Below are 57,081 nucleotides of genomic sequence, written 5' to 3' on the forward strand. Positions count from 1 at the left end.
TTTTGTTCTTGCTGTTCTTGCGTTTCCGACTCTATCAGACTCTTTCGTGTCCGATTTCCTCGGTGCCTTTCCGGTTCCCGCACCAGCCTTTCGGCTTTTGCGTTTCCCTTCGCGGCGGTTGCAAACACTACCAGGTCTTTTTCGACTCCCTGACCACTCGTCTGCGAGCACGCAGAACAGGACCCAAGGATTAGGATCTGACTTGATAGATGCCGCCGAGGCTTGGACGCTTGACCGCGTCGCTTGCCTCAGGCAGGAGTCCGACTGTACATCGGGCCTTGGGCGGGCGCAAATCGTTTGTGCAGTGCCCCAAGTCAGTCAACCGGGACCTCTCGCGCGGAACCGGGACTTTGTATGACTTACTCTTCTGAACAGTGCGTCGTCCAGGACAGGCAGTGACGGCGGCTACGAATCTCCACCCCCTGGGAGGCACCCATGACCAGCGTGACGTCACCGCTTGCAGGACGCGCCATCGGGCTCACCGCAGTACCGGATCCCGTCTTCTCCGGTGCCATGGTCGGGCCCGGTACGGCCATCGACCCCGTGCGTGAGCCCTCGGAGGCCGTCGCCCCCGTCGACGGCATCGTCGTCTCGCTTCACCCCCATGCCTTTGTCGTCGTGGACGACCAGGGTCATGGAGTCTTGACGCACCTGGGCATCGACACCGTTCAGCTCAATGGCGAGGGCTTCGAGCTGCTCGTCAACAAGGGTGACACCGTGCAGCGCGGGCAGGCCATCGTGCGCTGGAACCCGGTTGCCGTCGAGGAGGCCGGCAAGTCTCCGGTGTGCCCGATCGTGGCACTGGAGGCCACTGCCGAGTCTCTCAGTGGTCTAGTCCAGGATGGTGACGTCAAGGCCGGGGACGCTCTCTTCAGCTGGAAGTGACGTCGTCACCGTCCCTGACGGCAGGTAGGACATCCACCGCGGCGGCTGGGCCCGTCGCTCGATCGGAGACGGGTTACATGGAGACAACGCTGCGAGGCGTCGGCGTGAGCCACGGTGTGGCGATCGGCGAAGTTCGGCACATGGGGACGGCTGTACTCGAGCCGCCGGCCAAGCAGATTCCCGCGGAGGAGGCCGGGCGCGAACAGGGGCGCGCCCGCCAGGCCGTGGAAGCCGTGGCGGCCGACCTGATTGCGCGCGGCAATCTGGCCGGCGGTGAGGCGCAGCACGTGCTCGAGGCGCAGGCCATGATCGCCCAGGACCCCGAGCTCATGTCCGACGTCGACCGGCGCATCACCGTCGGCAGCACGGCGGAGCGCGGTATCTACGACGCGTTCTCCCACTACCGGGAACTGCTGGCCGGTGCCGGTGAGTACATGGCCGGTCGTGTAGCCGACCTCGACGACGTGCGGAACCGTATCGTCGCGCGGCTGCTCGGCGTTCCGATGCCGGGTGTGCCGGACAGCGACGAGCCCTACGTCCTGATCGCGCGTGACCTCGCGCCCGCGGACACTGCGCTGCTCGACCCCGCGCTGGTGCTCGGCTTCGTCACCGAGGAGGGCGGGCCGACCAGTCACAGCGCGATTCTCGCGCGGGCGCTCGGGGTGCCCGCCGTGGTGGCCCTGCCGGGTGCGGGTGAGTTGGCCGAGGGCACTGTGATCGCCGTCGACGGCAGCACCGGTGAGATCTTCGTGGACCCGAGTGCGGAGAAGCGGGGTCAGCTCGAGGCCGCCGCCGCGGAGCGGAAGGCCGCGCTGGCCGCGTCGACCGGTCCGGGTGCCACGTCCGACGGTCACAAGGTGCCGCTGCTCGCCAATGTCGGCGGGCCCGCCGATGTTCCGGCGGCGGTCGAGGCCGGTGCCGAGGGCGTGGGTCTGTTCCGTACAGAGTTCCTGTTCCTCGACGACAGCACCAAGGCGCCGTCGGAGGAGAAGCAGGTCGAGGCGTACCGCAAGGTGCTCGAGGCGTTCCCCGAGGGCCGGGTCGTCGTGCGGGTGCTTGATGCGGGCGCGGACAAACCGCTCGACTTCCTGACTCCGGCCGACGAGCCCAACCCGGCGCTCGGTGTGCGAGGGCTTCGCTCGCTGCTTGAGCACCCCGATGTGCTGCGTACGCAGCTGACCGCGCTGGCCAAGGCGTCCGAGGGGCTTCCGGTCTACCTGGAGGTCATGGCTCCGATGGTCGCGGACCGCGCGGACGCCAAGGCGTTCGCGGACGCGTGCCGCGAGGCGGGGCTGCAGGCCAAGTTCGGTGCCATGGTGGAGATTCCGTCGGCCGCCCTGCGGGCGCGCTCCGTCCTTCAGGAGGTCGAGTTCCTGTCGCTGGGCACCAACGACCTGGCGCAGTACGCCTTCGCGGCCGACCGTCAGGTGGGCGCGGTGTCGCGGCTTCAGGACCCGTGGCAGCCCGCGCTGCTCGATCTGGTCGCGCTGTCCGCCGACGCGGCCAAGGCCGAGGGCAAGAGCTGCGGTGTGTGTGGTGAGGCCGCGTCGGATCCGCTTCTCGCGTGTGTCCTGACCGGTCTGGGTGTCACCTCCCTCTCCATGGGTGCGGCGTCCATTCCTTATGTGCGGGCCACGCTCGGCAAGTACACGCTGGCGCAGTGCGAGCGGGCGGCGGCTGCCGCGCGTGCCGCGGACAGCGCCGAGGACGCGCGGAAGGCCGCCCAGGCGGTGCTCTCCGGCGAGTAGGGCACAGCGGCGGGTCGTTCGACCTGCCGTATGACGGTGCGAGGGGCGTTCCATCCGGTCCGGGTGGGGCGCCCCTCGCGCGTTCAGTGCCGGTGTCCCCCTTCGGGCAGGTCGTCTCCGATGGGTGGGGCCGCGCAGTAGTCGACGCCGGATTCCGGGGCGACGAGCTCGCCGGAGACGGCGTCCGTGCAGTAGGCGTCGAAGACCTCGGCGGCGGTGAGGGGCAGCAGGCGTTCGCCGTTCAGGCGCCAGCCCTGGACGCGGTCGGGCCTGCCGTCGGCGGTCGTGCGCATGACCAGGCCCGCCGCGCTGTGGGTGGCGATGCCGACGGCGAGGATCGTGGTCAGTTGGAGGGCTTCGGTCTCGTCGAGTGCCGCGGCGCCGGTGCCGTCCGGGTCGACGTGGAGTGCGGCGAGGAGTGTCTCCCGTGCGGCGGGCACGCTGCAGACCAGGTGCCGGGTGCCGGGGCCCGCCGCTCCGAGGAGCCGGACGAGCAGTTCCGACGCGCGGTCGAAGGCGGCGCGGCCGATGTCCTCGCCGCAGACCGCGCACGCTCCCAGGCGGGCGAGGAGCGTGGTGGCGTACTCCCAGGTGGCCTGGCGGACCGCCTCGTCGACGAGGTCGGGGATGAGGTCGGCGAGGGGACGGCCGTCGTAGGGGACGGTGGGTCCGACGGCGGCCAGTTCGGCGGTGAATCGGGTGCGGCTTGCCGGCGTGTCCGGTTCCAGGCCGGTGTCGGCGCAGTACTCCTCGTACTCCTCCGGGTCGAAGAGCGCGATCGTGGTGTGCCCGCCGGCGGAGGCCAGGGAGCGGAGCAGGCCTTCGGCCTGGCGGAGGTAGGTCGTGTGGTCGTCGAAGGTGAAGGTGCGGTAGCGGCGCATCGCCGCGAAGTCCTCCTCGTCGGCCAACAGGCCGATGGTTCCGGCGACTTCGCGGCGCAGTGCGCGGCGCATCGTGCTGGGCTGCGTGCGGTTCATGGTTCCCCCTGCGATCCGTCGATCAATGCTCACTCACAGTAACGTGCAGCACTGACAGTGACGGTCGGGCGGGAATTGATCATGCGCGTGTGCGGGCCAGCTCCTCGTAGAAGCGGAGCAGGTCCAGGTTGTCCACCGAGCCCGGGTTGACCGCCTTCTCCAGCGGGGCGCCCTGCAGCAGGCGCTTGACCGGGACCTCGATCCGCTTGCCGGTGAGGGTGTGCGGGATGGCGGGGACCTCGATGATCTCGTCGGGCACGTGGCGCGGGGAGAGCTGTGCGCGGATCGACTGCTTGACGCGGTCGCGCAGGTCGTCGTCGAGGGTGGCGCCGGGGGCGAGGTGGACGAAGAGGGGCATCCAGTAGCCGCCTTCGGGTTCCTCGACGCCGATGACGAGGGACTCGCGGATCTCCGGGAGGCGTTCGACGACCTCGTAGATGTCGGCCGAACCCATGCGTACGCCCTGGCGGTTGAGCGTGGAGTCGGAGCGGCCGTGGATGACGACGGAGCCGCGCGAGGTCAGGGTGATCCAGTCGCCGTGGCGCCAGACTCCGGGATAGGTGTCGAAGTAACTGTCGTGGTAGCGGCTGCCGTCGGGGTCGTTCCAGAAGTGGATCGGCATGGACGGCATGGGGTTGGTGACGACGAGTTCGCCGACTTCGTCGACGAGGGGCTTGCCCTGGGGGTCCCAGGACTGGAGGTCCGTGCCGAGGCCCGGCGCCTGGAGCTCGCCGATGTGGACGGGCAGGGTCGGTACGGCTCCCGCGAAGCAGGAGCAGACGTCCGTGCCGCCGCTGACGGAGGCCATCCACAGGCCGCCCGGAGTGTCCGCGAACTCGTCGTGCAGCCAGCGGAAGCCGTCGGGGGGCAGCGGGGATCCCGTGGTGGCGACGCACTGGACGCGGGAGAGGTCGAAGTCGCGGGCCGGGTGCACGCCGGCCTTGCGGCAGGCCATGACGTACGCCGCGGAAGTGCCGAAGAGGGTGGCTCCGGTGCGTTCGGCGATGCGCCACTGGGCGCCGGTGTCGGGATAGCCGGGGCTGCCGTCGTACAGGACGATCGTGGTGCCCGTGAGCAGGCCGGAGACGAGGAAGTTCCACATCATCCAGCCGGTGGACGTGTACCAGAAGAAGCGGTCGTCCGGGCCGAGGTCGCAGTGCAGGCCGAGCTGCTTGAGGTGCTCGACGAGGATGCCGCCCTGGGACTGGACGATGGCCTTGGGCAGGCCCGTCGTACCGGACGAGTAGAGCACCCACAGCGGGTGGTCGAAGGGGACCTGTTCGAAGACGGGGGCCGTGTCCGCGGCGGTGAGGGCGGACCACTCCAGGGCGCCTTCGGGGGCGTCGGTGCCGAGGAGCGGGATGTGGACGACGGCGCGCAGGGTGGGCAGTTCGCGGCGCAGCTCGGCGACGGTGTCGCGGCGGTCGTGTTCCTTGCCTCCGTAGCGGTAGCCGTCGACGGTGAACAGGACGACCGGTTCGATCTGCTGGAAGCGGTCGAGGACGCTGCGGGCGCCGAAGTCCGGGGCGCAGGAGGTCCAGACGGCGCCGACGGCCGCGGTGGCCAGGAGGGCGACGACGGCCTGCGGGATGTTGGGGACGTAGCCGCTGACGCGGTCCCCCGGGCGTACGCCGAGGGTGCGCAGTTCCGCTGCCAGGGAGCCGACTTGGCGGCGCAGCTCGGCCCAGCTGACGGGGACCGGCTCGTGGGTCTCGTCAACGTGCAGCAGTGCCGGGTCGTCCGCGCGGGTGGGGTCCTCGGCCGCGCGCAGGGCGTGTTCGGCGTAATTGAGCGTGGCTCCGGGGAACCATTCGGCGCCGGGCATCGAGCGGGCGCCGAGCACGCGCGCGTAGGGCGTGGAGAAGCGCACGTCGAACCAGTCGGTGACGGCCTTCCAGAAGGTGTCCAGCTCGTCGACGGACCAGCGGTGCAGCGCCGCGTAACTCCCCTCCGCGGGCGCTCCGTAGTGCTCGGCGGCCCACGCCTGGAAGCGTGTGACCTGCGCGCCGGCGATCCGTTCCTGGTCGGGCTGCCAGAGCGCTGAAGGGTTCGCTGAGGACATGGGGCGGCTCCCGGGCTTTACGCGTCGTATGCGTGTGTGGTGCGCGCGTGCTGGTCGAGCGCGCGACACGGCTGAAAAGGACGATGCCATGTGATCCATTTCGGCACCAGGGTGTGCCTCACACAGTCGGCGAGCCGACTGTGTGCCGTCACCCCAGGTGAACGGCAGTTGAACGATCCACACACACGGCTTCTTCGGTGGCAGGGTGAGCAGCATGAACGGTCGTGACCTGGTGCGTTCGATGAAGGCGGTCGGTTTGGTCGGTACGGCGCAGGGGTTGCGTACGGTGCGGTCCTCCTGGCGGATGAGGCGGGCTGACGCGGCAGGGCGCGTCCCCCGGGGTGCCGAGCGCGCGCGGGTGCCCGGTCCGGTGACGGGTGTCGAGCCCGGGCCGGGCGGCGGTGTCGTCCGGTTCGCCCGTTCCGAGCTGCGGATCAGGGTCACGACGGGTGGGGCGATCTTCTGGGGTTGGGACGGGGCTGAGCCCGATCCTTCGTACGCGCTGGTGAGCGGCAGTCCGGAGGCGGATCCCCGGGCGGTCCTGGAGCCGGACAAGGAGGGCGGCTGGCGGGTGGTGTCGGAGCGGGCGACGGTCGTCGTCTCGCGGCACGGTGCCATCGAGCTGCGTACGCCGGGCGGTCTGATGCTCCGCCGCGATCTGCCGCCGCGCTGGTGGGAGCCGGTGGGCGGGGGCGAGGCGCGCTGGGGTCAGCGGTCGCAGGTGGCGGCGGACGCGCGGTTCTTCGGGCTCGGCGGCCGGGCGCGGGGGCCGCGGCTGCGGGACGGGACGTACCGGCTGTGGAACACCGATCCGGGTGGTTCGTTCGGGCCCGGTGACGGCCCGTTGTCCATCACGATGCCGGTGCAGCTGGTGGTGGCCGACGTGGGCTGTCATCTGGTCTTCCACGACAACTCGTGGGAGGGGACGGTGGCGGTGCGTGAGGGCGAGGAGGGTGCGGGGTCCGGGCACGACCGGGCGGGTTCGTGCGAGGTGCGCATGTCGGGCGGGCCGCTGCGGTGCTGGGTGATGGTGGGTGCCCCCGCGCGCGTGCTGCACACCTGGGCCTCGCTGACGGGGCCGCCCGCGCTGCCGCCCGCGTGGGCGCTGGGGCATCACCATGCCCGCTGGGGGTTCGGCGGTGAGCGGAAGGTGCGGCGGATCGTGGCGGGCTATCGGGAGCGGGGGCTGCCGCTGGACGCCGTACATCTGGACATCGACCACTACGACGCGCATCAGGTGTTCACCGTCGACAAGGAGACCTATCCCCATTTGCCGCAGCTGGCCGACGAGTTGCTGGCGGACGGGGTGCGGCTGGTGTCGATCGTCGATCCGGCGGTGAAGGCCGAGCGGGGCAACGAGGTGTACGACAGCGGCACGACGACGGACGCCTTCGTGCGGGATGCCGCAGGGCGCACGGTGCGGGGCGTGGTGTGGCCCGGTGAGGCGGTGTTCCCGGACTTCACGGACGCGCGGGTGCGGGCGTGGTGGGGCGGGCTCTACAAGGAGCGTCTTGCGCAGGGCTTCGCGGGTTTCTGGCACGACATGAACGAGCCGGTCTCGTTCGCCGCGTTCGGGGAGCCGACCCTGCCCCGTTCGGCGCGGCACGCCCTGGAGGGCCGTGGCGGCGACCATCGTGAGGCGCACAACGTGTACGGCCTCGGGATGGCCAGGGCCGGGTACGAGGGGCTGCGTGAACTGCATCCCCAGGAGCGGCCGTTCGTGTTCTCGCGCTCCGGGTGGGCGGGAATGCAGCGCTACGGAGGGACGTGGTCGGGGGATGTGGCCACGGGCTGGCCCGGATTGCGGGCCTCGCTCGCCCTGGTGCTCGGGCTCGGTCTGTGCGGGGTGCCGTACTCGGGTCCCGATGTGGGCGGCTTCGACGGCAGCCCGTCGCCCGAGCTGTATCTGCGGTGGTTCCAGCTCGGGTCGTGTCTGCCGCTCTTCCGTACGCACGCGGCGCTGCGGGCGGGGCGCAGGGAGCCGTGGGAGTTCGGTCCCGAAGTACTGGAGCACGCGCGCGTGGCGCTCGTCGAGCGGCAACGCCTGTTGCCGTACTTCGTGACGCTGGCGCAGCTGGCGCGGCGTACGGGTGCGCCGTATGTGCGGCCCCTGTGGTGGGGCAGTCCCGAGGACCGGTGGCTGCGTGACTGCGAGGACGCGTTCCTGCTCGGCGACTGTCTGCTGGTGGCGCCGGTGTTCGAGGAGGGAGCGGTGCGCCGTACGGTGCGGTTGCCGCGGGGCCGGTGGTACGACACGGCGACCGGGCAGGCGTACGAGGGCCCTGCGCGGGTGCTCCTGGAGGCGCCGCTTTCGCGGATCCCTGTGCTCGCGCGTGCCGGTGCGGTGCTGCCCGTGCGGGGCGCCGACGGCGGGCTCGAGCTGGACGTGTGGGCGCCGGCCCCGGGGCGTACGGGTGGTGGTCTGGTGATCCGGGACGCGGGTGACGGGTGGCGGGAGCCGGATCTCGAGCGGTTCACCACACGGTGGGCCGACGGGCGGGTGGTCGTCGAGCGGGACGGGGGCGACGGCGAGGCCGCGGGCGAGGTGGGGCTGCCGGTGACGGTGCGGGGTGTGCCGGATCGTCAGGCGTAGGGGCCGTCGGGCTCAGACGTAGCGGCCCTCGAACCAGGCGCGCACCGCCAGTGTGTGCAGGGGAAAGGCGAGGTCGACCGGGCGGTGCAGCAGATGCCAGCCGTCCGTCTCGTCCGTCGGGGCCGGGCGGGGCAGTTCCGGGGCCGGTCGCTCGGGCAGCAGGCCGAACAGGAGCAGGTAGCCGTCGGGTGCGCTGAGGGCGTCGGCGAGGCGGACGTCGTGGCTCGCCGCGTCGATGCCGGTCTCCTCCTTGAGCTCCCTGACGACGGCGTGCCGCCAGTCTTCCCTGTCGTCGACGAAGCCTCCGGGGAGGGCCACTCCCCCGCGCGCGGGCGCGATGGTGCGGGTCACGACGACGAGCCCGGTGCCCTTGGTGTCGTACACCGGCTGGAGGGCCACCGCCACGGGCAGCGGATTGCGGTACGCCACCGTGCCGCACTCCGCGCAGGTGCGGGGCCAGCCGGTCGACGGCTCTCCGTAGGGCGTCCCGCAGCTCGAACAGTGGGAGTTCGGCGCGGGGTTGGCGCGGTGCTGGGATGCGGACACGCCGCGGACTGTAGCCGAATCTCCGGGGCGTCGGTCCCTCGCCCCCTGTGCCGGTCTTCCGCTCGGGGTCCGGATCCTGATAGATGCAGGGTTCATGACAGGACTTGCCCCCGCATCACTTGCTCCCGCATCGGCCGCCTCCGCCACACCTGCCTCCACGGCGCGGAATCTCGCCGTCACCGTCACCGCCCTCCTGGCCGTGGCCGCCACCGCGACGCCCGCGCAGGCGAAGCCCGACCCCAAGGCGCCCGACGCGTTCGTGGCGTTGCGCGACGTCGACCCGACGATCATCCAGGAGATGCGCTACTTCACGCCGCACAACTTCGTGGGCGAGCCCATCGACGGCTACAAGAAGCCGATGTGCATCCTTACGGAGCCTGCCGCGAAGGCGCTGCACAAGGCCCAGCGCAAGCTGCTGCGCAAGGGCTACTCCCTGAAGGTGTACGACTGTTACCGGCCGCAGCGCGCGGTCGACCAGTTCGTGCGCTGGGCCGAGGATCTCGGCGACGAGCGCATGAAGGCGGAGTTCTATCCCCATGTCGACAAGTCGCGGCTCTTCGAGGACGGTTACATCGCCGCGAAGTCCGGGCACAGCCGTGGCTCCACGCTCGATCTGACCGTCGTGAAGCTGCCGGCCCTGCCGACCCGCCCCTACATCCCCGGAGAGCCTCTCACGCCCTGCTACGGGCCCCGGGAGGAGCGATTCCCCGACAACTCCGTGGACATGGGCACGGGCTTCGACTGCTTCGACACGCTCTCGCACACGGACGACCCCCGCATCACCGGCGAGCAGCGGGCCAACCGGGATCTGCTGCGGGGCGCGCTGGCCGAGGTCGGGTTCGTGAACCTGCCCGAGGAGTGGTGGCACTTCACCCACAAGCCCGAGCTCTTCCCGGACACGTACTTCGACTTCCCCGTGTCACGGCGTTCGCTGAACGACAAGTAGGCGGGAAGTCGCGGGTGCGGTACCGCTGACGAATCCGGTTGCCCGTGGCACACTTCTGACGTTCCGTCAGATCCAGTGCCGTGGAGGGACCTTGTCTCGTACGCGTACACCCGTGGTGGCCGACTGGTTCGCCGGGGAAGGAGACAGCTTCCGCCTTCTGGGCACGCGGTGCTCGACATGCACCTGTGTCTTCTTCCCCCGCGAGGACGGCTTCTGCCGCAATCCCGGCTGCGCCGGGGGCGACCTCGACGAGGTGCCGCTCTCCCGGCGGGGCCGCGTCTGGTCGTACACCGACAGCCGGTATCGCCCTCCCGCGCCCTATGTGTCCGATCCGGAACTTCCCTGGCGGCCCTACACGTTGATCGCTGTGGAGCTGGCCGACGAGCGCATGGTGGTGCTCGGCCAGGCGGTTCCCGGCGTCACCGTCGCCGACCTGGAGGTCGGCATGGAGGTGGAGGTCGTCCCCGGCGTGCTCAACGAGGACGCGGAGACGACCTGGACGACGTGGTACTGGCGGCCTGTGGGGGTGGACGCATGAGCGGCGAGGTGGCGGTGCTCGGTGCGGGCATGCACCCGTGGGGCAAATGGGGACGCGGTTTCGTCGAGTACGGCACGGCGGCGGCCCGTGCCGCGCTCGCCGACGCCGGTCTCGACTGGCGCGAGGTGGGCTCGATCGTCGGCGCGGACACCGTGCGCGGCGGCTATCCCGGCTATGTGGCGGGGGCGACGTTCGCGAAGGCGCTGGGCTGGCAGGGGGCGCGGGTCGCGAGTGTGTACGCGGCGTGCGCGTCGGGAGCCCAGGCGGTCAACACGGCGCGGGCGCAGATCCTTTCGGGCCTCGCCGACGTCGTCCTGGTGGTCGGCGCGGACGCCGCCCCGAAGGGCTTCTTCCGGCCCGCGGGCGGTGACCGCCATGACGACCCGGACTGGCTCCGGTTCCGTGTGCTCGGTGCCACGAACCCGGCCTACTTCGGTCTGTACGCCCGTCGCAGGATGGCCGTGCACGGCGACACACTGGAGGACTTCGCCCAGGTCAAGGTGAAGAACGCGGCGGCGGGGGCGCTCAATCCGAACGCGCGCTACCGCAAGGCGGTCACTCCGGAGGAAGTGGCCGCATCGGCGGTGGTCGCCGACCCGCTGCGGCTGCTCGACATCTGCGCGACCTCGGACGGCGCGGCGGCTCTCGTGCTCTCCAGCATGGACTTCGCCCGGCGGCACGGTGCGCAGCGGCCGGTGCGCATCCGCGCGGTGTCCACGGTGACGCCGACGTATCCGAACACGGTCCTCGACCTGCCGGACATCGCGACGGACTCCGCCGCCGCCGTGGCGCCTGCCGACGGCACGTTCCGGGCGTCCATCGCGCAAGCCGCGTACGAAGAAGCGGGCATCGGACCCGGCGACCTCTCCCTTGCGGAGGTGTACGACCTGTCCACCGCGCTCGAGCTGCAGTGGTACGAGGACCTCGGGCTGTGCGGTGAGGGTGAGGCGGCCAAGCTGCTGCGGGAGGGAGCGACCGCTCCCGGCGGCCGGATACCCGTCAATCCCAGCGGCGGTCTCGCGTCCTTCGGAGAGGCCGTGCCCGCTCAGGCCATCGCCCAAGTCTGCGAGCTGACCTGGCAGTTGCGCGGCACCGCGGGGGCCAGGCAGGTGGCGGGAGCGCGCGCGGGGATCACCGCGAACCAAGGTCTCTTCGGGCACGGATCCTCCGTCGTCGCGGTGCGCTGAGCGTCGCTCCGGGCGGTGCGCGAGCCGCTGCCGCCGGGCGGCGGCGGCATCGTACGGAGGAAGGCGGCGCACCGGTTAACCGTTGCCGTCCGCGACCTTGACGCTCCATCACCACCGGTGAACACTTCCGGTGTCAGTCGGCATCGCCGCACTTCGGCTCCGCGCCACTCAGGGCCCCTGTACGCGCGAAGGTCCTGCTCGAAGGGCCTGTTCAGCGGGTCATCCCCCTGGGCGATTCGGCTGCGACGGCACGCTCGTCATGGAGGCCGGGCGGGGCGCGGGACACTCCTGCCCTCGGCTGAAGTCGCTGGGCGTAGCCAGGCAGTAGTCGTGGGAACGCACCCTGCACGGAGTACCGGGGCCCATCGCCCCGGGCGAGGGCCTAGGAGCCGCCATGTACTCGAATGGGGACATCTTCGTCGGTGAGATCATCGGCACCGCGATCCTGATTCTGTTCGGCGCCGGCGTATGTGCCGCCGTCACCCTGAACCATTCGAAGGCGAAAGCCTCCGGATGGATCGTCATCGCCTTCGGATGGGGCTTCGGCGTGATGGCCGGCGCCTACACTGCCGCGCCGCTCTCCGGCGGCCATCTCAACCCCGCCGTCACCATCGGCATCGCCGTCGACACGGAGAAATGGGACAAGGTCTGGATCTACATCCTCGGGCAGATGATCGGCGCCATGCTCGGTGCCGTCCTGGCGTATCTCGTCTATCTGGCGCAGTTCAACGCCAATGTGCCGCGCGGCAGCGGCAAGAGCGACGCGGAGAGCGTGGACGCGCCGACGCCGACGCTCGGCATCTTCTCCACCATCCCCGAGATCCGTAACCCGGTCGCCAACCTCATCACCGAGATCATCGGGACCGTCGGCCTGGTGCTTCCGCTCCTCGCCTTCGGCCTGACCAAGGGCCTCGGCGAGTCCGGCACGCTCGTACTGATCGTCTCCTTCCTGGTCGTCGGCATCGGCCTCTCGCTCGGCGGGCCCACCGGCTACGCCATCAACCCGGCCCGTGACCTGGGGCCGCGCATCGTGCACACCTTCCTGCCGATCCCGAACAAGGGCACATCCGACTGGAGTTACGCCTGGATCCCCGTGGCCGGGCCGCTGATCGGCGGAGCCCTCGCAGGTCTCATCTACAACGCAGCCTTCTGACTCAAGGGGTAGCCATGCCGGACAACTCCGAGAAGTTCGTCGCCGCCATCGACCAGGGCACCACCTCCAGCCGCTGCATCATCTTCAATCACGCGGGCGAGATCGTCGCCGTGGACCAGCGCGAGCACCGCCAGATCTTCCCGAAGCCGGGGTGGGTGGAGCACGACGCCACCGAGATCTGGTCCAAGGTGCAGGCGGTGGTGGCGGGGGCGATCGCCAAGGCCGGGCTCCGGGCCGACCAGCTCAGCGCGCTCGGCATCACCAACCAGCGCGAGACGACGGTCCTGTGGGACCGCGCCACGGGCAAGCCCGTGCACAACGCGATCGTCTGGCAGGACACCCGGACCTCGGCGCTCTGCACCGAACTGGGCGGCTCGGACGGGCAGGACCGGTTCCGTGAGCAGACCGGTCTGCCGCTGGCGAGCTACTTCTCCGGGCCCAAGGCGGCCTGGCTGCTCGACAACGTGCCGGGGCTTCGGGCCCGCGCCGAGCGCGGCGAGATAGCCTTCGGCACCATCGACTCCTGGCTGATCTGGAACCTCACCGGCGGCACGGACGGCGGCGTACACGTCACGGACGTCACCAATGCCGGGCGCACCATGCTGATGAACCTGGCGACGCTCCAGTGGGACCAGTCGATCCTGTCCGCGATGAACGTGCCCGAGGCGATCCTGCCGGAGATCAGGTCCTCGGCCGAGGTGTACGGCACGGCGGTCGGGCAGCTCTCCGGGGTGCCGGTCGCCTCCGCGCTCGGCGACCAGCAGGCGGCGATCTTCGGACAGGCCTGCTACGACACGGGGACGGCCAAGAACACGTACGGGACCGGCAGTTTCCTGTTGCTCAACACCGGTAACCGGCCCGTCCCCTCGAAGAGCGGGCTGCTCACCACCATGGGCTACAAGATCGGCTCCGAGGCGCCCGTGTACTGCCTCGAAGGGGCGATCGCGATCACCGGCGCACTGGTGCAGTGGTTCCGCGACCAGCTCGGCATCATCCGCAGCGCGGACGAGATCGAGCCGCTCGCGGCGAGCGTGGAGGACAACGGCGGGGCGTACATCGTTCCCGCGTTCTCCGGTCTGTTCGCGCCCTATTGGCGCTCGGACGCGCGCGGTGTCGTCACCGGTCTGACCCGGTACGTGACCAAGGCGCACCTCGCCCGGGCCGTCCTGGAGGCGACGAGCTGGCAGACCCGTGAGGTCGTCGACGCCATGTACCAGGACTCCGGGGTGCAGTTGCGGTCCCTGAAGGTGGACGGCGGGATGACGAAGAACAATCTGCTGATGCAGCATCAGGCGGATGTCCTCGGCGTCCCGGTGATCCGGCCGCGGGTGTCGGAGACGACGTGTCTGGGTGCCGCGTACGCGGCCGGCCTCGCGACCGGGGTGTGGAACGACCTCGACGAGTTGAAGGCGCACTGGCAGCGGGACGTCGAGTGGACGCCGGTGATGGACGCCGAGTCACGCGAGCGCGAGTACCACAACTGGCACAAGGCGGTGGAGCGCAGCTTCGGCTGGCACGAGGACGGCACGGCCGGCTGAGCCGACGACGGCCGCGGCCCGTACCCCGGTCGGCGGGGGTACGGGCCGCGGTACTGCGCGGGCGGTCAGGCCGTCGCGCGCCCCTGGTCAGGTCGTCGCGGGCTCCTGGTCAGGTCGTCGCGGGCTCCTGGTCAGGCCGTCGCGCGCCCCTGGTCAGGTCGTCGCGGGCTCCTTGGCCGCGGCGGCCACCGACATCGCGTGCTGGACGACGCCGATGAGGACTTCCTTGACGGACTGCCGCTCGCGGGCGTCGCACAGCACCACGGGGACCTCGGGGTCGAGGTCGAGCGCCTGACGCACGGCCTCGGCGGGGTAACGGGTCGCCCCGTCGAAGCAGTTGACGCCGACGACGAAGGGTATGGAGCGCCGCTCGAAGTAGTCGACGGCGGCGAAGCAGTCCTCAAGGCGGCGGGTGTCGGCGAGGACCACGGCGCCGAGGGCTCCGGTGGCCAGTTCGTCCCAGAGGAACCAGAAGCGGTCCTGGCCGGGGGTACCGAAGACGTAGAGGACCAGGTTCTCGCGGAGCGTGATCCGGCCGAAGTCCATGGCGACCGTGGTGGTGTGCTTGCCGGAGACCTTGCTGGTGTCGTCGACGGGGCGGCCCGCCTCGCTCAGCGACTCCTCGGTGCGCAGCGGTTTGATCTCGCTGACGGCGCCGACGAGGGTCGTCTTGCCGACGCCGAATCCGCCTGCCACCAGGATCTTCAGCGTGACCGGCTCGACGGGGGCCTTGCCGCGTTCAGAACGCTTGAAGATCATCGCTCGCTTCTCCTGCATCAGTGGTGTCGTGCGGGGCCGGTCCGTATCCGCCGCCGCCGGGGGTTTCGATCACGAGTACGTCGCCGGTGGCGAGGTCGGCCGAGTCGCTTCCGTCGAGCTTCGTCACGCCGCCGTCGGCGCGCTCCACCCGGCCGGTGCCGAGCGCGCCGGGGCCGCCGCCCGCCATGCCGTAGGGCGCGACCCTGCGGTGTTGCGAGAGCGTGGACACGGTCATCGGCTCACGGAAGCGGATGCGCCGTACGGCCCCGTCCCCGCCGCGCCACCGCCCTTCGCCGCCGCTGCCGCGCCGCACCGCGAACTCCTCCAGGAGCACGGGCAGCCGCCATTCGAGCACTTCGGGGTCGGTGAGCCGGGAGTTGGTCATATGGGTCTGTACGACGGACGCCCCGTCGAAGCCGTCTCCGGCCCCCGATCCCGAGGCCACCGTCTCGTAGTACTGGTGGCGGTCGTTGCCGAAGGTGACGTTGTTCATCGTGCCGGAGCCTTCGGCCTGCACGCCGAGGGCGCCGTAGAGCGCTCCGGTGATCGCCTGCGAGGTCTCCACGTTCCCGGCGACGACCGCCGCCGGTGGTTCGGGGGCGAGCAGCGAGCCGGGCGGCACGATGATGCGCAGGGGACGCAGACAGCCGTCGTTGAGCGGGATGTCCTCGGCGACGAGGGTGCGGAAGACGTACAGGACAGCGGCGTTGACCACCGCGAAGGGCGCGTTGAAGTTCGTGCCGAGCTGGGGCGACGTACCGGTGAAGTCGATGGTCGCCGAGCGGGCCTCGCGGTCCACGGAGACGCGGACCCGGATGACGGCTCCCGAGTCGGTTGGATAAGCGAACTCGCCCTCTTCCAGGGAGTCGATGACGCGGCGTACCGCTTCTTCGGCGTTGTCCTGGACGTGCCTCATGTACGCCTGCACGACGTCGAGCCCGAAGTTCTCGATCATGCGGGCGACTTCGTCGACGCCCTTCTGGTTGGCGGCGATCTGGGCGCGCAGGTCGGCGAGGTTGGTGGCGGGGTTGCGGGAGGGGTAGGCGGAGTCGGTGAGCAGGCTCAGGGTCTCGGCCTCGCGGAACCTGCCGCCTTCCGCCAGCAGCCAGTTGTCGAAGAGGATGCCCTCCTCCTCGATGGTGCGGCTGTTCGCGGGCATGGAGCCGGGGGCAATGCCGCCGATCTCCGCGTGGTGGCCGCGGGAGGCGACGTAGAAGAGAATCCGCTGCTCCGGAGAGCCGTGCTGCTCCGGAGTGCCCTCCTCCGCCGGTGCGTCGAACACCGGAGTGATGACCGTGACGTCGGGAAGGTGCGTGCCCCCGTGGTACGGGTCGTTGACCGCGTACGTGTCTCCGGGGCGCATGGTGGAGCCGCGGCGCCGGATGACCTCCTTCACGCTCGTCCCCATGGAGCCCAGGTGCACCGGGATGTGCGGGGCATTGGCGACGAGGTTGCCGTCCGGGTCGAAGAGCGCGCAGGAGAAGTCGAGCCGCTCCTTGATGTTGACCGACTGCGCCGTGGACTCCAGGCGTGCGCCCATCTGTTCGGCGATGGACATGAAGAGGTTGTTGAACACTTCGAGGAGGACGGGATCGGCGGCCGTGCCCGCGGTGGAACCCTCGGGCTCCGCCACGCGTTCCATGAGCAGGTGCCCCTCGGCCGTCGTGGCGGCCCGCCAGCCGTCGTCCACGACCGTCGTGGCACTGGCCTCGGTGATGATCGCGGGACCCGTGACGGTCTCGCCGGGCGGCAGCTCTTCACGGCGGTGCAGGAGTACGTCGCGCCAGGCGCCGCCCGTGTGCAGGCGGACCGTCTCCGGGGCGCCCTTGCGTGCCTCTCCGGAGAGAGCGGAGAGGTCCGGATGCTCGGTCAGGCCGGTGGCCTCCACGGAGAGGGCCTCGACGACGACGGGCCGGTCCAGGGTGAAGGAGTAGGTGGCGCGGTGGCGGTCCTCGAAGGCGCGGGTCATCGCGTCCGGTTCGGCGAGGTCCACGGTGAGGGTCGTGTCGGTGCCGTCGTAGCGCAGTTGGGCGCGGCGCATGACGCGGATGCGCTCCTCGGGCACGTCCTCGGCGAGGAGTTCGGCGCGGGCCGCGTTCTCCAGGTCGTCGGCGGTCTTCAGGACGCGCGGCATCGCGGACGCCTCCAGGCGGGCCTCCACGGACTGTTCGCGCATCGCCGTGGTGTCGGCGAGGCCGATGCCGAGCGCGGAGAGCACACCGGCCATCGGGGGTACGAGGACGGTGCGGATGCCGAGCGAGTCGGCGACCATGCAGGCGTGCTGGCCGCCCGCGCCGCCGAACGTCGTCAGGGCGTAGCGGGTGACGTCGTGGCCCTTCTGGACCGAGATGCGTTTGACGGCGCCCGCGATGTTCGCCACCGCGATCTGCAGGAAGCCCTCGGCGACCTGCTCCGGGGTGCGGTCGTCGCCGGTGCGCTGCGTGATGTCGCGGGCGAGCTCGGCGAAGCGTTCGCGGACGAGTGACGCGTCGAGCGGCTGGTCGCCGTCGGGGCCGAACACCTGCGGGAAATGGGCGGGTTGGACGCGGCCGAGTGCCACGTTCGCGTCCGTGACCGTGAGCGGGCCGCCGCCCCGGTAGCTCGCCGGGCCCGGCGAGGCGCCCGCCGAGTCGGGGCCCACGCGGTAGCGGCTGCCGTCGAAGTGCAGCACGGAGCCGCCGCCCGCGGCGACGGTGTGGATGTCCAGCATCGGCGCGCGCAGCCGCACGCCCGCGATCTGCGTGGTGAAGACCCGTTCGTAGCCGCCCGCGTAGTGCGACACGTCCGTTGAGGTGCCGCCCATGTCGAAGCCGATGACCCGGTCGAAGCCGGCCCGCTGCGACATGCGGGCCATGCCGACGATGCCGCCGGCGGGCCCGGACAGGACGGCGTCCTTGCCGCGGAACTGGCCCGCCTCCGTGAGGCCGCCGTTCGACTGCATGAACATCAGTCGTACGCCGTGGAGTTCGTCGGCGACGTGCCGGACGTAACGGTGCAGGACGGGCGAGAGGTACGCGTCCACGACAGCGGTGTCGCCGCGCGGGACCAGCTTCATCAGCGGGCTGACCTCGCTGGAGAGCGAGACCTGCGGGAAGCCGGTGCGGACGGCGAGTTCACCGATCGCCCGCTCGTGTGCCGGGTACAGGTGGCTGTGCAGGCAGACGACGGCCACGGAGCGGATTCCGTCGTCGTACGCCTCCTGGAGCGGTCCCGCGAGGCTCTCCAGGTCGGGCGGTCGCAGCACGTCGCCGTCGGCGGTGACGCGCTCGTCGGCCTCGATGACCCGCTCGTACAGCGCCTCGGGCAGGACGATCTCGCGGGCGAAGATGTGCGGACGGTTCTGGTAGGCGATGCGCTGGGCGTCGCCGAAGCCTCGGGTGACGACGAGGGCGGTGGGCTCGCCCTTGCGCTCCAGGAGGGCGTTGGTGGCGACGGTGGTGCCCATGCGGACCGCGTCGACGGGTGAACCGGAGGCGTCACCGAGGAGTTCACGGATCCCCGCCACGGCCGCGTCGGCGTACCGGGCGGGGTTGTCCGACAGGAGTTTGTGGGTCAGGAGCCGGCCGTCGGGGCGCCGCGCGACGATGTCCGTGAAGGTGCCGCCCCTGTCGACCCAGAACTGCCAGCCAGTCACGTCTCACTCCCCGCTCTCGCGCTGTTCAGAGCGCCCGCAGGCCGTTGATCACGTCGCGCAGAATACTCTCGTCGGGCAGTTCCGCGGGGGGTACGGGACGTGTCACGTGCACCAGTTCCTCGTCGACGAGATCGCCGATGAGGACGCGGATCACGCCGATGGGGAGGTCGAGTTCGGCCGCCAGTTCGGCGACCGACTGCGGGCTGTCACGGCAGAGCCCGACGATGTCCACATGCTCCGGGGACAACGTCTGGTCGGCCTCCGGGTCGTCGGCCCGTGCCTCGGCGATGACGACCGCGATCAGGTCCAGGCGGTGCTGGGCCGGACTCGTGGTGCGGCCGCGTGTCATGGCGTACGGACGCACCACGGGCCCGGCGTCGTCGTCGAACCAGCGGTGCGTGTCCTGCGTGCCCTGACCGTCTTCGCTCATGCCCTCCCGCTACCCTCCCGTGGGCAGGTCGGTGCGCGGCGCCGTACCCAGATGCACACCGACCCTCTTGACCAGCAAGGTCATTTCGTACGCGACCAGGCCGACGTCCGAGTCGGCGTCCGCGAGGACGGCGAGGCAGCTGCCGTCGCCCGCGGCCGTGACGAAGAGGAAGGCGTCGTCGAGTTCGACGACGGTCTGGCGGACCCGGCCCGCCTCGAAGTGGCGTCCGACGCCCTTGGCGAGGCTGTGGAACCCGGAGGCGACCGCGGCGAGATGCTCGCTGTCCTCCCTGGTCAGGTCCTGCGATACGCCGGTGGGCAGGCCGTCGCCGGAGAGCACGAGCGCCTTGCGGATGCTGGCGACCCGCTGCACCAGGTCGTCGAGGAGCCAGTTCAGCTCTCCCGATCCCCCGGGGTTGGCGATGCGTGCGTCGGCCTTCGGTGCGGTCATCGACCGTCCCCCTCAGATGTCGTTCCTGGTGCTGTGCCGTCGGAGGCGTCTTCGCCCGCGGCGTTCTCTTCACGACCGCGCTGCCAGCCGCGCTGGAGCGAAGCCATCCTGCTGCGTACCTCGTCGGCGTCGCGCTCCTCCGGCCTGGTCCCGGCCGTCGTGTCGCGCTCCGTGCGCTGTTGGGGTCCGTCCTTCAGCTGAGGCGCGAGATTGGCCTGGCGGACGCGCCGGGGCAGTCCGCCGGAGGTCTGGGTGGGCGCCTGTCCCGCTTCGGGCGACGCCCCTGGACGTGTTTCGGACGCCGGCGCGGGGCGCGCCTGGCTCTCCGTGTGCCGGCTGCGCCTCGGGAGCTCCGGCTGCGGGTCGTCGGCCGCCGCGGTGACGTCGCGGTGCGGCGGGGACAGGTCGGGCCAGGCGGACTGGGGTTCGGGGCGGCGTGGCTGGTCCACGGGGTCTACGGGGGTGACGGAGGCGCTGTCCCGCGCGGAGCGCAGATCGCTCGCCGCGCCGCCCTGGGGGCGGCCGACGGGAGTGTTCTGCGGGGCGATGCCACCCGCGGGGCGGCCGACCGGGGTCTCCGGAGTGTCGCTTTCCGCGGGCTCCGGGGGCGTGTCGTCCGGTGCCGCGCTCCGGGTCCTGGTCTGCGTCACGGGGCGGCCGTGCGAGGAGACCAGCTTCGGGGTCCTGCGGCGCGGAAGCGGCACGGGGTCGGTGGGGTGACGGTCGTCCACGGAGTCGTCGTCCGGGGCGGTGTCGTCGGGGCGCACCGGTTCGCGCTGGCCCGTCTCGCGTTCGTCGCGGGCCTGCTGGTGCTGTTCGCCGCCGGGGACTCCGGCGACGCGGCGACGCGGGCGGAACAGGCCGCCGCGCTCGCTGTCGTCGTCCTCCAGGGCGCCGGGGAAGCCGTCGAGGTCCGCCATGCCGACGGGTGCCTCCAGCTCGACGGGGCCGTCGAGGATGGACGCGGGCAGGCCCGGCAGCTTCACGGGCACCTGGCCGAGGGCCGCCGTCTTGTCGCCCGCCTTGTCGCGGCCCACGGGCTCCTTGGCCTGCGGCCGGTCGAGCCGGAACCCGATGCCGTTCGTGTCGGGTACGTCGTCCGTGAGCAGCGTCTCGGGGATGAACACCACGGCGGTGGTCCCGCCGTACGGAGAGGGCTGCAGGGAGACGCGCACGCGCTGCCGCTGGGCGAGTCGGCTCACCACGAAGAGGCCGAGCCGGTCGGTGTCGGAGAGTTCGAACTCCGGGGTCTCCGCGAGGCGGAGGTTGGCGTCCAGGAGTGCGTCCGGCGCCATGCCGAGGCCTCGGTCGTGGATCTCCAGGGTGAAGCCGTTGGCGACGTGCTCGCCGAGCACCTGCACCGCGGTGTGCGGGGGTGAGAACACCGTGGCGTTCTCCAGGAGTTCGGCCATCAGGTGGGTGAGGTCGGCGACCGCGGGGCCGGTGACGGCGATGCGCGGCAGGCGGCGCACCTCGATGCGTTCGTAGTCCTCGACCTCGGCGACGGCCGCGCGGACGACGTCCATGAGCTGCACGGGCTTGCGCCACTGCCGGGACGGGGCCGCTCCGGAGAGGATCACCAGGCCCTCGGCGTGCCGCCGCATGCGGGTCGTCAGGTGGTCGAGGCGGAAGAGGTCGGCGAGTTCGTCCGTGTCCTCGGTCCTGCGCTCCATCGTGTCGAGCAGGGTGAGCTGCTTGTGCAGCAGGACCTGGCTGCGGCGGGCGAGGTTGACGAACACCTCGGAGACGCCGCGGCGCAGGTCGGCCTGTTTGACGGTGGCCTCGACGGCGGCGCGCTGCAGGGTGTTGAGCGCCTGCCCGACCTGCCCGATCTCGTCCTTCTCGTACGTCAGACGGGGCGCCTCGGTCTCCACGTCGACCTGTTCGCCCGCGGCGAGGCGGCGCAGCACGCCGGGCAGCCGGACACCGGACGCCTCGTGGGCCTCGAGCCGCAGCCGGCGCAGGTCGCGGATGAGGCCGCGGCCGATGCGCATCGACATGAAGACGGAGAACAGGAGCGCGAGCAGGCCGAAGACGCCCGCCACGGCGACCCGGATGATCACGCCGACCGCCACCGGTTCGACCCGGTCCTGCAGCCGGTCGGCCGCCGCGTCGTCGCGCTCGGCGAGGTCCTTGAGCGCCTTGCCAGCGGCGGCGTCCCAGCGCGCCGAGGTGACCACGCGCGGGGTGCCGGGAGCGGACTCGACGACGGCCTTCTCGGCGTTGCGCAGCTCGGTCGTCTCGGCGCCGTTCCAGTAGCGCTCGTAGTTTCCGCGCTCGTCCTCGGGGAGCTGGCCGAGGCTGACCTCGTAGAGCAGGGTGCGCTGGGCCCGCAGGTCGGCGACCTGGCGGAGTTCCGTCTTGGTGATGCGGCGGGCCACCAGCGCGGAGCCGAGCAACGCGTCCTCGCGGGAGAGCAGTTCACGCGCGCGTGCCACGCCGATGAGGGCGCGGCCCTGGAGGTCCAGCTTCACGTCGTCGAGGCCCTGGAGCGTCATCAGGAAGCCGTAGCAGGGGTCGATCAGCTTCGTGTACATCTTGAGCGCGCTCGCGCGGGTGATGGTGCCCTCTTCGACCGTGCGGCGCAGCGACTCGATGCCGTCGAAGGCGTCGAGGATCGAGGCGAGCCGGTCCGACGACGGTCCGGTGATCTCGTCACGGACGTCGGCGTCGTCGGCGCTGTCCTTCACCTTGGCGACCATGTCGTCGGTGGCGGCCCGGCTGCGGCGCAGCGCGGCGAGCGCGTCGGAGGCGCGGGGGTCGGCCAGATACACGAGGGTCTGGCGGCGCTCCTGCTGAAGGACGCGGGCGGTGTCGTCGATCGGGTAGCCGATCTCGTCGACGATGTTCGAGACGTCGATCAGGTTCTTGGCCGACTGCCCCGTGAGGTAGGTGGCGAAGCCCCAGATCGCGGTCAGGGAAATGAGCGGCACCAGCAGCAATGCCACGATCTTCCGGCGGATGGACTTCCCGCGAAAGCGCATGGCCTCCCCCAGATCGGCCCCCTGCGGCCGCGCTATGGCCAGGGGCACACATGTGCGTCAACAAACGGCGCGAGCCTACTACTGACCCAGGAGCAACTCGAAGGCACGTCCGGACGGATTTCAGCCGTGACGCGAAAGGGACGTCCGCAGTTGTCCCTCCATTACGGGAGATTGCATCCCGCGTGTGGCAGATGCCACTGGGCGCGATCCCGGGCCCCGATCAGCCCAGTTGGCCGGAACTCTTCGCTTTGCCCGTGCCGTTCGGGAATCTTCCCGGCCGTTCATTCGTCCTTGAACATGGGAGTTGGGGACAGCGAGCGCCAAGACCGCATGTCGTAACGATGTGGCGTAAAGCCGAGCAATCCGGGCAGCCACTGAGTCGAAGGCAGCGTGCGGGGCAGCAGGGGGAGTGACGAGTTGATGGGCACGGCAGAGCGCCAACGGGCGTCCGAGCAGCGGTACGACGGGGATCAGGGACGTCAGGAGCGCCTGGAGGGCCGCAGGGAGCTCTGGGTCGAGGAGCCGGCGCGCAGGCGGCGGCTGCCCGATCCGGTGCGCACGGCCGCGGTGCGGTCCGTCATCATCGTGTCGCTCACGCTGATACAGGCGATGATCGCGTTCCTGTGCGCGGTGGCGGGATCCTGGCTGTCCTTCCCGATGGTGCTCAGCAGTGTGGCCAGCACCGTGGTCGCGACGTGGGCGGTCCTCGACGTGTGGGTGACGCGTCAGGTGTGGAACCAGCGGCATGGAGTGGTGTCGGTGCCGAGCAGCACCGCCCGCCGCCTGCGCCGCGAGCGCCGCCGGGCCCGCCGCCAGGCCCGCGCCGCCGAGCGCGGCAAGAAGCGCATAGGGAGCCGGGGCGGGGCCGGTCAGCTGTCCCACTCCTGAGGGTCCCATTCCTGAGGGTCCCATTCCTGAGGGGGCACACCCCTCAGGCGTCACACCCCTGCGGGGTCACACTCCAGCGGGTACGGCAGGGGCGGTCGCCGCCAGCGCGCGCCGCATCCGTGTGAAGGGGCGCGGCCGGTCGACGGCGAGCACCGCCGTGGTCCGGCCCTCACGTTCGTACGCGGCGAGGAAGCTCCCCTCGTCCGGCGAGCCCTCGACGATGCGTACGGCGTCGTCGGCGCGCCGCCGGCCGGCGAACTGGATGCGGGAACCGTACTGGTCGGACCAGAAGTACGGCAGCGGGCGGGCGGTCTCGACGGTGCCGGCGGCCAGCAAGTTCCGTACGGCGACGCGTGGTTGCTCGGCGGCGCTGGTCCAGTGCTCCGCGCGGCTGCCGCCCACGCGGGCCACGTCTCCCACGGCGACGACCTGTGGCAGCACGGTGACGCAGCCGTCGTCGCACAGGACTCCGTCGCCCACGGCGAGGGTGGAGCCCGCGAGCCAGCCGGTGTTGGGGGTGGCGCCGATGCCGACGACGACCACGTCGGCGGGGAGCAGCCGGCCGTCCGTGAGCTCCACGGCGCGGACGGCTGTGTCGCCGCGCAGCGCCGAAACGCCAGTGCCGGTCAGCAGGGCCGCGCCCCCGCGCGCGTGCAGCCCGGCGCACACCGCGGCCAACTCCGGGCCGAGTTGCGGGAGCAGCGGCAGTGGTGCGGCCTCGACGACCGTCACGTCGTGGCCGAGGGCGACGCAGGAGGACGCGGTCTCGGCGCCGATGAACCCGCCGCCGATCACGACGACCTGGCGCGTTCCTCCGGTCAGTCCGGCGCGCAAGGCGCGGGCGTCGTCCAGGGTCCGCAGGGTGTGTACGCCTTCCAGGGCGGGCCCCGGGAGGCGGCGCGCGGCTGCCCCGGTCGCGATGATGACGCCGTCGCCCGCGATGGTCCTGCCGTCGTCGAGGAGCACGGTGCGGCCGCGCGGGTCGAGGCCGCGGGCGCGCGTCCCGAGCAGCCATTCAGCGGCGAGCTCCGTCGCCTCCTCGCCGTCGGACAGGGCGAGTTGGGCCTCTTCGGAGGTGCCGGTCAGGAAGTCCTTGGACAGCGGAGGCCTGTCGTACGGCTGATGCGGCTCGTCGCCGACGATCACGAGCCGGCCGTCGAAGCCCTGGGCGCGCAGCTCGCGCGCGGCGTACAGACCGGCGAGCGAGGCGCCCACCACGGTGATGGTCCTCATGCGGCGGAGCCCTCCTCGGCTGCCAGGTGGACATGGATCGTGCCGTCGTCGACGCTCACCCGGTGGGTGCGCACGGCGCGGCGAGCGGGCAGACAGGTCGGCTGCCCCGTGCGGAGATCGAATGAGGCGGCGTGCAGCGGGCATTCGACCAGACAGCCCTCCAGCCAGCCCTCGGAGAGGGAGGCGTCCTGGTGGCTGCAGGTGTCGTCGATGGCGTAGATCTCGCCCTCGGCGTTGAACACCGCGATGGGCGGTGTGGTGTCGATACGGACGGATTCGCCCGCGGGGAGGTCTTCAAGGCGGCAGACGGGAATCATGGGCCCCCCTCTTGATCTCTCTCGGCCCGGTCCACGAGCCTTTCCGGCTCAGGACCCTTCGGTAACATGATGTTTCACATGGCGCACGAGGGAGCGCTATGCGCAACAGAATCCGGGCGGGACGCCCACCGCGTCAAGGGCTTCCCGGAGATGCGGCTTCAAGAGGCCGCGAGGTGGTGAGAGTTGAGATATGACCCGCACGCGGAAACAGCCTGATCAGAACGAGGAGCCGGGCACGCATCAGGGCGAGGAGACACGCGAGAGGCAGCCGAGGGCGGCCGCCGGGTCCGTCCAGTCCGTGGACCGCGCGGTGAGCGTCCTGGAGATACTCGCCCGGCTCGGCGAGGCCGGGGTCACCGAGATCGCCGACGAGCTGGGGGTGCACAAGTCGACCGCATTCCGGCTCCTCGGCGTCCTGGAGAACCGGGGCCTCGTGGGCCAGGCCAAGGACCGCGGCAAGTACTTCCTGGGAGCCGGCGTACTGCGCCTCGCGGGGGCGGCAGCAGTGCGTCTGGACATCTCGCAGGAGGGCGGCCCGGTCTGCCGCGAACTCGCCGACGAGCTGGGCGAGACGGTCAACATCGCGATCCTCGACGACGACGCGGCGGTCAACATCATGCAGGCGCGCGGGCCCGCGTCCGTGACCGCCCAGAACTGGCTGGGCAGACGCACCCCGCTGCACGCCACGTCCAGCGGCAAGGTCCTGCTCGCGCATCTGCCGACGACGCTGCGCGAGGGCGTGATCGCCCGCACGCTGCCCCGCCTTACCGAGCACACGGTGACCGGGACGGTGGCGCTGCGCGGCGAGCTGGAGACCGTCGTGGAGCAGGGTTACGCCGTCGCCGTGGAGGAGCTCGAGGTCGGCCTCGCCGCCGTCGCCGCCCCGGTGCGCGCGCACGACGGCAAGGTGATCGGGGCGCTGAGCGCGTCGGGGCCGGTCTACCGGCTCACCGACGAGCGGCTCACGGAGCTGGCCAAGCGCACCGTCGCCGCGGCGGTGGAGCTGTCGCGCCGGATGGGCTACGGCTTCTGACGGGCCGCCGCCGGACAAGAGCAGAGATGCGCGACTAGGGCGGAGCCGGGGATTCCCTGGCTCCGCCCTCGCCGTGTGCCGGAGCAGTGTGCCGGAGCAGTGTGCCGGAGCAGTGTGCCGGAGCCGCGCGTCGAGCCATGCGCCGGAGCCGTGTGTCGGCCGCGTTTCACCGCGCCCCGCCGATTTGCCAAGGCTTAACTCCCACCCCTTGACGGCCTCTTGATGGCGTTCCCACTATGTCTCTCATAGCGCAACCCATCGTGTACTGCGCAACAGCAGAGGAGTCTGGCCGTGCCACACGAGGTCCGTGCCGTCGTCGCCGTGAAGAAGGGCGCACCCGTCGAGGTGCAGACGATCGTCGTGCCAGATCCCGGACCGGGAGAGGTCGTCGTCTCCGTGCAGGCCTGCGGGGTCTGCCACACGGACCTGCACTACCGGGAAGGCGCGATCAACGACGAGTTCCCGTTCCTGCTCGGCCATGAGGCGGCCGGCACCGTCGAGTCGACCGGCGAAGGCGTCACCGATCTGCGCCCCGGCGACTACGTGGTCATCGCCTGGCGCGCCCCCTGCGGATCGTGCCGCTCCTGCCTGCGCGGCCGCCCCTGGTACTGCTTCGACTCACGCAACGCCGCCAGGCCGATGACCCTCCTGGACGGCACCCCTCTGAGCCCCGCCCTCGGCATCGGCGCCTTCGCCGAGAAGACGCTGGTCGCCGCCGGGCAGGCGGTGAAGGTGGACCCGGCGGCGCGCCCCGAGGCCGCCGGGCTCATCGGCTGCGGGGTGATGGCCGGATACGGGGCCGCCGTGAACACCGGCGGGGTCGGCCGGGGCGACACCGTGGCCGTCATAGGCTGCGGCGGCGTCGGCAACGCCGCGATCGCCGGGGCGTCGCTCGCCGGGGCCCGCCGGGTCATCGCCGTCGACATCGACGAGGCCAAGCTCGACGGCGCGACCCGTTTCGGCGCCACGCACACCGTCAACTCCCGCGGCACGGACCCGGTCGCGGCGGTGCGCGAGCTGACCGGCGGCTTCGGGGTCGACGTCGCTATCGACGCGGTGGGCCGCCCGGAGACGTACAAACAGGCCTTCTACATGCGCGATCACGCGGGTGTGCTCGTCCAGGTGGGCGTGCCCGACCCGGAGATGGCGGTCGAACTGCCGCTGATCGACCTGTTCTCGCGCGGCGGCGCCCTCAAGTCCTCCTGGTACGGGGACTGTCTGCCGAGCCGCGACTTCCCGATCCTCGTCGACCAGTACCTCACCCGCAGGCTCGACCTCGGCGGATTCGTCTCCGAGACCATCGCGCTCGACCAGGTCGAGGAGGCGTTCGGCAGGATGCGGCGCGGCGAGGTGCTGCGCTCGGTGGTGGTCCTGTGAGCACGCAGGTCACAGGACCCCGCGTCGTCGTCATCGGCGCCGGCATCGTCGGCTGCTCCCTGGCCGACGAGCTGACCGCCCGCGGCTGGACCGACGTCACCGTCCTCGAACAGGGCCCCCTGCCCGCCCCCGGCGGCTCCACCTCGCACGCCCCCGGTCTGGTCTTCCAGACGGGGCCGTCCAAGACGCTGACCGCCTTCGCGACATACACGGTCGAGAAATTCGGCTCACTCGAAGTGGACGGGCTCCCCTGCTTCAACCCGGTCGGCGGCCTCGAACTCGCCACCACCCCCGAGCGCTGGGCCGATCTGCACCGCAAGGCCGGCTTCGCGGCCTCCTGGGGCATCCGCGCCGAACTCGTCGGCCCCGCGCGGTGCAAGGAGCTGTGGCCGCTCATCGACGAGAGCCGGGTCATCGGCGGTCTGCACACCCCCGACGACGGTCTGGCCCGCGCCGTGCTCGCCTGCCGTGCGCAGATCGAGCGGGCACGCGCGCGTGGCGCCCGTTTTCTCGACCGGCACACCGTGACCGGCATCGAGCGCGAGGACGGCCCCACGGGCGGTCGAGTCACGGCGGTCGTCACCGACCGGGGGACCTTTCCCGCCGACCATGTCGTGTCGGCGGCCGGTTTCTGGGGGCCGGTGATCGGGCGGATGGCCGGGATCGACGTACCGCTGCTGCCGCTCGCCCACCAGTACGCGAAGACGGAGCCGCTGCCCGAGCTGGCCGGGGTCAACGACCCGCGCACGGAGGCGTCGAAGCCGATCCTGCGCTTCCAGGACCGCGACCTGTACTTCCGGGAGCACACCGACCGCATCGGCATCGGCTCCTACGCCCATCGGCCGCTGCCCGTCGACGCGTTCACGGTCCCCGCGTACGACGACGCCGAGGAGATGCCGTCCTCGTACCCGTTCACGGAGGAGGATTTCGCGCCGAGTTGGGAGGACTGCCGGTGGCTGCTCCCCGCCCTCGGCGACACTCGCGTCGCGGAGGGCTTCAACGGAGTCTTCTCCTTCACGCCCGACGGGATGCCGGTCCTCGGCGAGTCCCGTGCGCTGCGCGGCTTCTGGCTGGCCGAGGCGGTGTGGGTGACGCACTCCGCCGGTGTCGCGAAGGCCGTCGCGGAGTGGATGGTCGACGGGCGGCCCTCCGTCGACGTACACGACTGCGATCTCACCCGCTTCGAGGACGCCCAGCGCTCCCCCGCGTACGTCGCGGACCGCGGCGCGCAGCAGTTCGTCGAGGTGTACGACGTCATCCACCCGCTGCAGCCCATGGAGCGGCCCCGGCCGCTGCGGGTCAGTCCCTTCTACGCCCGGCAACAGGAGCTGGGCGCCGTCTTCCTGGAAGGCGGCGGCTGGGAACGGCCGCACTGGTTCGAGGCGAACGCCCCGCTCGTCGCCGACGTCGAGGTGCCCGCACGCGATCCCTGGTCGGCCCGCCACTGGTCGCCGATCGCGGCCGCCGAGGCCAGGGCCACCCGCGAGAAGGTCGCCCTCTACGACATGACACCGCTGCGCCGCCTGGAGGTGTCGGGTCCCGGCTCCCTCGACTTCCTGCAGCGCATGACCTCCAACAACCTGGCGAAGAAGCCCGGTTCGGTGACGTACACGCTGCTCCTCGACGAGGCGGGCGGCATCCGTTCCGACCTCACCGTGGCGCGGCTCGCGCCGGACCGTTTCCAGGTCGGCGCCAACAGTCCGGCCGACCTGGACTGGCTGCTGCGGCACGCCCCGGACGGCGTCCACTTGCGGGACATCACCTCCGGGACGTGCTGCGTCGGGGTGTGGGGGCCGCTCGCCCGCGACCTCGTCCAGCCCCTGACCCGTGACGACTTCTCGCACGAGGGGTTCGGCTATTTCAAGGCCAAGGAGACCTTCATCGGGCATGTCCCGGTGACGGCCATGCGTCTGTCGTACGTCGGTGAGCTGGGCTGGGAGCTGTACACGGGCGCCGACACCGGACTGCGGCTGTGGGACACGCTGTGGGAGGCGGGCCGGGAACTCGGCGTGATCGCCGCCGGCCGGTCCGCGTTCAACAGCCTGCGCCTGGAGAAGGGTTACCGCGCCTGGGGCCACGACATGACCACCGAGCACGACCCGTACGAGGCGGGCGTCGGCTTCGCGGTCCGGATGAACAAGGGCGATTTCGTGGGGCGTTCGGCGCTGGAGTCGAAGGTGAGTCCGGAGGCGAAGGCTAGTCTGGCTGCGCAGGCCAGTCCGGCGGCGCAGGCCAGTCCGGCAGCACAGGCCAGTCCGGCAGCACAGGTCCGTCCGGAAATCAAACTCACCCCGCTGCTGCTCGACGACCCGGCCGCCGTCGTCCTCGGCAAGGAGCCGGTGTACATCGACGGGGCCGGGGTGCCCGCCGGTTACGTCACCAGCGCCTCGTACGGCTACACGCTGGGCCGTTGCGTGGCGTACGCCTGGCTGCCGCCCCTGGAGGCCGGCACCGGAACCCACATCGAGTACTTCGGCGAGAAGGTGCCCGCGACGGTCGCCGACGAGCCGCTGTTCGACCCGAAGATGACGCGCATCCGCCGCTGACCGCCGTTCGCCGCGCCCGTTCGAGGAGTACGTCACCGTGACGACGACCCCCATCTCCGACAGCCTCGTCCCGACGCTGCCGGGCCACTTCTACACCGATCCGGAGATCTTCCGGCAGGAGCAGGAGCGCGTCTTCGAGTCCCTCTGGTTCTGCGCGGTGCGCGCCGCCGACCTGGACCGGCCCGGCGCCTTCCGCACCGTCCAGATCGGCCGCGAGAGCGTCCTGGTCACCCGGTCGCGCTCCGGTGAGCTGCGCGCCTTCCTGAACATCTGCCGCCACCGCGGCGCCCGGCTCTGCACCGAGGAGTCGGGGCAGGTGCGCCGCAACCTCCAATGCCCGTACCACGCATGGACGTACGACCTCGACGGGAAGCTGATCGCCGCGCCCAACCTGGTGAAGATGCCGGATGTCGACCGGACCGCGTACGGCCTGGTCAAGGTCGCGCTGCGGGAGTGGCTCGGCTACGCGTGGGTGTGCCTGGCCGACGAACCGCCGTCCTTCGAGGAGACCGTCGTCGGCGCGGCGGTGGAGCGGCTCGGCGACGCGGCGTCCATCGAGCGCTACGGCACCGAGAGGCTCAGCCTCGGCAAGCGCGTCACGTACGACGTACGCGCCAACTGGAAGCTGATCGTCGAGAACTTCATGGAGTGCTATCACTGCGCGACCATCCACCCCGAACTGACCGAGGTCCTGCCGGAGTTCGCCGACGGGTTCGCCGCCCAGTACTACGTGGGGCACGGCGCCGCGTTCGGCGAGGAGGTCAGCGGCTTCACCGTCGACGGCAGCGCGGGCTTCGGCCGGCTGCCCTCGGTCGACGACGAGCAGGACCGCCGCTACTACGCGATCACGATCAAGCCGACCGTCTTCGTCAATCTCGTCCCCGACCATGTGATCCTGCACCGGATGTTCCCGCTGGCCGAGGACCGTACGGTCGTCGAGTGCGACTGGCTGTACGCGCCCGAGGTCGTCGCGTCCGGCGCCGACCTCGGCAAGTCCGTGGAGCTCTTCCACCGGGTGAACGAACAGGACTTCGCGGCCTGCGAACGCACCCAGCCCGCGATGGCGTCACGCGCCTATCGCGGGGGCGGAGTGCTGGTCCCGACGGAGCACCACATCGGGGAGTTCCACGAGTGGCTGGCGAAACGGCTCACTACGGAGTGAGCCGGCTCACTACGGAGTAAGCCGGTTCGCTACGGAGTCGTCGCCGGGCGCTTGTACATCCGTGTCGCGGTGATCTCGCCGTGCACCGTCTCGCCGGCCGGGTCCTGCTGCGGCAGGCCCGGCCGCAGGTGCTCCTCGACGCTGATGTACTTCAGGCCGGCACGCAGGTCCGCGTCGTTCCGCAGGCGGATCACCAGCGGGAACTCGGCGAGCGCGGTCGTGTCGAACAGACCTGTGGTGTAGAGCAGTTGGACGCCGAGCGCGTCCGACACGGCCCGCTGAAGCTCCAGGAGGTACGTGGCGTTGGCGCGGCCGATCGGGTTGTCGAGGAACAGTGTGCCCGCGTGCCGGTGCTTGTCGCGGCCCCGGTCGTTGCTGCGGAGGGCAGCCATCGTGCAGTACAGGGCGATGGCGGCAGTGAGCAGCTGGCCGCCGGAGAACACGTCGCCCATCTGCCCGACGGGCACCCGCTCGGCGCGCAGCACGGCGTCCGGCTTGAGGATCTCCACGGCGATGCCGCGCGGCTCCAGGGCGGCCTGGACTCCGCGCAGCAGCAAGGACATTCCGTCCCGCCGCAGGTCCGAGTTCTTCTTGACCGCCGCGCGCGTGGCCTCGTCGATGACCTCGCCGAGCCGCTCGGTCAGTGTCGCCGGGTCGGGCTCCTCGAAGCGGACCCGCAGGAACTCCTGGCCCGACCACTCCCCCAGGCCCTCGGGCAGCTGCGAGAGGCGCTGCGCGGACCGGAGCGTGGCGAGCGAGGACTCGACGAGGCCGCGCAGCCGGTCGACGATGCTGTCGCGGTTGCGCTCCAGCTGCTCCAGCTCGTCGGTGAGGACGCGCAGCCGGGGCGCGAACGCGTCGGCCCACTTCTTGGCGTGCTCCGGCAGTGCGGAGGCGGGCAGTTCGCGGATCTGCTGGCGGGCCGGGGTGCGCACCTGCTCGTAGCGGGTGGAGTTCGCATGCCGTACGAGGATGTCGCCGGCCTCGCGGACGGCGGCCTCGGCGGCGGAGAGGTCGGCGGCGCAGCCGCGCAGGGAGCGGCGGGCCTCGGCGGCGGACTGGCGGGCCTCTTCGAGGGAGCCGGGGTAGGGCTCGGGCCCCTCCGCGCCTTCACCCTCGGGGTCCTGGTGCTCGCGCAGCAGGTCCCGCAGGAGCGCCGCCGTCTCGTCGAAGCCGCCGGCGGCGTCCTCGGTGGCGCGGTGCCTGTGCAGCAGGGCAGCGTGCGCGTCCTTGGCCTGGCTCAGCGCCTCGGTGTGGTCGGCCAGTTCGCCGGTGGCGGTGCGCAGCAGGGCCTGGGCCTGCTCGGCGTCGGCGGGGACGAGGTCTTCGGGGAGCTCGGTGTGCGCGTCGCCGTCCTCCGGGGCGAGCCGCTCGGCCTCGCCGCGGAGCCGGCCGAGTTGCTCGCTCGCGGTGGAGGCGCGGGTCTCGATGAGCTGGACCTGGGCCTCCGCGCGGGCGGCGGCGGCCTGCCGGGAGGGGCCGTCGGAGCCGTCGGTGCCTTCGAGGAGCAGCGCGGCACGGGTGCGGACCTTGTTGCTGAGCCGGTCCAGCTCGGCCAGGGCGCCGCTTTCGTCGCTCTCGGCGCGGGCCTGCTCGGCGCGCAGGTCGGCGCCGACACCGACCTTCTCGTAGAGCTGGGAGGCGGCGCGGTAGGCCTCGCGCAGGGCGGGCAGCGAGGCCTTCGGGGCGTCCGGGTCCGCCGGTACGTCCTCGGGGGCACCCGCGATCTCGGCGCGCTCGGCACGCAGGGCGCGCGCGGTGCGGCGGGCGTCGTCGGCGGCGCGCTGGGCGGCGCGGCGGTCCTCGTCGGCGGCGCGGGCGCGGTCCAGGCAGGTCTGGGCGCGGGACTCCGACTCGATGGCGTCGTCGGCCAGTTCGCGCAGCTTGGCCTGCCAGCCGGCGCGCTCCCGGAGCCGGAAGGCGAGCCCGGCGAGGGCGTCGGCGGCGCGGCGGGCCCGCTGGGCGGCCTCCTGCCGCTCGTCACGCACGCGTGCCGCTTCGGCGGCCGCCTCGTCGGCCTCGGCGCGGATGGTCCGGGCCTCGGCGAGCTCCGCCTCGGCCTCCTCGGCGAAGGCGCGTGCGTTGCGGGCGGCGGTGGCGAGTTCGTCGAGGCGGCCCGCCGGGCATCCGGTGCGCCAGGAGGCGAGCCGCGCGGCCAGCTCACGGTCCTTGGCGAGGCGGACGGCGAGGGTCCTGATCTCCTCGTCGCGCCGCGCCGCCCGCGCGCGCAGCGTCTGCCGCTCCTCGTCGGCGGCGTGCTCGTCGTGCATGGCGGGGTTCGGCGGTACGAGGAAGACCCCTGCGTCGCCCGCTTCGTCGGCCGGGGTGGGCGCGAGGAGGGCGGCGGCGGTGCCGACGGCGACCGCGGAGCGGGGCAGCAGCGCGGCGCCGTCGAGGGCCTCGCGGGCGCGGGCGTGCGTGTCCGGGTCGGTGATGACGACGCCGTCGACCAGCTCCGGGCGGGCGGCGAGCACGCGCGCGTGGTCGGCGGGATCGACGGCCTGGGCGAGATAGCGCCAGCCCGGGAGCGCTGGGATGCCGTGCTCGCCGAGGAACTCGACGGTGGCGAGGACGTCCGGGCCCGGCGGGAGCAGTCCGCCGTCGCCGAGGGCACCCAGGATGCGGGAGTCGTCGGCGGCGGCCGTGCGCAGCTCGAACAGCTGCCGCTCGGCGGAGCTGACGCCGTCCTCCAGGAGGGTGCGCAGATCGTCGGCGCTGCGGTCCAGCTCGGCTACGGAGAGGGGGCCTTCCGGCTGAGGGGTGGCGTCGCCGGCGGCTTCGTCGGTGTCCGTGCCGCCGCCCTGCCGGGGCTGCGGCACCGCGCCCGGAGTGCCCGTGCCCGGCAGCCCGAGCAGCTCGGCGAGGCGTTCGTCCGCGGCGATCGACTCGGCGGCCTTGCGCTCGGCGTCGTACGCGTGCTCGGCGGCGTCCCCCGCGTCCGAGGCGCGGGCCGCGGTGAGTTCGGCGCGGGACTCGGCCGCGGACGCCTCCTTGGCGTGCTCGGTGGAGCGCAGCGCGGTCTCGCGGGTGGTCTCCCAGGCGGCGACCGCGGTCTTCTCGGCGTCGCTCGCCGCGAGTGCCGCGCGGGCCGGATCGGCGTCCGGCGCGGTGTCGTCGAGCCAGCCCGCGCGGACGGCCTCGGCGGTCTCCTGCTCGACCTCCGTCAGGCGCTGGCGCAGATGCCCGGCCTCGCTGCGGGCGCGCTGGGCCTCCGTGGCGGCGGCGGTGGCGTCGCGGTGGGCGGCCTCGCCGGTCTCCTGGAGGGCGGCTGAGCGCTCCTCCTCCTCGTTGGCGAGGGTCTCGGCGCTCTCGGCCGAGGTGTGCAGCACCCGGACGAGATCGGCGGCGGCCTTGGCGCGGGCGGCGAGCGCGGGCGCGGCGTCCCGCTCGGCCTCCAGGATCGCGGCGGCCACGCGCGCGGAGCGGTCGGCGGCCGCGCGGTGGCGCAGCACGGCCTCGGCGGCCTGCCACGCGGAGTGCAACTGGCGCGCGTCGGCCAGCTCGCGGCGCTGGGCGGCGGCGGCCTTCTCGGCGACGGTCAGCGCCAGCGAGGCGTGCCGGAAGGCGAGTTCGGCGGCGATCAGCGCGGACCTGCCGCGGGCCTGCTCGGCAGTGGTGACGGTGTGCGCGGCGGCGGTGACCCGCTCGGCGAGTTCGGCGGCGCGGCCCCGCTCTTGAACGGACCGCGCGGAGAGGCGGCGGGCCAGCGTCCGGGTGCGCCGCTCGGCGCCCGCGTGCACGTCACGCGCGCGTGCCCGGGTGTCGGCGGCGTCGACGATCCGCCCGAGCAGATCGACGGAGCCCGCGGTGAAGTCCCGCTCGGCGATGAGTTCGGAGCGGCGGCCGAGCTTGTTGCCGAAGCCGTGGACCAGGTCGGCGAGGCCGTCCGTGTCGCGGGTGTCCGTGACGGCGCGAAGGAGTAGGTCGGTGAAGTCGGAGTCCTTCTTGACCGCGAAGAGGCCGGCGGCCTCGCCCTCGTCGGCGTTCATCTCCCGCTGGTAGCGGAAGAGTTCGGGGTCGAGGCCCAGGTCGCCGAGGTGTTCGTTCCAGCGGTCATGGATCTCCTCCCAGTGCACTTCGAGGTGGGGGTACGCCTTGACCGCCTCGGTCATCGCGTCGCGGAAGCCCTTCATGGTGCGGCGCCGCCCCTGGGCGCCCGACGCGCCCTCCACGGGCGGCCGCACGGCGGTGGACTCGGCGACGGGCAGCGAGTCCAGGCTCATGCCGGGTCCGGGCCGGAAGGAGTACCAGGCCTCGGCGAACTTCCGCGGGTCGTTGGAGACCTGCCGGCCGCGCCACTCGCTGACCTTGCCGACGACGACGCACTCGCCGGTCAGCGTGTGCTGCCACTCCAGGGCGACATGCCCGCAGTCGTCGGCGAGGAGGAACTTGCGGAGCACTCCGGAGCTTGCGCCGCCGAGCGTGTTGCGGTGGCCCGGCAGCATCACCGAGAAGATCAGCTTGAGCAGGACGGACTTGCCGCCGCCGTTCTCCAGGAAGAGCACGCCCGCGGGCGCGGGGCGGCGCGGCGGGCCGACCGGCTCCTCCTCGAAGAACTCCGCCTGGGCGGGCGCGGGGTCGGGCACCTCCGCGCCGACGCCACGCAGGTCAAGCACGGTGTCGGCGTAGCGCGCACCGGCGGGGCCGATGGAGTAGAGGCGGACCCGGGACAGCTCGTACATGGCGGCGGACTCTCGTCGTAAGTCGGGGGGAACGGCGGGACGTTGAAGGGGCGAAGGCGGCGGTGCCGTCGGGACGTCAGGAATGGAAGGGCAGGCCCGCGTCGGCGGCCAGTTCCAGGTCGTCGGTGTCGTCGGGGGGCAGCAGGGTCGCCGACCCGTCGGTGACGGGCACGATGCCCAGCTCCAGGAGTTCGGCCATGGCCGCGCCGCCCGCCATGTCGCGGACCTGGAGCTGATAGCGCGCCGTCGTGCGGTACGTCCCGCCCGAGTCGTCGCCGGTGCGCTGCAGGAACCCGGAGTCGGTGAGGAAGGCGACGGCCTTGCCGATGATGCCGGTGGTCGATCCGGCGAGCCTGCGGGCGTCCTTGGTGGCGCCGGTGGAGCTGCGCCTCGCCCAGATCCGCCAGGCGGCCTCGAGGCTCGGGGCGTCGGTCGCCGGGTCGGTGTTCTCGCCCTGCTCCTCGGCGCGCTCCTCCAGGCGGTGGCAGGCCTGGCGTACGAAGGCGTCGACTCCGTTGACCGTGACGCGGCCGATGTAGCCGTCGTCGGCGAGGTCCTCGGGGCGCGGGAACGCCATGGCGGCGACGGCGAGATGGGCGAGGCCGTGCAGGAACCGGTCGGTGGAGTCGGTGGACGCGCGGCGTGCGTAGTCGCCCATACGGACGGCGAACACCGAGTCCTCGGCGGCCGTCACGGCCATCCCCGCGCGCGGGGACACCTCCAGGACGACGAGGCCGAGCCCGGCGGCGACGGCGTCGGCGAGCCGCGCGAAGGGCGGGTCCTCGCGGTACCGGCGCAGCAGTTCGGCGTACTCCTGGTCGCGGGCGGGCTGGAGCTTGGGCTGGAGGCCGAAGGCGACGAGACGCGCGGCGTCGGCGGCGTCGGCCGGGGTGACGGCCGCTGTCGCGGCGGGCGCCACAGGTGCCGTCGGGGGGCCCGGCTCGCCCCACGCGGCGTGCTCTGCGGGGTGGTCGGTCACGGCTTGTGCTCCTTGCGGCGGTCGTACGGAAAAGTCTCGAAGGTGGCGGGGGTGCTCACAGAGGCGTCGGGGCTGCTCACGCGGCCTCCGTCCGGTCGGCGGCCATGCCGACGGCGTCGAGCAGGGCCGTGCCCACGATGAGGTCGGCGCCGCCGAACTCCAGGTCGTCGAGTTCCGTGCCGTCGTCCACCGCGAACAGGAGTTTCTCCTCGCCCTGGCGGTAGGCGGTGCCGACCGGCGGGCTGGCCGCGTGGACGGCGAGGAGGGCGACCAGATAGGGCAGTTCGGCGTCGCGCGCGCGGGCTTCGGCGAGCAGTCCGGAGAGGCGGCGGGGGGCGTCGGAGGGCAGGTCGAGCAGCTCCATGGCGCTCGAGAGCTGCTCCTCGCTGAACCGGCTGTCGTCGGGCGTCGCGATGAGGTCGGGCTCGGGCATCTCCACGCCCAGGTGCTCGCGCTCCTGCGGCGGCGTGAGCAGTATGTCGACCAGGTCGCCGACGCGGACGGAGACGGGCGTGCGCAGCCCTGTGCCGCGGGCGAAGAAGGCGTCCGTCACGCGGCTCGCCCGCTCGACCGGGAGCGGCAGGAGCGGCGCGACGAGCTGGCCGTACAGGTCGAGGCCGGTGCGCGAGGTGGGCGCGGCGAAGGCCTGGCGGTCCTGTTCGGCGCGGAACAGCGGTCCTGCCTCCAGGAGGCGGGACTGGAGCTGGGTGTGGCGGCGGATGCAGTCCTTGACGATGTCGACCAGCTCGGCGGCACGGCGCTTGTGCTCGGGGTCCTCGGTCTCGTCGCGGGCCTTGCGGATGTTGGTCAGGATCGCGTTCTCGTGGCGGTAGCGGTCGGCCACGTGGTCGAGGGCCTCCGCGATCATGTCGGGGACGGCCTGCAGCCAGTCCACCGCGCGCACGTTGCGCCGGGTCGCGTCGAGGGCCTTGCGGAGCGTTTCCGAGTACTGCACCGTCCGGTAACGCGCCTGCTCGGCGGCGAGCTGGGCGTCGGCGAGCCTGCCCCGGCTGATCAGGACCTCCAGCTTCACCTCGGCGGCGATCTGGGCGCTGGTGACGTCCGTGTCGAGGGCGCCCACCAGGACGTTGACCGCCTCGTCGGTCGTGCGGAGGTAGACCCCTCCGCCGTAGCCGGGCACCTCTTCGATGAGCTTGAAGTCGTAGTCCCTGCGGACATAGGTGCCGTCGGGCGCGAAGGTGCCGTACACGGCGCGGAAGCCGCGGTCGACGCTGCCGACGTTGATCAGGTTCTCCAGGACCCAGCGGGCCACCCGCTCGTGCTCGGCGACGGGGCGGCGCGGGGCCTGCGCGGCGACGCGCGGGAGCAGCCTGGCCACTATCTGCTCATGGTCGGCGCCGGTGTCGAAGTCCATGTTGAGCGTGACGAGGTCGATGGCGGAGAGGGCCACCTCCGCCATCGCGTAGACCGTGTACTCGCCCGCGAGGTTGGCCTTGCGGGTGTCCAGGTCGTGCAGCGGGGCCGTGCAGGCGAGCGCGCGGAGCCGCCGCGCCAGGCCCTCGTCGGCGGCCGGGCCCAGAGCGGGCCTCGGCCCCGCGCTGAGCTGGGGCGGAGCGGTGTCCGTTACGGCAGGCGAAGTCACGGTGCACAGACTAGATCCTCGGTCTGACAACGGTCGAAACGGCGCAGATGCGACCGGGTCGGGGGCCCGGCGTCCGGCGGCGGCGACCGGGTTCAGCCCTCGGCCGTCACCAGCTGCCCGTACACCTCGACGAGGCCGCTGCGGGAGTCGTCGAGGTAGTCCGCGAGCAGCCGCTCCGCCTCGGCGGCGTCGCCGGCCCGCAGGGTGTCGAGGATCTGCCGGTTGCGGGCGAGGTAGGGCTCGTGCAGGCGCCGCGGATCGGCCACCACGTGGAAGGCCAGGCGCAGTTCGGCGAAGACGCTGCGCATGATCTCGTCGGTGCGGGCGCTCCCGGCGAGTGCGACCAGTTCGCGGTGGAAGACGATGTTGGCGGTGGAGACGCCCTTCCACTCCCGCGCGCGGGCGGCCTTCGTGCCGTCCTCGACAGCGCCCGCGAGGCCGTCGAGCGCGAAGGGCGGGTCGCCGAGGCCGCGGACGACCGCGCATTCCACGAGGCGCCGGGTCCGGTAGATGTCCTCCACGTCCTCAATCGTGAGAACTCGGACAAATACCCCGCGGTTGAGCTGATGGACGAGCAGCCGCTCGTGCGTGAGGAGACGGAAGGCCTCGCGCAGCGTGTTCCGCGAGACGCCGAGCGCGCCGCCGATGCTGTCCTCCGACAGCCGCACGCCGGGCGGGAAATACCCCTCGGCGATACGGCTCCGCAGGATGTCCGAGACCCGCTCCGCCGTGCTCGTACGCCCCAGGAGCACTCGATCGTCGGCCAGTCCGCTCGCGCCAGCCATTCCCTCAGCCATGCCCGGATTCAATCGCAGATACAAGAACGAAACAACGTGGGTATTGAGGGATCGTTCAACAATCCTCTACCTTGGCGGACGCAGCGCCGTCCCGCCCCCGCACGGGCGGACGCGGCACCGTCCCCGCACGCACTGCCCATTCCGCACCCTCCGTCCCCCTCTGCGAGGTGCCCATGAGCACGCCCCCTCCACCTCAGGCCGTGACGACCGACCCGAGCCCGGCCGCCGCCGAACTCCCCGAAAGCGGCGGCCCCCTCGGCTGGCTGCGCGACCTCGGTCCGCGCGGCCGCCGCGCCTTCGCCGGCGCCTTCGGGGGCTACGCCCTCGACTCCTACGACTACTTCACGCTGCCGCTGAGCATGGTCGCGCTGGCCGCGTACTTCGGCCTGGACAGCGGCCAGACCGGCCTGTTCACCACGGTCACGCTGGTCGTCTCCGCGATCGGCGGCGCCGTCGCGGGAGTCGTCGCCGACCGGATCGGCCGGGTCAAGGCCCTGATGATCACGGTCGTCACGTACGCGGTCTTCACCGTGGCCTGCGGCTTCGCGCCCAACTACGAGACCCTGCTGGTCTTCCGCGCCCTCCAGGGGCTCGGTTTCGGCGGTGAGTGGGCGGTCGGCGCGATCCTGGTCGCCGAGTACGCCACCGCCAAGAACCGCGGCCGCACGCTCGGCGCGATCCAGAGCTCCTGGGCGGTCGGCTGGGCCCTCGCGGCGATCGTCTACACCCTGGTGTTCCAGTTCCTCGACGAGGACATCGCATGGCGCGTGATGTTCTGGACCGGCGCACTGCCCGCGCTGCTCGTCGTCTACGTACGCCGCAATGTCCACGACGCCCCCGAAGCGGCCGAGGAACGGCGCAAGAGCGCCGACAAGGGGTCGTTCACCGCGATCTTCAAGCCGGGCCTGCTGCGCGTCACGCTCTTCGCGGTGCTGCTCTCGACCGGTGTGCAGGGCGGCTACTACACGCTCGCCACCTGGGTGCCCACGTACCTGAAGACCGAGCGCGGCCTGACCGTCGTCGGCACGGGCGGCTACCTCACCTTCCTCATCTCCGGAGCCTTCATCGGCTATCTGGCGGGCGGTTATCTCACCGACGTACTGGGCCGGAAACGGAACATCACGCTCTTCGCGTTCCTGTCCGCGGCGAGCATCCTGGCGTACACGAACATCCCGGACGGCGCCAACGGCCTTCTCCTTGTGCTCGGTTTCCCGCTCGGCTTCTGTATGTCGGCGATCTTCAGCGGATTCGGTTCGTTCCTCAGCGAGCTCTATCCCGCCGCCGTGCGCGGCACGGGGCAGGGCTTCACGTACAACACCGGACGCGCCGTCGGCGCCGTCTTCCCCACCATGGTCGGCTTCCTGGCCGACAGCTGGGGCGTCGGCGGCGCTCTCGTCTTCGGGGCGGTCGGCTACGGAATCGCCGTCCTCGCCCTTCTCGGGCTCCCGGAGACGCGCGGAAGGGAGCTGCTGTGACCGGGGCCGCCGCGATGCTCCAGGACCCCGCACAGGCCCGTGCGCTCTTCCGCTCGGGCGTGAGCGGACCCACCGCGGGCTGGGCGGCCGGCCACACCCAGGCCAACCTGATCGCCGTCCCGGGCGACTGGGCGTACGAGATGCTGCTGTTCTGCCAGCGCAACCCGAAGCCCTGCCCCGTCCTGGACGTGACGGACGCCGGGTCCTGGACGACGCCGCTCGCCCCGGACGCCGATCTGCGCACGGATCTGCCGCGCTACCGGGTGTGGGAGCACGGCGAGTTGGTGGCCGAGCCGACGGACGTGGTCGAGCACTGGCGCGACGACCTGGTGTCGTTCCTCATCGGCTGCAGCTTCACCTTCGAGGGGGCACTGACCGACTCCGGAGTCCCGATGCGCCACGTCGAGCAGGGCCGCAACGTCTCGATGTACGTCACGTCGCGCCCCTGCCGCCCCGCGGGACGGCTGCGCGGCCCCATGGTGGTGTCGATGCGTCCCGTGCCGCCCGAGCACCTCGCCACGGCCATCAGGGAGACCGCGCTGCTGCCCGCGGTGCACGGCTCTCCGGTGCACTGCGGCGAACCGGCGGGGCTCGGCATCGACGACCTGGACCGTCCGGACTTCGGCGACCCGGTGGCCGCCGAGCCCGGTGACATCCCGGTGTTCTGGGCGTGCGGAGTGACCCCGCAGGCGGCGGTGATGGCGTCGCGGCCGCCGTTCGCCGTGACGCACGCGCCGGGCCAGATGTTCATCACCGATGCCCGCGACGAGCAGTACCGGGTGGCCTGAGCGGGTCACCGCAGGGCATGGGAAACGCGAAACAGGAGACCTACGTAGATGACCGACACCTCTGCCGGCCCTCGGGCCGACGCCGTGATCGATCTCAACGCCGACCTCGGCGAAGGCTTCGGCCGCTGGCACCTGACCGACGACGAAGAGCTCCTCTCCGTGGTCACCAGCGCCAACGTGGCCTGTGGCTTCCACGCGGGGGACGCGGCCACCATGCGCCGGGTGTGCGAGCAGGCGGCGGCCCGCGGGGTGCGGATCGGCGCCCAGGTCTCCTACCGCGATCTGGCGGGCTTCGGGCGGCGCGCGATGGACGTGCCGCCCGACGAGCTGGCGGCCGAAGTGGCGTACCAGATCGGCGCCCTGGAGGTCTTCGCACGGGCGGCGGGCAGCCGTGTGTCGTACGTGAAGCCCCATGGCGCGCTCTACAACCGCGTCGTACGCGACGAGGACCAGGCCCGTGCCGTCGTCGACGGCGTGCTGCTCGCGGACGGCGCACTGCCCGTGCTCGGGCTGCCCGGATCGCGCTTCCTGGAGTGCGCGGAGAAGGCCGGACTGCCGGTGGTCGCCGAGGCGTTCGCGGACCGCGCGTACACCCCGGAGGGCACGCTCGTGCCGCGCGGCAGCGACGGCGCCGTCATCACGGAGGCGGGCGCCGTGGTCGAACGCTCCGTCTCCATGGCCCGCTCCGGGACCGTCACCGCGAGCGACGGGCGGCAGATCGACGTCCGGGCGCGCTCGTTGTGCCTGCACGGCGACACCCCCGGAGCGGTGGCCCTGGCCCGCGAGGTCCGGGCCCGGCTCGCGGCGGCGGGCGTCCGCGTGGAGGCCTTCGTATGAGGGTCCTTCCGGTCGGCGGCCGGGCGCTGCTCGTCGAACTGGCTGACGGCGACGAGGCGCAGGCGCTCCACGCCGAGCTGCTGCGCCGCAGGGCCGCGGGCCTTGTCCGGGTGCGCGAGATCGTCCCCGCGGCCCGTACGGTGCTGCTGGACGGCCTGGAGGACCCCGGCCGCGTCGGCGCGGAGCTGGCCGGCCTGGAGATCCCACCGCTCCCGGCGCGCGCCGAGGACGTCCTGGAGATCCCGGTCCGTTACGACGGTCCCGACCTGGCCGAGGTCGCGGCGCACTGGGGTGTGTCGCCCCCGGAGGTCGCGGAGATCCACTCGGCGGCCGAATTCCGCGTCGCCTTCTGCGGGTTCGCGCCCGGCTTCGGCTATCTGACCGGTCTTCCGGGCCGCCACGAAGTGCCGCGCAGGGCCACTCCTCGCACGACGGTCCCCGCGGGCAGCGTCGCCCTGGCCGGTCCGTACACCGGGGTGTACCCGCGCCCATCGCCCGGTGGCTGGCAGCTGATCGGTTCGACCGACGCCGTGCTGTGGGACCACGCGCGCGTGCCCGCCGCGCTGCTCGCTCCCGGCGTGCGGGTGCGTTTCGTGGCGGAGGCGCGATGACCGACCGTGCCTTCGCCGTCGTACGGGCCGGGGCGCTGACCACGGTGCAGGACCAGGGCCGCCCGGGACACGCGCACCTCGGGGTGCCGCGCTCCGGGGCGCTCGACGCACCCGCCGCCCGCCTCGCCAACCGGCTCGTCGGCAACCCGCCGGACGCCGCCGTCCTGGAGACCACCCTCAACGGCTGTTCCGTAAGGCCGCGTTGCGCGGTCACCGTCGCGGTGGTCGGCGCGCCCTGCGCGGTGACGGTCGACGGCCGGCCTGCCGCGTGGGGCGCACCCGTACGCGTCCCGGCCGGGGCGCTGCTCGACATCGGGGCGGCCGTCTCCGGAGTACGGTGTTACGTCGCTTTCGGCGGTGGAGTGGCCGCCGAACCGGTGCTCGACAGCCGCTCCACGGATCTGCTCTCCGGGCTCGGTCCGCCGCCGCTGACGGACGGCACCGTCCTCCCCCTGGGCAGCCCCTTCGGCGCACCCCACGCGCGCGTGGACGCCGTCCCGCACCCGGCGCCGCCACATGAGCTGATCCTCGGGATCGCGCCGGGGCCGCGCGCCGACTGGTTCACTCCGGGCGCCCTGCGCACGCTCACCACGCGCGCGTACCGGGTGTCGTCGGCGAGCAACCGCATCGGCCTGCGCACCGAAGGACCCACCCTGGAGCGGGCGTTCACGGGTGAGCTGCCCAGCGAGGGCATGGTCCTCGGGGCCGTCCAGGTGCCGCCGGACGGCCGCCCCGTGGTGTTCCTCGCCGACCATCCGACGACCGGCGGCTACCCGGTGATCGCGGTGGTCAGGGAGGCGGATCTCGGCGCGGCGGCCCAGGCGGTGCCGGGTACGCCCGTGCGCTTCGTCACCGGAGGGCCGCGCTCCTGAGCACCGCTAGGCCGCGTCCGGCTGATCCGCGGCCGAGAGCGCGGCGAGCGCCGCCGTCACCGCGTGACCGGCGGTCAGGTCGAGGCGGGCGCTGCTGCCCCGCACCTGATGCCGGATCTCGGCGGCGGCGAGGGTGAGCAGTTGGGGCAGCAGATCGGTGCACCGGCGGGCCACCCAGCCGGTGCCCGCGGTGGCCAGCCACCAGAGACTCGCGGAGCGGGTGGGGAGCGGTAGTTGGGGCTCGCAGGACGGTGGGCTGCCTTGCGCCGCGCCGCGGGCGGCCAGCGTTGCGTGGAAGCGGGCGGCGACGACTCTGTGGCCGCGTTCCGAGGGGTGCAGTCTGTCCGCGCTCCATAGCGTGCGGTCGGCTACCCACTCGGCGTCCGCCAGGTGCAGGTGGGCTGCTCGGTGGCGCTCGGAGAGGGCGTGCACCACGGCGTTGACGGCTCGCTGGCGGCGGGCCAGTGGGCGGGCGAGGGCGCCGGGGAGACCGAGCATGGCTCCCGGGTCGGGGAGGCATGCGGTGAGGAGTTGGGCGCCTTGCCTGGTGGCGGCGCCGTAGATCTGGTCCAGGTTTGTCGCCACGGCATGGATGTCGAAGGTGCAGCGGAGGGTGTCGTTGACGCCGACGACCACGGAGACGAGGTCGGGGCGCAGTTCGAGCGCCGCGGGCAGCTGGTGGTGCAGTACGTCGCGGGTCTGGGCGCCGCCTTGCGCCACGTTGTGGAACTCGATGTCTCCCTGCGGGGTCAGCCCGCCAGCCAGTAGTGCGGCCCAGCCTCGCCAGCCGTCTGCCACGGGGTCCCCGATGCCCTCGGTGAGGGAGTCGCCCATGGCTACGAAGCACAGCGGTTTCATTGGGGCCGCCCCTCGCTGCGTGCCGCCCCGGACGCCCCTCCGCCCGGTGAATCGGTACCCGGCAGTGGGGTTGTGCCCACCCGTTCCGCCCTGCGGAACGACTGCCCACAACCAGGACCGGCGGAGGTCGCCGCGTCATGCGCGCCCAAGAAAGCCTCCACCGCCACGTCCCACCCAAATCGCTCCGCACGCGCGCGTGCCGCCCCCCTGCGGGTGCGCTCGGGACGGGCCAGCAGCCTCTGGACGGCGGTCGCGAACTCCTCGCCGCTGTCCCCCGCCGCAGCACCCGCCCCGCCCACGATCTCCGGCAGCGCCGACGACGCGCTCGCCACGACCGGTGTCCCGCAGGCCAGTGCCTCCAGGGCAGCGAGGCCGAACGTCTCGCAGGGGCCGGGGGCCAGGCAGACGTCGGCCGTGGCCTGGAGTGCGCCCAGGGCCGCGCGGTCCGCGACGTGGCCGAGGAAGGTCACCGGCAACCGCCGCTCACGGGCCCGCAGTTCGAGGCGCGCCCGCAGCGGGCCTTCCCCAGCCACCACGAGCCCGGCCCGCACTCCCCGGCGGCGGAGCGACTCCAGGGCGTCCAGCGCCGTACCCGGCCGCTTCTCCACCGAAAGCCGGGAGCAGAGCACCAGCAGCGTCTCCCCCTCCGCCACGTGCCGGGCACGCACGCGTGGATCGCGCAGGCCGGGGTGTCGCCCCGCCAGGTCGACGCCGAGCGGAGCCCGTACGACATTGCGCGCCCCGATGCGGACGAACTCACGCTCGGCCCACTCCGTGGTGCAGACGACACGCGCGTACGCGTGCGCGGTACGGGAGTTGAGCGCGTCGGCCGCGCGCAGTGCGGCCCCCGGAGGCAGGCCCCATGTCCGCAGCACCGCGTCGGTCGCCTCGTGGGAGACCATCACGGCTGGGATGCGGCGGTACCGCGCCCACGCGCCGGTCCAGCGCAGTGTCGTGCGGTCGGAGACCTCGATGCGGTCCGGGGCGAGCCGCTCCAGGAGCCGGGCAAGGCGCGCGCGGTCGGTGAGGACGCGGTAGCCGCCGGTGCCGGGCAGCAGGCGGCCCGGCAGGGTCAGGACGCGCCCCTGGTCGGTGTCGCACGCCGAGGCCCGCTCGCCGGGCACGACGAGGATCGGGTCGTGCCCGGCGGCCCGGTAGCCGCGCCCCAACTCGCGCAGCGCGGTGCGCAGTCCGCCCGACGCGGGCGCCACGAAGTTGGCGAGCCGCACGATCCGCAGCGACTCCGTAGAGCGCGGTCCGCAGCGGGCCACCGCCTCCCGGTACACCGCCGCCCTCATGCCGCCACCGCCGTCCGCGCGGCGAGCACCTCGGCGTAGTGGTCGACGAGCTGCTCGCCCACCGCCGCCCAGGTCCGCCCCTCGACGGCGGCGCGACCTGCCGCCCCGTAAGCGGCGCGCAGCCCCGGATCGGCGCTGAGCGCCCACACCGCGTCCCGCACGGCGAGCGCGTCGCGCGGCGGCACGAGCAGTCCCGTGCGCCCCGGTGTCACGAGGTCCAGCGGGCCGCCCGCGGCGGGCGCGACCACCGGCACACCGCTGGCCATCGCCTCCTGCACGGTCTGGCAGAACGTCTCATAGGGCCCGGTGTGCACGAAGAGGTCCAACGAGGCGAAGATCCCGGCGAGTTCGTCCCCGGTGCGGCGCCCCAGGAGGAGCGCGCCCGGCAGCGCGGCCCGCACGGATTCCTCGCTGGGCCCGTCGCCCACGACGACGACGCGTACGCCGTCGAGTCCGCAGACCCCGGCGAGGAGTTCGACCTGCTTCTCCGGAGCGAGCCGGCCCACATAGCCGACGATCAGTTCGCCGTTCGGGGCGAGTTCACGACGTATCGCGGCACTCCGTAGTGAAGGCCTGAACCGCGCGGTGTCCACTCCGCGCGGCCACAGCCGCACCCGCGGCACACCGTGCGCCACGAGGTCGTGCAGGGCGGCCGACGACGGGGCGAGGGTGCGGTCGGCGGCGGAGTGCACGGCGCGGATGCGGCGCCAGGCGGTGGCCTCCCCCATGCCCATGTAGGTGCGGGCGTAGCCGCCGAGGTCCGTCTGGTAGACGGCGACGGCGGGGATGCCCTGCCGGGCGGCGGCCGCCATGCCGCGGGCGCCGAGCACGAACGGGCTGGCGAGATGGACGAGTTCGGCCCGGTGCGCGGTCAGCGCCGCGGCGAGCTTCCGGCTCGGCAGGGCCACCCTGACCTGCGGATAGCCGGGGAGCGGCAGAGAGGGCACATGGACGACGGGGCAGGGCGCGCTTGCGTCGGCGTCCGCCCCGGCCGCGGGGGCCGGGGCGATGACGAGGGGGTCGTGACCGCGGGCGACGAGCTGCCGGGCGGTCTGCAGCGCGCAGTGCGCCACTCCGTTGACGTCGGGAGGGAAGGATTCGGTGACGATGACGACACGCATACCGGTGTTGTCGTCGCGTGGGGCGTGGGCACGTCAACGTGGATCTTTCCTGGCGGGGAACGTCCCATGAGCGTTCCCCTCCACGCCGGTCCCAGGATCACGCCTCAGAGCCGCTGCGCACCCGTCCCGCCTCAACGGCGGGTCAGCTCACACCTCGGCGGCGTCCGGGTCGATTCTGCTGCGCACCGCGGTCTGTACCTCGTCCTCCTCGGCGGGGTCCGCGGCGAGCCTTCGGAGTTGGGCGACCACGCGGGCGTCACCGGTCTCGGCGTGCCGTGCGGCCACCTCGCGGGTGGACTCCTCGCAGTCCCAGAGGCATTCGACGGCGAATCCCGCGGCGAAGGAGGGGTCGGTGGCCGCGAGCGCGCGGGCGGCGCGGCCGCGCAGATGGGACGAGGCGGTCTCGCGGTAGACGTGCCGCAGGACGGGCGCCGCGCAGGCGATGCCGAGCCGTCCGGCTCCGTCGACCAGGGTCCACAGGGTGGGTGCGTCCGGGCCTTCGCCGCGGACCGCTTCCCGCAGCGCGGCCAGGACCAGCTTGCTGTCCTGCGCGCCGCCCCGGCAGGCGAGCACGCGTCCGGCGGCGGCTCCGAGCGCGTCGGGCCGGTAGGCCCAGCGGCGGGCGCGCTCCACGGCGGCGACGCCGCGCATCCGTTCGAAGGCCTCGGCGGCCGCGTCCACCACGATCCGGGACGGGCTCTCCATCGCGTACTCGATCAGATCGAACACGTCGGGATCATGGGCGTCCGCCAGGTAGCGCAAGGCGGTGCCGCGCGCCCCGTCGGAGCCGCTGCGGGCGGCCTCGAGGATCTCGGCCCGGTCCTCGGGTCCGGCGACCGCCGTGAGGCAGCGGGCGGCGGGCACGTGCAGCACGGCGCCGCGCTCCAGGCCCTCCTGCGCCCACTCGAAGACGGCCTGGACGCTCCAGCCGGGCCGTGGCCCGGACGGCCGCATCTGGCGCTGCCAGCGGTCGAAGGAGCCCTGTTCCCGTGCGGCGCGCACGCGGGCGCCGACTTCGGCGCGCGGATCCTCTTCCCACAGCCGCCAGGGCCGCGGTTCGTAGGCGTCGCGCACGGCGGCGGCGAGTTCGGCCTCGCCCTCCGCGTCGGCGGGGAATCGGGCGAGGACGGGTACGGCGAGGGCGCGCAGGCCCGCGTCGTCGTCCCGCAGCGCGAGTTCGTCGAGGGCCCAGGCCCAGTTGGCGCCGAACGCCGCGTACCTGCGCAGCAGCTCCAGGGCGTCGCGCCTGCCGTAGGAGGCGAGGTGGCCGAGGACCGCGAGGGCGAGCCCGGTGCGTGAGTCGTCCGTGTTCAGGACGTCCTCGGCGTCGAAGAGGTGCCGCTCGATGCCGCCGATGCCGCCGTGCAGGTCGAGGTAGAGGCGGGCGTAGTACAGCGAGCGGTTCTCCACCTGCCAGTCGTGGCGGGGGTCGTGCAGGACGCACTGGTCGAGGGCGGCCAGTGCCTCGGATCGGGGGGCGGTGAGTGCGTGCAGCGTGCCGTCGCCGCGGCCCCGCTGCAGCAGGCCGAGCAGCGTACCGCTGGGCGCTATGACCGGATCGAACATGGGAAACAGCCTCACATCAAGCGTCGACGCAACCGGGAATCGTGAATTACCTGGCCGTGCGCCAACACGTCGGGCCGCCCGCCGTCTCTTGCTTGCTGTAGACCATCTTCCTCTGCCTCTCGTCGGTGGCCCGAAGGGATCCCGGACGGAGAGTCCGGGGGCGGGCCGCTCACGGTCCGCGCGGTGCGGCAACACCTGCCCCGCCGTCGCGTCCGTGAATCACGTCGTCATGATGACCCAGCGGTTCAATCCGCCGCGACCACATTTCCAGCGCCCCCGTCGTTGCTGGTCAGCTACCCCGTTCAGGCCGCTCCGAACAGCTCGAGCAGCTCCGTCTTGGCAAACATCCGGGCCGTGTCCAGTGCCGAGGGCGTCCCCGCGGCCGGATCGGCTCCGTGGTCGAGCAGGGCCCTGATCACCGCGTCCTCGCCCTTGAAGACGGCGCCGGCGAGCGGCGTCTGCCCCCGGTCGTTGGCACGATCGGCGTCGGCACCGCGCTCCAGGAGGGCCCGGACCGCCTCGGCGTGGCCGTGATAGGCGGCCAGCATGACGAGGGAGTCGCCGCTGTCGTTGGTGAGGTTCGCCGGAACACCGGCGTCCACGTAGGCCGCGAGCGCCGCGGTGTCGCCCTGGCGGGCCAGATCGAAGATCTTGGTGGCCAGCTCCACGACTTCCGGGTCAGGGGCTTCGCTCATGGATCGGACCGCCTTTCGACTGCGGGTGTCTGTCAGGGACGTACGGCGCCCGGTGCGGCCGTACGAGTGAATCGACAGGGTACTGCCCGTCCGGGTACATGACCGGGCCCGCCCGCGGCAAAGATCACCACAGGCCCCGGACGCCCTCACGACCTGCGCTCGGGTGGCCCAGTAAGCCTCGGCCATTCGAGGGAAATTACGGGAAATTACCCCATTTGCACCTTTTATCGTATGGATACATGCTGTGAGCCTGGAAGTACTGATGGTGACTGTCCCCACCAACCAGGAGAACCTTCATGATCCTGTCCATCTCAGGTGTCGTGCTGCTCGGAATCATCGTCTTCCTCTTCTTCCGCAAGGACGGGCTGAAGGCGTCCCACGCGCTGGTCTGCGCGCTCTTCGGCTTCTACCTCGCGGGCACCGCCATCGCCCCGAGCATCAAGGCCGGCGGTGCGAGCCTGGCGAGCCTTCTGGGCGGGATCAAGTTCTGACGTCCCCCGCCTCCCACAGCTACTCGTTCGCACCATCAGGAGACTGACGTGGCCCGGCGCCCCCTCCCCCGCATTCTGAGCAACGGCACTGCCCCGATCGCCCGGAGCCGGGAGCTCGCACGGTCGGCCGCCGACAGCGCCACCGACGTCCTCCACCCGCTGATCACGATCACCCGTGGACTGCGCCGACTGGCTTCCGCCGGGCGGCGCAAGTGGGCCGACACACCGAAGGACCGGCGCGGACCGCTGCTGTTCCTGGTGGCCTCCGTGGTCCTGGTCGTGGCGCTCATTCCGTACGGTCCGCTGCTCGCCGCCATCTGCCTGATGGCGGCCGCCGCGTGGACGGGACGGGAGCGCACCGCGCCCGCACCGACGGGCCCCGACGAGGCGCAGACCCAGCGGCTGCAGTCCCTCTACGAAGCCCTCGTCCCGTATTTCTCCGTCCCCGATGACCCCGCCCCGCTCTTCGCGCACGGCGGCGAGTGGGACAAGGCCTTTCCCTCCTACGAGTTCGACGGCTCGGGCCGCGTCTCCCATCTGGTGGTGCGCTACCCGGCGTACTTCACCGACGGCGAGGCCGCGTCGCGCGCCCGCATCGAGCAGCTGCTGCACGCCAAGTCCGGCCGCGGCCGCGAATACCACTTCGAGTGGGACGAGGAGGGCAACCAGCTGACGGTGAACGTGCTGCCGCCGCTGCCCACCGACATCGCCGCCCAGCGCTTCGTCACCGCCCCCGGCGAGACCGTGCTCGGCTTCACCGATCCCACCGGTGTCCAGCGCACCCTGCCCGTGACGGACGGCGACGAGCAGCGGGACGTACCCCCGGTCGTCTGGCGCACCGGCCCCCGTTCGACCGAGCCGCACCTCCTGGTGGTCGGCCAGCCCGGCAGCGGCACCACGAGCCTGCTGCGCTCCATCGCTCTCCAGGCCCTCCAGCACGGCGACATCCTCGTCGTCGAGGGCAGCGGCACCGGCGACTACGCCTGCCTGACCGGCCGGGACGGCGTCCTCGCCGTCGAGTGCGGGCTCGCCGGATCCCTCGCCAGCCTGGAGTGGGCGGCGCACGAGACGGAGCGACGCCTCATCTCCACCAACCGCGCCCGGCAGGCGGGCCACCCGGCGCCGGACGACACGAAGCGCCCCCTGTGGATCCTCCTGGACCGCCCCAGCGTCCTGGGCCACCTCGCGGCGGCCGACGGGCACAAGGACCCGCAGTCACTCCTCCAGGTGCCGCTGCGGCACGGCAGGGCGGCGGGCGTCACGGTCGTGGTGGCGGACCAGTTCGACAGCCTGGACGCGCTGAGCGATCCGGTACGCCAGCACACCCGCGCGCGCGTGGTCCTCGGCCCGGCGACGGCGGACCAGCTGGAGGACATCCTCGGCACCCCGCCGAACACGACCCCCACGGCCGACGTCCCCGCCGGCCGCGGCTACGCCCGCCTCGGCACCGGCCCGGTCCACCGCCTCCAGGTACCCGCGACCCCCGACCCCTACGACGACGCCACGAGCGAGGCCCACCGGCAGGCGATCATGGAACTCCTGCCGGGGCGGAGCACGCCGGTGGACGCGGAGGCCTCGACGGCAACAGCGACAGCCGAGGCGGAACCGGTGCCTGCCGAGAACTGAGACATGCGGCGGAGAAGCGCATCCCAGGTGTCCTGTCGCAGCCTGTCTGACGCGGGGCTTTCACGGAAGTGCGCCGATGCAAGGGCCGTCCCGTGATTGATCTTCCGGCGTCCACTCGCGCGTCAACCCATGTTGACGTCACTTAGGATGTCAACGCGGGTTGACGCCATGGGTGAGCAAGTGATACTTGCCTGCGGGGTGGCCGCCGGCCCGCTCTTCACCGTCGTATATCTCTTGGCGGGTGCCAAACGGGTGGACTACAAGCCGCTCCGCCATCCTGTCGGCTCGCTCGCCCTTGGCCGTGCGGGGTGGGTGCAGACCGCCGACTTCCCCGACTTGCTCTCCCTCATCACATTCCTCGCACTTGCCATGGCCTGTTTCGTGTCCGCGCCGTCCGACTCGCCGGGGTGGGCCGTCTACTCGATCGCCAGCGGCGTGCTCTTCGCAGCGACGATGGCGCTGGCCAGTGCCGCATTCGGCCAGAATCAACGCTTGGCGAACTTCGGCGGACTCATCCAACGCATCGCCATCACCATCGGCTGGACCTGGCTGGCTCTGCTCGCCGTTCGCGCTCTGCACGCTGAGACGCCCCTCGCTGCCGTTGTCCCTCGGGAGTCGCGTTCGCGATATCGACAGAAGCGCCGGTAGAGGGGGTCTTGGGTTCGAGACGATCGGTCCACTCTTTCCCGAGGTCGAACGGCATTCCCGACGCGGACCAGTCCTCAACGATCTTCCCCGCCAGGTCGAGGGCTTGTCGGACCTTCGGGTGACGGCGGACGAGCCGGCCGGGTCGACGCTGGGCCTCGATGACTTCCGGCAGGACGGCTAGCGGGATGTCGTGAGTGGAGCGGGTCCAGAGTTGATGCCGCCGGGCCCGGAAAGTGTGGCCAAGCGTTCAGGCGAGTGGGGAGTCCGGCTGACCTCCGTCGTCGCCGCCCGACACCAGCCCGTGAGACACCGCTGCCCGCGGTACGGTCTGCCGATCGTTACGCCACAAACGCCCGAGGCGTCTCCACCCCCGACCCCGCCCCCGTCTCCACCAACCGCGCCGCCGCCGCCAGCCGCACCGCCGCCTCCTCCGCCACCGCGCCTCCCACGGTGAAGGGCAGCCGTACGTACCCCTCGAACGCGCCGTCCACTCCGAAGCGTGGCCCTGACGGGACCCTGACCCCGACGCGTTCGCCCACCTCCGCGAGGCGGGAGCCGGAGAGGCCGCCCGTGCGGACCCAGAGGGTGAGGCCGCCGGCGGGGATCTCGAAGTCCCAGGCGGGGAGTTCGCGGCGGACGGCGGTGACCAGGGCGTCGCGGTTCTCGCGGGCCTGTGCCCTGCGGACCTCCACGGCCGACTCCCAACCACCGGTGTTCAGGAGCCAGTTCACGGCCAGCTGCTCCAGCACCGGGGTGCCCATGTCGGCGTACGCGCGGGCCGAGATCAGGCTCCGGATGACATCGGGGGCCGCCCGCACCCAGCCGATCCGCATGCCCGCCCAGAACGCCTTGCTCGCCGAGCCGACGGTGATGACCGTCGAGCCCGCCGGGTCGAACGCGCAGACAGGACGCGGCATCTCCAGGTCGTCGTCGAGGCACAGCTCGCTCATCGTCTCGTCGACCACGAGGACGGTGCCCGCATTGCGGGCCGCGTCGACCAGGCTGCGCCGCTGGTCCTCGTCGGCGAGCGCGCCGGTGGGGTTGTGGAAGTCGGCGACCACGTACGCGAGCCGGGGCGCCGCGTCGCGCAGCACCTGGCGCCAGCGGTCCATGTCCCAGCCGCCGAGTCCCTCGGCCATGGCGACGGGGACGAGTCGGGCGCCCGTCTCGCGCATGAGCTGGAGGATGTTGGCGTACGAGGGGGACTCGACGGCGATGCGTTCGCCGCGCGGCGCGAAGAGATGGCAGATCGCGTCGATCGCGCCCATCGCGCCGGTCGTCACCATGATCTGCTCGGGCATGGTGGGGATGCCGCGCGCGGTGTAGCGCTCGGCGAGCATCTGGCGCAGTTCGGGGAGCCCGGCGGGGTAGTCGCCGTGTGTGTGCGCGTAGGGCGGGAGTTCCTCCAGGGCGCCCTGGACGGAGCGGGTGAGCCATGGCTCGGGCGCGGGCAGTGCCGCGCACCCCAGGTCGATCATCGAGCCGAGCGCCTCGGGCGGCAGCGGTTCGAGGCCGCGCGCGGGCAGTGGGTTCCCGGCCGGGACGGCGGTCCAGCTGCCCGCTCCCCTGCGGGACTCCAGGAAGCCTTCGGTGCGCAGTGCCTCGTATGCCGCCGCGACGGTGGTCCGGCTGACGGAGAGCGACACGGCGAGTTCGCGTTCGGCGGGGAGCCGCGCGGCGACGGGCACGCGCCCCTCGAGGACGAGCATGCGGATGCCGTCGGCGAGGGCGCGGTAGGCGGGCGGGCGGCGTGTGCCCGGCCCCGCTGGCCGCGTCTGCTGTGAGGTGAGGAGCCGGGCGAGCTGTGTGGCGCCCACGGCCGAAGTCCACTGAGCCATGATTCCCAGTCCACCTTCCTGGAATTGGCCATGGTTGGCATCCCTTTACAAGCCACAGAGTGTCATGCGTCAGGCCACCATCACTACTGGGGGGACTCCTTGTCCACGAAGAAGCCTTCGACCACCGAGCGGACGGGGACGGCCGGCCCTCATCTCGTACGACGACTGCTGCAGCTGTACGTCGGTCTGGCGCTGTACGGCGCGAGCTCCGCGCTGCTGGTGGTGTCCGGGCTCGGCCTGGAGCCGTGGAACGTGCTGCACCAGGGGCTCGCCGAACTGACCGGCGGATCCATCGGCGTCGTGTCGATCTTCGTGGGCGCGGCCGTGCTGCTGCTGTGGATCCCGCTCCGGCAGCGCCCCGGACTCGGCACGGTCTCCAATGTCTTCGTGGTGGGTCTCGCGATGGACGGGACGCTCGCGCTGATGCCGGAGGCGCACGCGCTGGCCGCCCGCGTGCCGCTGCTGGTCGCCGGCATCGTCCTGAACGGTGTGGCGACCGGCCTCTACATCTCGGCGAAGTTCGGGCCGGGGCCGCGGGACGGTCTGATGACGGGTCTGCACCAGCGCACGGGCCGCTCGATCCGGCTGATGCGGACCCTGATCGAGGTGGCGGTGGTCGCGACGGGCTTCGCGCTGGGCGGCACGGTGGGCGTCGGCACGGTCCTCTACGCCCTGTCGATCGGACCGCTCGCCCAGTTCTTCCTGCGCTTCTTCGCCGTTCCCGCGCCATCGGCGGGAGGCACCGTGGTCGCCGGCGGTCAACCGGAGCAGGCGATACTGCAGCGGTGACCACGCGCGTACGCCACCCCTATCTCGACCATCCGGGCCCGCTCGCCTTCGCCCACCGCGGCGGGGCGGCCGACGGCCTGGAGAACACGGCCGCGGCCTTCCGGCGGGCGGTGGACCTGGGCTACCGGTACATCGAGACGGATGTGCACGCCACGTCGGACGGCACGCTGGTCGCCTTCCATGACGCGACGCTCGACCGGGTGACGGACGCCGCGGGGCGGATCGCGGATCTGCCCTGGAGCGAGGTGCGCCGCGCGCGCGTGGCGGGCAGCGAGCCGGTGCCTCTCTTCGAAGAACTCCTGGAGTCGTTCCCCGGCGTCCGCTGGAATGTGGACGTGAAGGCGGAGCCCGCGCTGCTTCCCCTCCTCGATCTGCTGCGCCGCGCGGACGCCTGGGACCGTGTCTGTGTCGGTTCGTTCTCCGAGGCGCGGGTGGCCAGGGCCCAGCGCATCGCGGGCCCGCGCCTGGCCACCTCGTACGGGACCCGCGGAGTCGCCGCGCTCCGGGCGCGTTCGTACGGGGCACCCGTCCCGGTGCGCGGCTCGGCGGTGTGCGCGCAGGTGCCCGAGACGCACGGCGGGATCCGTGTGGTGGACCGGCGCTTCGTGCGTGCGGCGCACGCGCGGGGGCTGCAGGTCCACGTCTGGACGGTCAATGACGCCGGCCGTATGGCCGCCCTTCTCGACCTCGGGGTGGATGGCATCATTTCCGATCACATCGAGACGCTGCGCGAGGTGCTCAAGGACCGGGGCACCTGGTCCTGACCGCTCCGGCGGCGGCAGCGGACCACGGGGAACGGCGAGGGGGCACGGGTGGGCACCGACACCGTGCGGGCGGCGGGTACGGCAGGCGAGCAGGCCGCGGCGGCCGCGGAGCGGCGGCGCGAGCAGCGCGGCTGGTACTTCTACGACTGGGCTTGCTCGGTCTATTCGACGAGCGTCCTGACGGTGTTCCTTGGCCCCTATCTGACGGAGATCGCCAAGGCTGCCGCGGATGCGGACGGGTATGTCCATCCGCTGGGCGTCCCGGTCAGCGCGGGCTCGTTCTTCGCGTACACGGTCTCGGCGTCGGTGATCGTCTCGATCTTCGTGATGCCCCTGGCGGGCGCGGCCGCGGACCGTACGGGCCGCAAGAAGCCGCTGCTGGCCGCGGCCGCCTATCTGGGCGCGGGCGCGACGGCGGGGATGTTCTTCCTGGACGGCCACCGATATCTGCTCGGCGGGCTGCTGCTGATCGTCGCCAACGCCTCGCTGGCCGTGTCGATGGTGCTCTACAACTCGTATCTGCCGCAGATCGCGCCGCCCCATGAGCGCGACGCCGTCTCCTCGCGCGGCTGGGCGTTCGGCTATGCGGCGGGCGCGCTCGTCCTGGTGGCGAATCTGGTCCTGTTCCTCGCCCATGACACTTTCGGTGTCTCCGAGGCGACGGCCGTACGGATCTGTCTGGCGTCGGCCGGCGTCTGGTGGGGCGCCTTCACACTCGTACCGCTGCGAAGGCTGCGCGACCGCAAGGCGCCTTCTCCGGAGAGGACGGCGAGTGGCTGGCGGCAGTTGTCGGCGACGGTCCGCGACATGCGGCGGCACCCGCACACCCTGGCCTTCCTGCTCGCGTATCTCGTCTACAACGACGGCGTGCAGACGGTGATCTCGCAGGCGTCCGTGTACGGCTCCGAGGAGCTGGGTCTCGGGCAGTCCACGCTGATCGTGGCGGTGCTCCTTGTGCAGCTGCTCGCGGTGGCGGGGGCGCTCGGCATGGGGCGGCTGGCGCGGACGTACGGGGCCAAGCGGACGATCCTCGGTTCACTCGTCGCGTGGACGGTGACGATCGGTGCCGGGTTCTTCCTGCCCTCCGGGGCGCCGGTGTGGTTCTTCGTGCTCGCGGCCGGGATCGGTCTGGTGCTCGGCGGCACGCAGGCGCTCTCGCGGTCGTTGTTCTCGCATCTGGTGCCCGCGGGCAAGGAGGCCGAGTACTTCTCCGCGTACGAGATCAGTGATCGCGGCATGGCGTGGCTGGGGCCGCTGCTGTTCGGTCTGACGTACCAGCTCACGGGGAGCTACCGGGACGCGATCATCTCCCTGGTGGCGTTCTTCGTGATCGGTTTCGCGCTGCTCGCGCGGGTGCCGGTGCGGCGGGCGATCCGCGACGCGGGCAATCCCGTGCCGGACAGGATTTAGCAACTGAAGCCAAAGGCCGGTAGTGTACGCGTTTGGCCTACCAGGCGGACCGTTACTGCGCGCTGAGTCATCAGAAACGCTGGGTGACATCTGCTGCCAGATGTGACAAACCGGGCGCTGGTGGGTACAACAAGGGGCGGCATACGACGGCGACGCATGACCCTGAACGGGAATCTTTACCGCCGACCGGACGTTGACCGGATGACGACGACAGCGACACCTGTCCTGTGGGCGACAAGCCCGGGAGGCACGATTCATGAGTGAGCGAGCTCTTCGCGGCACGCGCCTCGTGGTGACCAGCTACGAGACCGACCGCGGCATCGACTTGGCTCCGCGCCAGGCCGTGG

45 protein-coding genes (1 of these 45 only partly in view) are annotated in these 57,081 nt (G+C 72.0%); 25 read left to right on the forward strand and 20 right to left on the reverse strand.

Features of this window, described 5'->3' with window-relative positions; translation table 11 throughout:
• The first annotated feature begins 435 nt into the window (after positions 1 to 435).
• Positions 436 to 885, forward strand: coding sequence for a PTS glucose transporter subunit IIA (locus ACIBKX_RS38440; protein WP_363275416.1), 450 nt, complete (start codon positions 436 to 438; stop codon positions 883 to 885).
• A gap of 77 nt (positions 886 to 962) precedes the next feature.
• A complete protein-coding gene (ptsP, locus tag ACIBKX_RS38445; protein ID WP_363275418.1) occupies positions 963 to 2,633 on the forward strand; it encodes a phosphoenolpyruvate--protein phosphotransferase in 1,671 nt (556 codons plus the stop codon).
• 83 nt (positions 2,634 to 2,716) lie between these two features.
• Here ptsP and ACIBKX_RS38450 read toward each other — a convergent pair whose 3' ends face one another.
• Positions 2,717 to 3,610, reverse strand: coding sequence for a hypothetical protein (locus ACIBKX_RS38450; RefSeq protein WP_363275419.1), 894 nt, complete (start codon positions 3,608 to 3,610; stop codon positions 2,717 to 2,719).
• A gap of 79 nt (positions 3,611 to 3,689) precedes the next feature.
• Complete coding sequence (locus tag ACIBKX_RS38455) at positions 3,690 to 5,672, reverse strand: acetoacetate--CoA ligase (protein WP_363275420.1); 1,983 nt, start codon at positions 5,670 to 5,672, stop codon at positions 3,690 to 3,692.
• Between the two features lie 214 nt (positions 5,673 to 5,886).
• Between ACIBKX_RS38455 and ACIBKX_RS38460 the strand changes: the two genes are divergently transcribed.
• The gene (locus tag ACIBKX_RS38460) at positions 5,887 to 8,265 is read left to right on the forward strand and encodes a TIM-barrel domain-containing protein (protein WP_363275421.1); all 2,379 of its coding nucleotides are present in this window, start codon (positions 5,887 to 5,889) and stop codon (positions 8,263 to 8,265) included.
• Positions 8,266 to 8,277: 12 nt separating this feature from the next.
• On the opposite strand, the gene ACIBKX_RS38465 is transcribed toward ACIBKX_RS38460, so the two are convergent.
• A complete protein-coding gene (locus ACIBKX_RS38465) occupies positions 8,278 to 8,811 on the reverse strand; it encodes an NUDIX domain-containing protein (protein ID WP_363275422.1) in 534 nt (177 codons plus the stop codon).
• A 94-nt stretch (positions 8,812 to 8,905) separates the two neighbouring features.
• Here ACIBKX_RS38465 and ACIBKX_RS38470 point away from each other — a divergent pair, with 94 nt between their 5' ends.
• The 5 genes from ACIBKX_RS38470 (at position 8,906) to glpK (ending at position 14,173) form a co-directional block, all read left to right on the forward strand.
• Positions 8,906 to 9,757, forward strand: a complete 852-nt coding sequence (locus ACIBKX_RS38470) for a M15 family metallopeptidase (protein WP_363275423.1) — start codon at positions 8,906 to 8,908, stop codon at positions 9,755 to 9,757.
• A gap of 112 nt (positions 9,758 to 9,869) precedes the next feature.
• Positions 9,870 to 10,295: a zinc ribbon domain-containing protein gene (locus ACIBKX_RS38475; protein ID WP_363275525.1), complete on the forward strand. Its 426-nt coding sequence runs from the start codon at positions 9,870 to 9,872 to the stop codon at positions 10,293 to 10,295.
• A complete protein-coding gene (locus tag ACIBKX_RS38480; RefSeq protein WP_363275424.1) occupies positions 10,292 to 11,482 on the forward strand; it encodes a lipid-transfer protein in 1,191 nt (396 codons plus the stop codon). The genes ACIBKX_RS38475 and ACIBKX_RS38480 overlap by 4 nt, the downstream gene beginning before the upstream one ends.
• A 394-nt stretch (positions 11,483 to 11,876) precedes the next feature.
• Entirely contained in the window at positions 11,877 to 12,635 is a 759-nt protein-coding gene (locus tag ACIBKX_RS38485; RefSeq protein ID WP_363275425.1) for an MIP/aquaporin family protein, read from the forward strand.
• Positions 12,636 to 12,649: 14 nt separating this feature from the next.
• Positions 12,650 to 14,173 (forward strand): glycerol kinase GlpK, encoded by a 1,524-nt coding sequence (glpK, locus tag ACIBKX_RS38490; RefSeq protein ID WP_363275426.1) that lies wholly within the window; start codon positions 12,650 to 12,652, stop codon positions 14,171 to 14,173.
• A 153-nt stretch (positions 14,174 to 14,326) separates the two neighbouring features.
• Here the strand turns inward: glpK and ACIBKX_RS38495 are convergent, their stop codons facing one another.
• The 5 genes from ACIBKX_RS38495 to ACIBKX_RS38515 are packed head-to-tail and all read right to left on the reverse strand — an operon-like array spanning position 14,327 to position 22,430.
• Positions 14,327 to 14,932: an ATP/GTP-binding protein gene (locus ACIBKX_RS38495; RefSeq protein ID WP_363275427.1), complete on the reverse strand. Its 606-nt coding sequence runs from the start codon at positions 14,930 to 14,932 to the stop codon at positions 14,327 to 14,329.
• Positions 14,913 to 18,566 carry a hydantoinase B/oxoprolinase family protein gene (locus tag ACIBKX_RS38500; protein WP_363275428.1) on the reverse strand — a complete coding sequence of 1,218 codons (3,654 nt, stop codon included), beginning with the start codon at positions 18,564 to 18,566 and terminating at the stop codon, positions 14,913 to 14,915. The genes ACIBKX_RS38495 and ACIBKX_RS38500 overlap by 20 nt, the downstream gene beginning before the upstream one ends.
• Before the next feature lie 25 nt (positions 18,567 to 18,591).
• Complete coding sequence (locus ACIBKX_RS38505) at positions 18,592 to 18,996, reverse strand: DUF742 domain-containing protein (RefSeq protein ID WP_363275429.1); 405 nt, start codon at positions 18,994 to 18,996, stop codon at positions 18,592 to 18,594.
• Positions 18,997 to 19,005: 9 nt separating this feature from the next.
• On the reverse strand, positions 19,006 to 19,446 hold the full coding sequence (locus ACIBKX_RS38510) for a roadblock/LC7 domain-containing protein (RefSeq protein ID WP_363275430.1): 441 nt from the start codon (positions 19,444 to 19,446) through the stop codon (positions 19,006 to 19,008).
• Positions 19,443 to 22,430: a nitrate- and nitrite sensing domain-containing protein gene (locus ACIBKX_RS38515; RefSeq protein ID WP_363275431.1), complete on the reverse strand. Its 2,988-nt coding sequence runs from the start codon at positions 22,428 to 22,430 to the stop codon at positions 19,443 to 19,445. Before ACIBKX_RS38515 ends, ACIBKX_RS38510 begins: the two co-directional genes overlap by 4 nt.
• Positions 22,431 to 22,850: 420 nt before the next feature.
• Between ACIBKX_RS38515 and ACIBKX_RS38520 the strand changes: the two genes are divergently transcribed.
• Positions 22,851 to 23,318 (forward strand): hypothetical protein, encoded by a 468-nt coding sequence (locus tag ACIBKX_RS38520; RefSeq protein ID WP_363275432.1) that lies wholly within the window; start codon positions 22,851 to 22,853, stop codon positions 23,316 to 23,318.
• A gap of 66 nt (positions 23,319 to 23,384) precedes the next feature.
• On the opposite strand, the gene ACIBKX_RS38525 is transcribed toward ACIBKX_RS38520, so the two are convergent.
• Both ACIBKX_RS38525 and ACIBKX_RS38530 read right to left on the reverse strand, forming a co-directional pair.
• On the reverse strand, positions 23,385 to 24,551 hold the full coding sequence (locus tag ACIBKX_RS38525; protein ID WP_363275433.1) for an FAD-dependent oxidoreductase: 1,167 nt from the start codon (positions 24,549 to 24,551) through the stop codon (positions 23,385 to 23,387).
• Positions 24,548 to 24,868, reverse strand: coding sequence for a bifunctional 3-phenylpropionate/cinnamic acid dioxygenase ferredoxin subunit (locus tag ACIBKX_RS38530; protein WP_363275434.1), 321 nt, complete (start codon positions 24,866 to 24,868; stop codon positions 24,548 to 24,550). Before ACIBKX_RS38530 ends, ACIBKX_RS38525 begins: the two co-directional genes overlap by 4 nt.
• A gap of 190 nt (positions 24,869 to 25,058) precedes the next feature.
• On the opposite strand from ACIBKX_RS38530, the gene ACIBKX_RS38535 reads away from it, so the two are divergent.
• The 4 genes from ACIBKX_RS38535 to ACIBKX_RS38550 all read left to right on the forward strand — a co-directional run bounded on the left by ACIBKX_RS38535 (position 25,059) and on the right by ACIBKX_RS38550 (position 30,986).
• Positions 25,059 to 25,901: an IclR family transcriptional regulator gene (locus ACIBKX_RS38535; RefSeq protein WP_363275436.1), complete on the forward strand. Its 843-nt coding sequence runs from the start codon at positions 25,059 to 25,061 to the stop codon at positions 25,899 to 25,901.
• 291 nt (positions 25,902 to 26,192) lie between these two features.
• On the forward strand, positions 26,193 to 27,278 hold the full coding sequence (locus ACIBKX_RS38540; protein ID WP_363275437.1) for an S-(hydroxymethyl)mycothiol dehydrogenase: 1,086 nt from the start codon (positions 26,193 to 26,195) through the stop codon (positions 27,276 to 27,278).
• Complete coding sequence (locus tag ACIBKX_RS38545; protein WP_363275438.1) at positions 27,275 to 29,824, forward strand: FAD-dependent oxidoreductase; 2,550 nt, start codon at positions 27,275 to 27,277, stop codon at positions 29,822 to 29,824. Before ACIBKX_RS38540 ends, ACIBKX_RS38545 begins: the two co-directional genes overlap by 4 nt.
• Positions 29,825 to 29,861: 37 nt before the next feature.
• Positions 29,862 to 30,986 (forward strand): aromatic ring-hydroxylating dioxygenase subunit alpha, encoded by a 1,125-nt coding sequence (locus ACIBKX_RS38550; protein ID WP_363275439.1) that lies wholly within the window; start codon positions 29,862 to 29,864, stop codon positions 30,984 to 30,986.
• Between the two features lie 29 nt (positions 30,987 to 31,015).
• Here ACIBKX_RS38550 and ACIBKX_RS38555 read toward each other — a convergent pair whose 3' ends face one another.
• From ACIBKX_RS38555 to ACIBKX_RS38570, 4 genes are all read right to left on the reverse strand, one after another.
• Positions 31,016 to 35,668, reverse strand: coding sequence for a hypothetical protein (locus ACIBKX_RS38555; RefSeq protein WP_363275441.1), 4,653 nt, complete (start codon positions 35,666 to 35,668; stop codon positions 31,016 to 31,018).
• 76 nt (positions 35,669 to 35,744) lie between these two features.
• Positions 35,745 to 36,587, reverse strand: coding sequence for a hypothetical protein (locus ACIBKX_RS38560; RefSeq protein WP_363275527.1), 843 nt, complete (start codon positions 36,585 to 36,587; stop codon positions 35,745 to 35,747).
• A gap of 136 nt (positions 36,588 to 36,723) precedes the next feature.
• Positions 36,724 to 38,250, reverse strand: a complete 1,527-nt coding sequence (locus ACIBKX_RS38565; protein WP_363275442.1) for a hypothetical protein — start codon at positions 38,248 to 38,250, stop codon at positions 36,724 to 36,726.
• Between the two features lie 92 nt (positions 38,251 to 38,342).
• Positions 38,343 to 39,047 (reverse strand): GntR family transcriptional regulator, encoded by a 705-nt coding sequence (locus ACIBKX_RS38570; RefSeq protein WP_363275443.1) that lies wholly within the window; start codon positions 39,045 to 39,047, stop codon positions 38,343 to 38,345.
• Positions 39,048 to 39,220: 173 nt separating this feature from the next.
• Here ACIBKX_RS38570 and ACIBKX_RS38575 point away from each other — a divergent pair, with 173 nt between their 5' ends.
• Genes ACIBKX_RS38575 through ACIBKX_RS38595 form a run of 5 tightly spaced genes read left to right on the forward strand, consistent with a single transcriptional unit; the run spans position 39,221 to position 43,630 of the window.
• Positions 39,221 to 40,522, forward strand: coding sequence for an MFS transporter (locus ACIBKX_RS38575; RefSeq protein ID WP_363275444.1), 1,302 nt, complete (start codon positions 39,221 to 39,223; stop codon positions 40,520 to 40,522).
• A 14-nt stretch (positions 40,523 to 40,536) separates the two neighbouring features.
• A complete protein-coding gene (locus tag ACIBKX_RS38580; protein ID WP_399377207.1) occupies positions 40,537 to 41,310 on the forward strand; it encodes a putative hydro-lyase in 774 nt (257 codons plus the stop codon).
• Positions 41,311 to 41,358: 48 nt separating this feature from the next.
• A complete protein-coding gene (locus ACIBKX_RS38585; protein ID WP_363275445.1) occupies positions 41,359 to 42,147 on the forward strand; it encodes a 5-oxoprolinase subunit PxpA in 789 nt (262 codons plus the stop codon).
• Positions 42,144 to 42,758 (forward strand): allophanate hydrolase subunit 1, encoded by a 615-nt coding sequence (locus ACIBKX_RS38590; RefSeq protein ID WP_363275446.1) that lies wholly within the window; start codon positions 42,144 to 42,146, stop codon positions 42,756 to 42,758. Before ACIBKX_RS38585 ends, ACIBKX_RS38590 begins: the two co-directional genes overlap by 4 nt.
• A complete protein-coding gene (locus ACIBKX_RS38595; protein WP_363275447.1) occupies positions 42,755 to 43,630 on the forward strand; it encodes a biotin-dependent carboxyltransferase family protein in 876 nt (291 codons plus the stop codon). Before ACIBKX_RS38590 ends, ACIBKX_RS38595 begins: the two co-directional genes overlap by 4 nt.
• A gap of 6 nt (positions 43,631 to 43,636) precedes the next feature.
• On the opposite strand, the gene ACIBKX_RS38600 is transcribed toward ACIBKX_RS38595, so the two are convergent.
• The 5 genes from ACIBKX_RS38600 to ACIBKX_RS38620 all read right to left on the reverse strand — a co-directional run bounded on the left by ACIBKX_RS38600 (position 43,637) and on the right by ACIBKX_RS38620 (position 49,168).
• Positions 43,637 to 44,488: an SGNH/GDSL hydrolase family protein gene (locus tag ACIBKX_RS38600; protein ID WP_363275448.1), complete on the reverse strand. Its 852-nt coding sequence runs from the start codon at positions 44,486 to 44,488 to the stop codon at positions 43,637 to 43,639.
• Positions 44,485 to 45,786, reverse strand: a complete 1,302-nt coding sequence (locus ACIBKX_RS38605) for a glycosyltransferase (RefSeq protein ID WP_363275449.1) — start codon at positions 45,784 to 45,786, stop codon at positions 44,485 to 44,487. Before ACIBKX_RS38605 ends, ACIBKX_RS38600 begins: the two co-directional genes overlap by 4 nt.
• Entirely contained in the window at positions 45,783 to 46,907 is a 1,125-nt protein-coding gene (locus tag ACIBKX_RS38610; RefSeq protein ID WP_363275451.1) for a glycosyltransferase family 1 protein, read from the reverse strand. Before ACIBKX_RS38610 ends, ACIBKX_RS38605 begins: the two co-directional genes overlap by 4 nt.
• Before the next feature lie 147 nt (positions 46,908 to 47,054).
• Entirely contained in the window at positions 47,055 to 48,473 is a 1,419-nt protein-coding gene (locus ACIBKX_RS38615; RefSeq protein ID WP_363275453.1) for a HEAT repeat domain-containing protein, read from the reverse strand.
• Between the two features lie 302 nt (positions 48,474 to 48,775).
• The gene (locus tag ACIBKX_RS38620; RefSeq protein WP_363275454.1) at positions 48,776 to 49,168 is read right to left on the reverse strand and encodes an ankyrin repeat domain-containing protein; all 393 of its coding nucleotides are present in this window, start codon (positions 49,166 to 49,168) and stop codon (positions 48,776 to 48,778) included.
• A 296-nt stretch (positions 49,169 to 49,464) separates the two neighbouring features.
• On the opposite strand from ACIBKX_RS38620, the gene ACIBKX_RS38625 reads away from it, so the two are divergent.
• The 3 genes from ACIBKX_RS38625 to ACIBKX_RS38635 all read left to right on the forward strand — a co-directional run bounded on the left by ACIBKX_RS38625 (position 49,465) and on the right by ACIBKX_RS38635 (position 51,933).
• A complete protein-coding gene (locus ACIBKX_RS38625; protein ID WP_018534760.1) occupies positions 49,465 to 49,659 on the forward strand; it encodes a hypothetical protein in 195 nt (64 codons plus the stop codon).
• 48 nt (positions 49,660 to 49,707) lie between these two features.
• Complete coding sequence (locus ACIBKX_RS38630) at positions 49,708 to 51,285, forward strand: hypothetical protein (protein ID WP_363275456.1); 1,578 nt, start codon at positions 49,708 to 49,710, stop codon at positions 51,283 to 51,285.
• A 168-nt stretch (positions 51,286 to 51,453) separates the two neighbouring features.
• Positions 51,454 to 51,933, forward strand: coding sequence for a DUF998 domain-containing protein (locus ACIBKX_RS38635; protein WP_363275457.1), 480 nt, complete (start codon positions 51,454 to 51,456; stop codon positions 51,931 to 51,933).
• Positions 51,934 to 52,271: 338 nt separating this feature from the next.
• Here the strand turns inward: ACIBKX_RS38635 and ACIBKX_RS38640 are convergent, their stop codons facing one another.
• Positions 52,272 to 53,771 (reverse strand): PLP-dependent aminotransferase family protein, encoded by a 1,500-nt coding sequence (locus tag ACIBKX_RS38640; protein WP_363275458.1) that lies wholly within the window; start codon positions 53,769 to 53,771, stop codon positions 52,272 to 52,274.
• A 165-nt stretch (positions 53,772 to 53,936) separates the two neighbouring features.
• On the opposite strand from ACIBKX_RS38640, the gene ACIBKX_RS38645 reads away from it, so the two are divergent.
• The 4 genes from ACIBKX_RS38645 to ACIBKX_RS38660 all read left to right on the forward strand — a co-directional run.
• Complete coding sequence (locus ACIBKX_RS38645) at positions 53,937 to 54,560, forward strand: hypothetical protein (protein WP_363275530.1); 624 nt, start codon at positions 53,937 to 53,939, stop codon at positions 54,558 to 54,560.
• On the forward strand, positions 54,557 to 55,324 hold the full coding sequence (locus ACIBKX_RS38650) for a glycerophosphodiester phosphodiesterase (RefSeq protein ID WP_363275459.1): 768 nt from the start codon (positions 54,557 to 54,559) through the stop codon (positions 55,322 to 55,324). Before ACIBKX_RS38645 ends, ACIBKX_RS38650 begins: the two co-directional genes overlap by 4 nt.
• 48 nt (positions 55,325 to 55,372) lie before the next feature.
• On the forward strand, positions 55,373 to 56,734 hold the full coding sequence (locus ACIBKX_RS38655) for an MFS transporter (RefSeq protein ID WP_363275460.1): 1,362 nt from the start codon (positions 55,373 to 55,375) through the stop codon (positions 56,732 to 56,734).
• A 256-nt stretch (positions 56,735 to 56,990) separates the two neighbouring features.
• Positions 56,991 to 57,081 carry the start of an RNA polymerase-binding protein RbpA gene (locus ACIBKX_RS38660; protein ID WP_030360404.1) on the forward strand. Its footprint extends 284 nt past the window's final position, so only the first 91 of its 375 coding nucleotides appear in the window; its start codon is at positions 56,991 to 56,993; its stop codon lies off the right edge, out of view.

Source organism: Streptomyces sp. NPDC050658 (assembly GCF_044457025.1).
GTDB lineage: Bacteria > Actinomycetota > Actinomycetes > Streptomycetales > Streptomycetaceae > Streptomyces.

What these genes read in the sequence shown, in the direction of transcription:
- ACIBKX_RS38440 (WP_363275416.1), top strand. Translation starts at nt 436, where the DNA reads ATGACCAGCGTGACGTCACCGCTTGCAGGACGCGCCATCGGGCTCACC.
- ptsP (WP_363275418.1), top strand. Translation starts at nt 963, where the DNA reads ATGGAGACAACGCTGCGAGGCGTCGGCGTGAGCCACGGTGTGGCGATC.
- ACIBKX_RS38450 (WP_363275419.1), bottom strand. Translation starts at nt 3,610, where the DNA reads ATGAACCGCACGCAGCCCAGCACGATGCGCCGCGCACTGCGCCGCGAA.
- ACIBKX_RS38455 (WP_363275420.1), bottom strand. Translation starts at nt 5,672, where the DNA reads ATGTCCTCAGCGAACCCTTCAGCGCTCTGGCAGCCCGACCAGGAACGG.
- ACIBKX_RS38460 (WP_363275421.1), top strand. Translation starts at nt 5,887, where the DNA reads ATGAACGGTCGTGACCTGGTGCGTTCGATGAAGGCGGTCGGTTTGGTC.
- ACIBKX_RS38470 (WP_363275423.1), top strand. Translation starts at nt 8,906, where the DNA reads ATGACAGGACTTGCCCCCGCATCACTTGCTCCCGCATCGGCCGCCTCC.
- ACIBKX_RS38480 (WP_363275424.1), top strand. Translation starts at nt 10,292, where the DNA reads ATGAGCGGCGAGGTGGCGGTGCTCGGTGCGGGCATGCACCCGTGGGGC.
- ACIBKX_RS38485 (WP_363275425.1), top strand. Translation starts at nt 11,877, where the DNA reads ATGTACTCGAATGGGGACATCTTCGTCGGTGAGATCATCGGCACCGCG.
- glpK (WP_363275426.1), top strand. Translation starts at nt 12,650, where the DNA reads ATGCCGGACAACTCCGAGAAGTTCGTCGCCGCCATCGACCAGGGCACC.
- ACIBKX_RS38495 (WP_363275427.1), bottom strand. Translation starts at nt 14,932, where the DNA reads ATGATCTTCAAGCGTTCTGAACGCGGCAAGGCCCCCGTCGAGCCGGTC.
- ACIBKX_RS38505 (WP_363275429.1), bottom strand. Translation starts at nt 18,996, where the DNA reads ATGAGCGAAGACGGTCAGGGCACGCAGGACACGCACCGCTGGTTCGAC.
- ACIBKX_RS38510 (WP_363275430.1), bottom strand. Translation starts at nt 19,446, where the DNA reads ATGACCGCACCGAAGGCCGACGCACGCATCGCCAACCCCGGGGGATCG.
- ACIBKX_RS38515 (WP_363275431.1), bottom strand. Translation starts at nt 22,430, where the DNA reads ATGCGCTTTCGCGGGAAGTCCATCCGCCGGAAGATCGTGGCATTGCTG.
- ACIBKX_RS38520 (WP_363275432.1), top strand. Translation starts at nt 22,851, where the DNA reads ATGGGCACGGCAGAGCGCCAACGGGCGTCCGAGCAGCGGTACGACGGG.
- ACIBKX_RS38525 (WP_363275433.1), bottom strand. Translation starts at nt 24,551, where the DNA reads ATGAGGACCATCACCGTGGTGGGCGCCTCGCTCGCCGGTCTGTACGCC.
- ACIBKX_RS38530 (WP_363275434.1), bottom strand. Translation starts at nt 24,868, where the DNA reads ATGATTCCCGTCTGCCGCCTTGAAGACCTCCCCGCGGGCGAATCCGTC.
- ACIBKX_RS38535 (WP_363275436.1), top strand. Translation starts at nt 25,059, where the DNA reads ATGACCCGCACGCGGAAACAGCCTGATCAGAACGAGGAGCCGGGCACG.
- ACIBKX_RS38555 (WP_363275441.1), bottom strand. Translation starts at nt 35,668, where the DNA reads ATGTACGAGCTGTCCCGGGTCCGCCTCTACTCCATCGGCCCCGCCGGT.
- ACIBKX_RS38570 (WP_363275443.1), bottom strand. Translation starts at nt 39,047, where the DNA reads ATGGCTGAGGGAATGGCTGGCGCGAGCGGACTGGCCGACGATCGAGTG.
- ACIBKX_RS38575 (WP_363275444.1), top strand. Translation starts at nt 39,221, where the DNA reads ATGAGCACGCCCCCTCCACCTCAGGCCGTGACGACCGACCCGAGCCCG.
- ACIBKX_RS38580 (WP_399377207.1), top strand. Translation starts at nt 40,537, where the DNA reads ATGCTCCAGGACCCCGCACAGGCCCGTGCGCTCTTCCGCTCGGGCGTG.
- ACIBKX_RS38585 (WP_363275445.1), top strand. Translation starts at nt 41,359, where the DNA reads ATGACCGACACCTCTGCCGGCCCTCGGGCCGACGCCGTGATCGATCTC.
- ACIBKX_RS38590 (WP_363275446.1), top strand. Translation starts at nt 42,144, where the DNA reads ATGAGGGTCCTTCCGGTCGGCGGCCGGGCGCTGCTCGTCGAACTGGCT.
- ACIBKX_RS38595 (WP_363275447.1), top strand. Translation starts at nt 42,755, where the DNA reads ATGACCGACCGTGCCTTCGCCGTCGTACGGGCCGGGGCGCTGACCACG.
- ACIBKX_RS38600 (WP_363275448.1), bottom strand. Translation starts at nt 44,488, where the DNA reads ATGAAACCGCTGTGCTTCGTAGCCATGGGCGACTCCCTCACCGAGGGC.
- ACIBKX_RS38605 (WP_363275449.1), bottom strand. Translation starts at nt 45,786, where the DNA reads ATGAGGGCGGCGGTGTACCGGGAGGCGGTGGCCCGCTGCGGACCGCGC.
- ACIBKX_RS38610 (WP_363275451.1), bottom strand. Translation starts at nt 46,907, where the DNA reads ATGCGTGTCGTCATCGTCACCGAATCCTTCCCTCCCGACGTCAACGGA.
- ACIBKX_RS38615 (WP_363275453.1), bottom strand. Translation starts at nt 48,473, where the DNA reads ATGTTCGATCCGGTCATAGCGCCCAGCGGTACGCTGCTCGGCCTGCTG.
- ACIBKX_RS38620 (WP_363275454.1), bottom strand. Translation starts at nt 49,168, where the DNA reads ATGAGCGAAGCCCCTGACCCGGAAGTCGTGGAGCTGGCCACCAAGATC.
- ACIBKX_RS38625 (WP_018534760.1), top strand. Translation starts at nt 49,465, where the DNA reads ATGATCCTGTCCATCTCAGGTGTCGTGCTGCTCGGAATCATCGTCTTC.
- ACIBKX_RS38635 (WP_363275457.1), top strand. Translation starts at nt 51,454, where the DNA reads ATGGGTGAGCAAGTGATACTTGCCTGCGGGGTGGCCGCCGGCCCGCTC.
- ACIBKX_RS38640 (WP_363275458.1), bottom strand. Translation starts at nt 53,771, where the DNA reads ATGGCTCAGTGGACTTCGGCCGTGGGCGCCACACAGCTCGCCCGGCTC.